Genomic DNA, 57671 nt, shown 5'->3' with positions numbered 1-57671 from the left:
CTTCCTTGCCTTAACGTATTCTCTAGATGATTTTGCGGTAACATTTTTCGTAACAGGTAACGGCTTCAGTACATTATCTGTTGAAATTTACTCGATGGCACGTGCCGGTATTTCCTTAACGGTTAATGCTATTTCTGGTTTAGTATTCTTTGTAACGGTTATTGTCGTAGTTGGCTATTACTTCATTACAAGCCGCGCTAATAAAAGAACGGGGGGAACTCAATGAAGCAATTAATTCAGGCTACAATCGCAATCCTTGTCGTTTCCGCCCTTTTATTCTATGCTGCTGACGTCCTAAGTGTCGGCGGTGGGAAAAGTGGTAAAGATACGTTAACAATCTTTAACTGGGGAGAATATATTGACCCGGATTTGCTGAAGCAATTTGAAAAAGAAACAGGCATTCACGTCATCTATGAGACATTTGATTCAAATGAAGCAATGATGACAAAAATTCAACAAGGTGGTACAGCTTACGATATTGCAGTACCTTCTGAATATATGATTGAAAAAATGAAGGAAGAAAACTTACTTATTCCTTTAGATAAAACAAAAATTCCTAATTTAAAAAATATCGATCCGTATTTTTTAGACTTACCATTTGATGACGACAATAAATATTCTGTTCCATATTTCTGGGGGACAGTCGGCATTGTCTATAATCCAAAGCTCGTTGGAAACCTTGACTTCTCATCTTGGGAGGACTTATGGGATCCTTCATTAAAGCGTAAAGTCTTTTTAGTAGATGGTGCACGTGAAGTGATTGGTATGGGCTTAAACAGCCTTGGCTACTCTCTCAACTCTTTAAATAAACAGGAGCTACGTCAAGCTACTGATAAACTAATCACATTGGCGCCAAATGTAAAAGCTATTATCGGGGATGAAATTACACCGCTGATGGTTAATAATGAAGCTAGCGTGGCACTCACTTGGTCTGGTCAAGCAGCTGACATGTTGTCAGAAAATGAAGATTTAGACTTTGCTGTACCAAAGGAAGGCTCAAACTTATGGTTTGACAATATGGTCATCCCAAAAACGTCAAAAAATATAGATGGCGCACATGCCTTCATCAATTTCATGCTAAAAGCTAAATCAGGGGCTAAAAACGCTGATTATGTAGGCTACTCTACCCCTAATATTGCAGCGATGAAGTTAATGGATAAGGAAGTTGTATCTGATAAGCGATTCTATCCTTCAGAAGAACAACGTAAAACATTAGAAGTTTATAAAAACTTAGGCCCTGATTACTTAGGTAAATACAATGAGCTGTTTTTAGAATTTAAAATGAGTATTCGATAACCTCAAAACTGAAAGCCTTAAAAAGCGCAAGAAATCAATTTTAAAAAAGTTGATTTCTTGCGTTTTTTTGATGTTATATTTTTAAATTTTTCTATAAAGATATACTGTCAGGTGTCAATTCAGATGACCTTCTGGCAAAATGAGGGGTTGATTTCCGTTCCGACTGGGCGCTTTGTTGCTGCCGCTTCGCTTTCGCACAGAAAACATCCGCTACGCTGCAGGGTCTCTGGCCAACAGATGTTTTCTGCGCGAAAGCGTAGTGCTAACGTAGCGGCAGCAGAGGGTTTTGTTTGTGCGAAAGCGCAGCGACAGCAAAAGGTTTTGGACTGTGCGAAAGCGAAGCGGCAGCAACAACAGCACCGATGTTGGTCACGAAGGCGTTATCACAGGATGTGATGTTCTTAGCCTTCGTTCCTCTATTGCTAACCCCCAAGGAGTCGCCCAGTCGTAACGAAGATCAACCACTTCACAAGAATGTATCTTTCCGACATATCACTCTAATTTATAGTAATAAAGCGATGTGTCCTAACCTCTTTTTCATTTATCTATTGGTAGACTTCTATGGGGAAACTGGGTACAGTATTTGTTTTAATAATTAGAATCCCCATAACTTTACTAGTAAATCTCTTATTTCAGACTTATAGTCAATAGTAAACGCACAAACCTTGTGGTAGACTGTAATATATTTCAATATAGAAAGGGGTATTTGATGACCCAGCAGAAGTCTAATAAGGCGGCTTTGTTTATTTTAATGTTTAATATGTTTATCGCAATGGGGAGTATTGGAATTATTATTCCTGTCATGCCTGAGTATTTAAAACTATTTGGTGCTGCAGGACAAGTACTTGGCATGTTGATCGCAACGTTCGCCTTAGCACAATTCGTATTTTCTCCAATTGCTGGGAATCTTTCAGATCAATACGGTCGAAAAAATCTCATTATCTTCGGTCTTATTGTAACAGGACTTGCACAAATTGGTTTCGGGCTTTCTACAGATGTGTGGATGCTCTTCTTGGCACGCTTTTTAGGTGGCCTTGGTTCTGCATTTGTGGCACCTCCTATTATGGCTTTTGTGGCAGACGTCACAACGTATGAGGAACGAGGAAAAGGTATGGGTATGCTAGGGGCAGCAATGTCCTTTGGCTTTATGATTGGACCTGGTATCGGTGGATTCCTTTCAAAAGTTAGTTTGCATTTCCCATTTTATACAGCTGGATTTGCAGCTATCTTAGCAGCCATTTTATCGTTCTTTTTATTGCCTGGTACAAAACCAAACACAGCACAAAAAGCGCAGAGGCAGGATAATCTTGCAAAGCAAATGGTACGTTCAGTCCGAATGCCTTATTTTGTCATGCTAATTATCATGCTAGTATTCTCATTCGGAATTGCTAACTTCCAAACAACATTATCATTATTTGTTACAGATAAGTTTAATTACACACCTACTGAGATCGCCATTATATTAGTTGTCGGTGGCGCTTTTGGTGTTGTTGTTCAAATATTTGTTATTACACCACTGTTTAATCGCTTCGGCGAAATGAAAGTAGTGTTAGTCAATTTATTTATTGCATCCGTTTCAATTTTCTTAATACTATTTGTATCTGGCTTTGCTCTTATTCTAGTTGTAGCGACAATCTTCTCTACAGCTACGACATTGATTCGTCCAGCAGTCAACACACTGATTTCAAAGCTTGCTGAAAATGAACAAGGCTTTGCAGCTGGTATGAACAATGCGTATATGAGTCTTGGTAATATGATTGGTCCAGCTTTAGCAGGTATATTATTCGATTGGAATATGAACAGTCCTTATATTTTCGGGTCTATTATTTTAATGGCTTGCTTCTTCCTTGCACTTATTTGGACAATGAAAAAAGCACCTCACCTTATGCATCCTGATACAAAATAGTCTGAAAAGCGATTGATTAATTTTAGAGGTATGAACCCAACCATTAGATAACTTGTTGAACAATATATATGAGGAAATTATATTCGCTTTCCGTATGGAGAAAGGTTATTCATAAGAAGTTGCTAACATTATCAAATGTTGCTACCGAAACATTCTATCGTGGAGAGTGTGGGTATGATAGCCTTCCAACAAATACGTATGATAAAATCTTTCGGACATTGGGATTTATATACACGAGAAATAGCAAAAGCTAGCTGCAGGCTGACGGTCATGATGTGCAACTATAAATAACGCAAAACACCCGGTATTTAGCGCCTCTCGCTAAATACCGGGTGTTCATGCTTTATTCAAAAAGGAGCAGATGATCGTTTCATTTCTGATTCTATTCTTTATGCAGCTTTTGAACGGTCTCCTTTGCGTCAGTGGCAATGTCCGTTATGATGCCATCTACACCTAACGTATAGAGGTATTCAACGCTTTTCACATCATTCACGGTCCAAACATAAATCGGCTTATCGATCATTTTCGCTGAACTAATTAATCGAGGACGGGCAAAAGACTCTTCGACGACGAAGAAATCCGCGTCGAACTGATTGAGTGAAGCAAATGTAGCGAATATGACATACCCGACTGTTAAATCTGGTGCCGCCTTCTTCATTTTCTGCACGAGCTCATAATCTAAGCTCTGGAAAATGACCTGTTGTTCTGCCTTATGTCTACGAATCGTATCGACTAAGATAGGGACTAAGTCTTTCTCATATCCATGTGTTTTGAGCTCCACATTTAACTTGATTTTACCTTTCGTACGCTCCAACACCTCATCAAGAGATGGCACATTGTCTTGGAACTTACCTACACGCAGCGAAATTTGTTGAAGCTGGGCGAGGGTAAGATCAAAAACATTCACATTTTTGCCGGACAGTCGTTTCAAATTCTCATCATGAATGACCGCAAGCTTGCCATCTTTCGTCTGCAAAATATCGAGCTCGATATAATCAGCACCTGTCCGAATGGCGCCTTCGAAGGCACCCATTGTATTCTCTATGCCTGAAATGGTGTCGCCCCGATGAGCCATAATGATGAACTTTTCATTGGCTTCTCCCCAATCAGTCAACAGGGCGGTTGCTCCCCAGCCTATAACAATAAGAATGAGCATTCCGAATGCAGTCAGCGCTGCACGATAACGTCGCATGAGCGAACGCTGCATATCGCGTCCTTTCCAGACAGAAGCATCGACTCCATCGGTATCAATGTCCACGCGGTCATGACCTTGATATCGTACATAAAGCAGGGTGATAATGGTAATGAACATTGGAGTCATAATTAGTGTTGCGATATACAAACCAAAGCTAAGCGCGATGCCAATGGTAATCATTAATCTAGAATCGCCATCCCCAATAGGAAGGAGAAACACGATTAGGGCGATTAGGGTAATCAGGCAGATAAGTAGAATGAACAGCAACAGGAAGATTACTGCCCATTCAAACACAGCTCTAACTAATGACCACTTACTACGCCAGAATAATCGCTTGCTCTCGCGAACGGCGTTCCAGAATTGATATTTGCCTTCTAATACCATAATCGGCAGAGCATAGATACAGATTAAGTTCAATGCCAAAATGAGCAGTCCTACGATGACAAGAGCGATAGTTCCAAAGGTTGTCTTCATCAGCTCACCCGTAATAAAGTTCGGAACCGTCATATTAGGCAATAGTGTTCCACCGATGTTGGCATCGAGTAGCGGGAACAGGAGCAATAAATAGAGAGCAAGTCCGAAAACCCCGATGCGCCATAAACCTGGCAAGCTAGAGATTGCCTTGAACAATACGGGGCGGATTCGTGCGCGCTTCTCTTGAATCCCATAGTACGCAATATAGAAGAGAACCGTGAACTCTGTGTAAATGAGCATGATGGCAATTGGCATCATTACCAGTACACTAAGTAGACCATATTTGCTGAACAAGAAGCGCAGAAGGTCATGATTGGCGGCTGCCTCGAAGCCCCCAACAGCCAGTAATTTGTTAAAAATTATGGATAACAACGGGATAAATACACTTATCGTTAGCAATTTGTATATCAATTCAAATATAAGAAAAGGACGGTACGCATACTTCCACACCTTTAAAATATCCCTCGTCATCTGAAAAGGCATAAATCTTAAACGATTCGTATTGGTTTGTTTCGTATTCATGGTTTTGGTTTTCCTTTAGTTAGTATCATGGTACATATTCCATTATATACCTACATTTCATTCATTCCAACAAGACTGTGGAGTGTAATGAGTGAGTATATAGTAGTTCTAGCTCCATTCTTTCGGGTGTGCTAAAATGGTAGTAACTATGATTGATTTCCCTGTTAAAACTCCTTGTATATCAAGGAAAACAGGCTGTCTTTACTACATTATTATTAGATCAATTATGCCTCGGCATAATTGCGTCTGGAATCGGCTTTGTGCTTGCACAAAGAATTCCTTTCCGATTCCGTGACATCCGCCGGAGGCTTTGGGCCAACGTGATGTTGGTCACTCAGTCATTGCCACAGGACGTGGCGTTCTTAGACTGAGTTCCTCTAGTTCAGCGGGTGTTTAGAAACCCGCTGAAAGAAGTTAAAACCATTATTACCACTAGGGGAGTCTTTAAAAGGCTGAGACGTATATTGTCATATACGGACCCTTTGAACCTGATCTAGTTCACACTAGCGGAGGGAAGTGGCGACACTTGCTTTTTACTATTTAAATGCAAGGCCGCTTCCTAATGTTTTTAGGGAGCGGCTTTTTTTCGCTCTAGCGGCGGAATTCCCTAGTTTATCGGGGATAACCAATAAATTCATATTTTAAAGGAGTGGAAATGATGTCAATTCGAAAATTAACAATCATGGCCTTATTAGTAGCAATTGCCGTAGCAGGTTCTACCTTTGTTTCAATACCAACGGGAATTGCACGTGCCTACCCTGTACAGCATGCTATTAATGTTATTGGTGCGATCATTCTTGGACCAGTACCTACTGTTATGGTCGCCTTTGTCACAGCCATTATTCGTATTTTAACAGGCACAGGCTCATTATTAGCAATACCTGGAAGTGTCATTGGTACTTTATGTGCAGCTCTTGCCTATAAATACAGCGGCAAACAATGGCTAGCAGGTATCGGTGAAATGTTTGGGACAGGTATTATTGCCTCACTTATTGCAGTGCCCTACGCACACTTATTAATGGGGACATCTGTTGCTGCATTATTTTTCATGCCTGCCTTTTTAACTTCAAGTACTATTGGTGCTGTTTTAGGCATTGTCGTTGCTAGCAATTTGCGTAGGACTGTATTTGTAACTAACCTTAATACTCTTCTTAAATAATGATTTAGGCAAATTAAAAACGTTGCTTTCTTAATTACCATTAAGAAAGTAACGTTTTTTTTCGGCCAAATTCACCCATACTTCAACGGTAATCCCATTTCATGAGCAATTAATAAAAAGTCTTTTTTGCTTATTTCAAAATGACCAAATCTGAATTTATAGCCATATTTCGATTTATCTTCTACAAATTCTAAATAATCTAAGATCCTTTTTATTGGTACAGCCTTAGCATCTTTGTAAAAGTCTATATCTCTTCTAAAAGGAATAAAATTTTCTGCCATTTGAAACTCGTATATTCGCTCGTCTTTTACCCTTCCAATTGCGGTAAATGCTCTTACAGGGGCATTATCGTCTAGACTTTTTTTAGGAGAATAATATATAATCCAGTCTCCTTTTCTCATTCGTTTCAAAGGTCTTTCTTTGCCGTGGCATAGCTGACTGAATCCTCCCTCAACCCCTTTTTGCACATGATTGAGAGATGCTACTCCAATCCAATATTTCGTGTCCTTTTCAGTCATAGGAAGAGCTCTCCTTTTATTTTGGGATCATTGTAAATGATTTTATTTTTTCATTTTCAAGAATCAACTTTTCTTCCAAAATCACTGGGCTTGGCAAACCATCCCAAGTAGTTGAAACGATAGCAACACATTCCATATCATCACCTTCAATATTTTGGATAGTTAACTTAAATCCTTTCGGCATAGGTGACGTGTAAAATTTCTGTATTTCTTTTCTTCCTTTAAAAATTTCACCTTTAAAATTTTTCAATTCCCCATGATCTGCATACATATCAGATAAATCTTGACCCTCTTCTTGTGCTCTTTTTAAATACTCCTTCATAACCTCTACTGCTTTCATATGTCATCACTCTTTCATTTTTATTGATAAGATTATCAATTATGCCTCGGCATAATTGCGTCCGGATTCGGCTTTGTGCTTAGGCCTGCGTGATGCAGGTCAGTTAGCCGTTATCGCATGGATGCGATGATTTTAGGCTAACATCCTTTATGAACTCCTTTCCGAATCCGTGACATCCGCCGGAGGCTTTAGGCCAACACGAAGTTGTTCACTCAGTCGTTGCCACAGGACGTGGCGTTCTTAGACTGAGTTCCTCTATTTCAGCAGGTTGCTGAAAGAAGTTAAACCCTATACACGATTTTCATATACTTTTGCCAAAATGCTTTTCAATTGCTCTTTTTCTTCCAATGAAAGTACGTTTAAAACTTCATTCTCAGAAATCGCAAGGGTCTTCATTAATTCTTCTGCCAAATTTTCACCCTGTTCCGTAAGGCATATTAAATTCTCTCTTCTATTTTCTTGATTTTTCTCCCTATACACATACTTTCTTTCTTCTAGACCATCGATAAAAAAGCGGACACTATTTTTATCCAACTTTAAAATCTGCCCTATTTGAATTTGGCTAAGTTTTTTTTCTTTTACTACCATCATGATCCCGACTTCTCTGGATTTCATTTGAAATTTTTCGCTAATATATTGCTCGAGATTCCCCTCTAAAGCCTCCGCTAATTTAAAACTTAGAAAACCAAATGAATTCATTATATTGGTCATACTTGATACCTCAAATCTTTAGTATTTAAAAATGATAGTAATATTTTATTACTATCATTGATTATTACATTTATATACATTATTTACAAGGAAAACTTTACTTTTTAAAAATTCTCTAATTCAGTTGTTGATTGGAGTGGAGACTGGGCGACTCCTTGGGGATTAGCGATAGAGGAACGAAGGCTAAAACCATCACATCCTGTGATAACGCCTTCGTGACCAACATCCTGTTGCCCCGACGCCCCCAGGAAAGCGCCCAGTCGGAACGGAAATCAACCCCACGTTATATATGTCATCTCCTGATAGCCCAAAAATAGAATTACAAAAAAAAAAACGATGGCTCATTACTATAAAGCAATGAACCATTGTTTTAAATTACTAGGATCGTTTTTTCATGCCCTTTAATAGCTGGGCTACATTTGTGTCCTCTGCCTGTATTGGTTTTTCCTCTACACGCTGTTCTTTTTTCTTCGGTCTTGTTAGGAAGCCCCAACCAAAGCGTCGAATGGTTATATCAATGAAGAATAATAGCATCCCTGCTAATAAAAGCCATGTTGCAATATTTTGGCGTTCCGCACCTTTTTTAGTAAATTCTCGGAACGCTTCGCTTGGTTCTTTCAAAACGGAGCCGCCTGTTTGCTTTGTTAGCTCTTCGACTAGCTTTTCATTCACTGGACGTAATTCATATTCAGCACTATAAGGCACACTTAAGCCAGCCTGGTAAATAGCCTGTTCTTCATCGGCAATGCGGAAGAAGATTAGTCCTGGTTTTGCTTGTACAACTGCCCGAACTTGTGATGCTGAAATTGTTTCAAGCTGTGTTTCAAGTTCTTCACCCGCTTCATTGACAGCAACAATATTTAAGAACGCCGCTTCATTTGTTGGGTCAGTGATGACAAATGAGCCGTCTGATTCTAGACGTACATCATAGGCAACATCGTTATAGCTTGGTAGCATTTTTGAAATAAGCGTTTGCCAAAATGTGTCCCAATTTTGCCATCTTGCCCAGTCTCCTGCCCATTTTCCTGTCGAATCAGAAGTAAAGGCAAATGTTTTGCCAAGGCCATATTGCCATTCTGCAAGTACCGGATCTTCCTTCTCACTTTCTGCAATAACAGTAGTTCCCTGCTTTGCTGTCGTACCTATATAAGCATTCATTTTAGGTACCCCATTTGCAAATAGCGTATTCCAGCCAGATGCATTAAATATAGTTGGGTAGAATGGGTTGTCTTCAATATATGTGCGTGAAATCATGGCCGTTTCACGAGATAAAATAGAAGGGATCGTCTGCTCATCAATAACATCGTAAAAACGCCCACTGCCCATTTCACTTAGCGCTTCAAGTAAATTGGCATCTGCGTCCTGACCAATTGCAACTGTTGAAAGAGTCGTGCCATTTTCTTTTCCTTGTGCAATTAAGTCTTCATAGTTACCCGACTGTGACTGTCCATCAGTTAATAAAATAATATGCTTACGCTGTAGCTTTAAATCGGCTAGATTTTCATAAGCTTTAGCAAGTGATCCATATATTTCAGTACCCCCACCTGGCGTTACAGATAAAATCGTATCTACAGCTTCTTCCTTATTGCCAAGTGGCCCTGTCTCAATAATTTCCCAAGGTCGGTCATCAAAGGCAATAAATCCGAGCGTATCCTCATCTCGTAGCATTTCAACTGAACGAGCGGCAGCTTCCTTAGCGAGCTCTAGCTTTGCTCCAGACATACTTCCAGAACGGTCAAGTACGATTTCCAGCCCTAATGATGGTAATTGCTCCTTACCTTTAATCTCCATTTCAACAGGTAGTAAAGTTTCGATTGGTGTTTTAAAATAGCCGCCTAAGCCAAAGCTATTTTCGCCACCGACCATCGTAAAACCGACACCAAAATTTTTCACTGCCTGCTCAATAACAGTCATTTTTGCCTCGCCTACTAAATGGCCGGGCACATTATCAAAAATGATTGCATTGTATTGTAAATAACTAGAAAGCTCATTTGGTAGACTTTTAGCATCTACAACATCATAGGAAATGGATTGAGTGCCAAGTGCTGCTGCGATTGGTGATGGTGTTTCATAGCCATTAACAATTAGTAAATGTGGTTCACTTTGCACCATCGTGACGCTCGTTAATTTATTATTTTCTAAAATTGCATCTTGATCAACCTGCACGAGTGCCTCATATTTTACAAGCCCTTCAGCCGTTGCGGCATGTTTATACGTAAAGATATTTGAACCTTCTGCAAGCTCCACTGTCTCACGATGAATGAGCTGATCGTTTTCGTATAATAATAGCTCCCCCCGCTCTGCTACAGTTGCATTTATTTCAGTGACTAGCTGCTGCTGCTCACCTGCATAAGCAACTTGTGGTGTTACAAAGCTTTTCAGAGATACATCCTTAGCTACAGGTTGGTTAAATGGCACTACATCAACACTACTATTCGACCCTTTAAACTTTGATGCAAATTCTAAGGTATCTCCTTTTGTTTCATTACCATCAGTTAAGAGCACAAGTCGTGTTGCTTTTTTCGGATCTACAATTCCGGAAGCGAGCTGTAGACTCTGTTCGATATTTGTTTGATCTGTTGCTTTTATAGCTGTAAACTTCGGCACTTCCTTCAAAGTATTCGATAACATGGCTTCAGTTTGTAATGTCGATGAAAAAGAATAAATCCCTGCAAGCTGTTCATCCTTTTTCGACTGTAAACTTTCCGCTATAAAATTGGCCATCTCATCATCTGTACCATTCAATGAAGCAGAACGGTCAACTAAGAATAATACTTGTTCTTCCTTTACGGGCAATAAAATATAGGGCCCCGCAAGTGCAAAAACCAAACAGCATATTGCTACCATACGGATACCTAGAACGACGATATGACTTTTTTTAAGTCGCTGACGCTCACGCCAATAGGTCCATCCAAAATACACGAGTAACGGAAGTAAAAGCAACAATGCTAATGGCATATCAATTCGTAAATCCACGACGTCGTTGCACCTCCCACTCTAATACAAGTAATACTAAGATGATAAGAATCAGCCAAGGTACGAACGAGGTTTTCGATATTTCTTTCTTCCCATTGTCCTGAAGCTCTCCAAGCGTATAGCTTGTTCCTTTTTCAATAACACGTTCTTGCGCTTGAAGCTGTACGATGAAGCGCTTTTCTTCATCGTTTGAACGAGCTGTATAAATTCCTGGTGTCATTGGAGCTGTTAATAAACCATTTGTAATGGACGATAAAAACTCATCTTGCTGCGAATATATACTCCAATCACCCTGCGCTAAAGCAACTGCACGTTGCTCATTTGGCGTAAAAATACCAAGTGAACCAATTGACGCTGAAAGCTCCTGTTCGACACTCCATAAAAATAGTGGGAATGAAGGATGTAACGGCCAGTCAGTATCTGCAATATCGGCTAATATAACAATATCCCCTTCAGGAGAACGCTGAATAAATGGCTGGTCTCCAATTGATGCAATCGTTTTATAGTCGTCGAATCCAGGATATACGGCACTGACATAAACATCTTTTAGCTCACTAAATGCAAACAATGAATCGCTTGTCGTACCGATTTCCCCCGTAGCTTCAACTTTCTCAACGTCATCCCGTCCCAATAATACAATTGGCTTATCCATCTTTTCGAGTAGCGCCGTCTGATTTGTCACAACAGTGGCATCCTGATTGTCAGTCAATTGTGAAGATGGAACAATTTTCACACTACTATTAATCGTTTGAAAACCTTTTTGAATAAGTTGATGCATACTTTGATCAACAACTACTTTTGAAGTCGCTGTTTGTAACAATACAGTTTGTGAATTATCAACAGCGTAATCGTCCTTAGCATCTATCTTGGCCGTCATAGTATCTTCTAACGGTAGGTCTTTAAAAGTTTTGGTTACAGCTTCATTTGGAGGCAATGCGACACTCTCTGAAACTAACTCCTTACCTTTTGCATTTTCTATCGAAAGTGTTACTTGTTGCTCTTGGTCCGTATCATTTTGTACTTGTACAAGTGCCACTGCAGATTGTCCATCTGTAGTAGCAGCAAAACGGATAATTGAAATATTCGTTAAATCCTTTGCAGCTCCTTTTACGATCCACTTCACCGTATCTTTTTCCATCGGTAATTGCTTTTTATCGAGCGAATCTGTAAAGACATAAATAGATGTTGGTGTATTACTGACAAAAGCCTGTGCCACATCAAGAGCTTTATTCATTTGAGCTGTTTCATAGGTTACGTGTAATTCTTGTATGGCTTTTTCAATATCTTTTGTATTTGTTTCTTGCTGTAATATAGCTTTTGGGGTATTACCTGTTGTAATGAGTGTCACGGGCCTTCCATTAAGCTCATTGACCAATGACAGCATTTCTTTTTTCTGTGTGTCAAATGTTGACTGCCCTTTCCCTGCTAACATTGTTGCAGACGTGTCTACAATGAATATCGCCTGCGTGCCAACAATCGTTGACTTTTTAACATAAGGATTCATTAATGCCAGTACAAGTAAAAGAAGAGCTAGCAGTTGTAAATAAAGCAGAGCATTTTTTTGTAAATGTTTTAAGTATGGTGATACACGTGTTTCTTGCATAATTTCCGACCAAAAAAGTGTGGAGGATACGGTTTGATCGGTATATTTTTTTCGAAAGAAATAATATAGAAGGACAATGACCGGGATGATGGCCGTCCAGCTAAAAAGTATTTGACTAAAGCCCAATACGGCTCACCTCACCTAATCCAATGTGCTTTTAATAATTGTTGAAAGATGGCATGCTGTAATCCATCTTCTACTTTAAGCTGTAATTGTCGAACACCGAAACGCCGACAAATTGCCTCAAATTCCTCTTCATGTAATAAACGTCTTGCCAAATATGTGTCTAGAACTTTAGAAGACATCGTAACATTTACATCTCTGCCCGTTTCACGATCGAGTAAGCGCACATCACCCGTATATTCTGGTGATAGTTCTTCTTGCGTAACTATTTGCAAAATACGTACATCCCCTGCAAAGCGTGGTAGCCTTTTTAAAAGTTGCTCCCATTCCTTGATTGGCTCCAGTCCGTCCGTCACAATAAATAGTACTGTACTATCCTTAGGCAATGCTTTTAAAGCTCCCTGTGCGAAGCTATTTGTATAAGTTGCTTGCTCTATGTCTGTGACCACCTGTAAAAAGGCACGACGATACATGGCACCTTTGCGACGAAATGGTGGCTTCACCTCATCCTGTACAAAAGAAAATGATAAGCGATCATCGCGACCAAGCACCATTAAACCAAGTGAGGCGACAATTTGTCGGGCAAAAGTCCATTTTGCTTGATCACCCATAGACTTAGTTGTATCTAGTAAAATGTGAACACGCATCTCTTGTTCATCCAAAAAACGTTTAATGAAGTATTTATCTGTTCTCGCAAAGACATTCCAGTCTACCTGACGAACATCATCTCCTAAATGATATTCACGAAAATCTGAAAAATCGAGTGATGCCCCGAAGCGTTGCGAACGGTGCGAGCCCTTGTGCTGCCCACGTAATTTGGAGGCCGTCGCTACTTGGAAGCGACTGATTTTCGCTAGCCAATCCTCGGGCAATAATAATTTTTGTGTCACCTATTAACACCTTGCTGTACTTTTTCTAAAATGACATCAATCACATCGTCTGCTGTTTTACCCGAAGCCTCCCCTTCATAATTCAACAGCATACGATGGCGTAACACCGGCTTAGCCACAGATTTAATATCTGCTACAGAAACGTGGAAACGTCCGTTCATAAGCGCTCTTGCCTTCGCTAATTTGATTAAACTTTGTAAACCTCGAGGACCGCTACCATACATGGTATATTGCTTGACCTCATCAACGGCATCTACTCTCTCAGGATGTGTAGCCACAACAAGGTCCGTCGCAAATTCGAGCATTTCATCAGCAACAAGTACTTCCTTCACCATTTGCTGCGCTTCAATAAGCTCTTCTGTATTCATAATCTTTTGTAAGCCAATTTCCTGAGCGCCTGTTGTACGTTTCATAATTTCCATTAGCTCACTTTTCTCAGGATACGGCACAAGAATTTTACATAGGAAACGGTCCATTTGTGCCTCTGGTAAAGGGTATGTTCCCTCCATCTCAATCGGATTTTGTGTTGCTAACACGAAGAATGGTTTTGCCATCTTCTTCGTATCTCCCAAGATCGTTACCGTTTTTTCACCCATTGCTTCAAGCAATGCACTTTGTGTTTTTGGTGTTGCTCGGTTAATCTCATCCGCTAATACCATTTGGCTAAAAATCGGACCCTGCTGGAACGTAAACTGCTGCTTGCCATCAGATGTGCGCTCAATCATACTTGTCCCTGTAATATCCGCTGGCATTAAGTCTGGTGTAAATTGAATTCGCGAAAATGATAAATCTAGCACTTCAGAAATTGTACGGATTAACATCGTTTTCCCTAAACCCGGTAGGCCCTCTAATAATGCATGCCCATCAGCAAGGACTGCGTATAATGTATAATCAATTGCTTCCTCTTGCCCGACAATAAAGCGATGAATTTCTTCCTTTACTTGTTGTAATTGCTTACTCATTTCAACATACTGTTGCTCTGTAAATGCCATTCCTTTTCCTCCTACTGAGACTCAATTGACGTGAAATAAGATTGCACGACATTTTGTAAATCCTTCGGTAATTGTAAACGCTCTGAGCTTTCTAAATAGCTATCTTTATAGGAGCCTATAACTTCCTCATATGGACGGATAGAACCTTTAGTAATAGGGCCATTTCCTTGTTGCTCTGAAACATGTGATCCATCACCTAATGCTCCACTATCAACTGAAGTCTGACTAGAGCCACCCATTCGTTTCGGTGTCGTTAATAAATCACGGCCGCCCTGTCCTGTGCCTGCACCGTTACCTCCTGCTGGACCAGAACCTTGACCTGAACCATTGCCATTGCCATTCCCCTGACCTTGACCCTGACCGTTTCCTTGACCATTGCCTTGCCCCTGTCCTTTTCCTTGACCTTGTTGATTGCTTTGATTCGATCCTTGTCCCTGACCTTTACCACTGGCCTGTTGAGAACCGTTTTGGGAATTAGGTTGGCCTTGTTGCCCTGTTTGACCTTGCTGATTGCTCGGCTGTGAATTCGCTGATGACTGTTGATTTGGATTTGAATTAGTGTTGTTTTGCTGATTGTTATTGGCACTATTGGCACTCGCAATAGCATTTTGTAGGGTATTACTTGCAGGTTTCCCAAGCTTACTCATAGCTGTCTGAGTGGCATTTGCATTTTGCGTTAGCTCCTGCTGCATTTGGGCAAGCTCTTTCAATTGCTCCACTTCTTCTTTCGATAAGCCTTTCTCGTCAGAAGCGCCATCCTTACTAGCCGTCTGCTTATCTTTTAATTGTTGTTCCTTTAAAGCAAGCTCCTTTTGCTTTTTCACGACTTCACGTAATGCTTCTTCAGCTGTTTCTGCCTTTTTTAACGTATTTTGCAATTCTTTTAATTGCTCTTTCACTTCTTTTGTTTCTGCTGTTTTCTCTAATTTAGCAACTTCCTTCTTAACGTCCTCAATGACAGCTGTTTCTTTTTCCACTTCAATTGCTTCAATTTGTGTAGCTGCTGGGAACATATAAAGAATGGCTAGTAAGACAGCTGTTCCAAATAATCCAATCAATGCTTTTGGACGGAACAAGCTTTTCTTTCGAGCCTTAAAATCAGCAAACGCCTTTTCAACGTTTTCTTCCGCTTTCGTTAGTAAAGATTGAACGAGTGGGTCCTGATCATCCTCGAACGATAAGGCTGTCACTAGCTCATTGTGAGAAAAATAATCATCCAGTGTATGCAATGCTGCCTTTTCCTTTACACGCTTCCACCACATAAATAGCACGGTTGCTAGTACGACAACGATAAAGGTTGCAAGAGCCGTTTGGCGATAATACGGCCAAACAAAGAGTCTCGAAACGAGGAAGAGGGAAGCACTCGAAAGCAATGCCAAAAACAAGCCGTACTGTGCAATTGGAATGCTTCTTTCTACTGTTAAACTCTTCTTAACACGTTGAATATATTTTCGTAATTGCTTACGATGCTCCATAAGATTTCCTCCTTATCGGTTGCTTTTCATATTGGCACGTAATTTTTTTATCGCAATCGTTAAACAAAAAACAATAATCAATGAATAGGCTATTAAGTAACTAATCCATACAGGTAATTCCACTCCCGAAACTTGTACTAATGCATCGCCCATAGATGGCGAAGTAAGCGTAAGCATTAATGCACCTGGGTTAATAGAAGCCCAAAAGTAAGCCATATAAGAAGTCGTCGTACCTACGGCAGTATTACCCATTTGGTGGAAGGCAATTGTTAAAAAGAAGAAAAACGCTGTAATGCCACCTAAAAAGATAATCGAACCATACGTAGAAATCATCGCAACAATTGTTCGCTTTGTAATAGTTGAAAACATAACACCAATACTACCAATTGCAACGACTGTTAATAAATAAAATAAAAATATCGAGATTAATTGAGACGGTGATACGCCGCCAAATAAAAATACTAAACTATATAATGGTAACCCTGCGATTAGCATTAATACTAAAAATGCTACCGAGGATAATAATTTTCCAATGATGATTTGAGTCGAGCTTTGTGTCGTTGTTAGTAAAATATTTAATGTTTGCTTTTCCCTTTCACTACTAATTGCACCGGCCGTTAAGCTTGGTGTAATGAAAAGAACAAGAGCCATTTGTAATATCGTTAATACCGCAAACATCATAAAGCTTGTTTCTGGTTTGAAGAAACCCTTGCCTGTAAATCCAGTTGTTATAAGCAAAAACCCTGCGATGAAAATACAAATAACCGCTAAATAAAACATTAAACCTGAAAAGCTTTTAAAAGAACGGAAGCGCAACTTCAATTCTTTTACGAAAACCGGATTATAAAATCGTTCCATCATTGATTGTCCGCTCCCTTCGTAATAGCCATAAAGACATCCTCTAAATCTTTTTCCTCTTCACTTAACGCATAAATAGGTAAATTCGCAAGTATAGCTTTTTTCAATAGTGCTACCTGATCATCATCTGTTCCGCGGTAGTTAAAGGCTATCTCTAAGCGATTCTCCATTACATCGATAGAAGAGATCAGTGGGTCCTCCTCCAAAAATGCACGTACCTCGTTTAAACAATCCGTTACTTTAATTACGATACGCTTCTCCCCTTGTAGCTGTGCTTGAATGGAAGCCACATTGCCATGAGCGATAAGCTTACCATTATCAATCACACCGATTTCATCACACATTTCTGCAAGCTCAGGCAAAATATGTGAGGAAATTAAAATCGTCTTTCCCATGGATTTTAAATTCCGTAAAATATCACGCATTTCTATTCGTGCACGTGGATCCAAACCTGATGCAGGTTCATCTAAAATTAATACTTTAGGATCGTGGATAAGAGCACGTGCTAAACATAGACGCTGCTTCATCCCACGTGACAGTAAATCAACATAGTCATACCGTTTATTTGTTAAATTTACTAGCTCTAGCAGCTGTGGAATAAGTACTTTTCGTTCGGCTGCCCCAATGCCGTAGCTGGCACCGTAAAAGTCTAAGTATTCGTCTACTTTTAGTTGATCATAGACACCAAAGAAATCTGGCATATAACCAATTTGTTTTCGTACTTCCTTTGGTTCCTTAATAACGCTTTTCCCATTAATAAGAGCATCGCCTGAAGTTGGAGACAGCAACGTTGCTAAAATCGAGAATGTAGTCGATTTACCTGCCCCATTGGCACCTACAAAACCAAAGACAACCCCTTCCTCCAAAGATAGATTCAAATGATCTAGTGCTGTAAAGGAGCCATACCTTTTCGTTAAATCACGAATTTCAATCATTATTTCGCCACTCCTTTCAGCTCTACATCTGGTAATTTTGTTTCATCACCCGTTTGATCTGGTCCAAATTTAACCTCAATTAGTAATTCATCATTATCATTGAAGTATTTTTTTATGTTATCTGTAAACACCTGTTTCGTATCTACCAACGGCTCATAAGTTTTCGTCTCGTTATTCCAAATCGATAGCTGCATACGATTGCTATCCTTATTCGAAATCGTCAGTTCGTTTAATGTTTGAACTGCATTCATAAACTTATCTGGCATCGCAATGGATACTTCATATGAACCATCAGACAAGCGCCAATTATTTAACTGTTCATCCATTTTTTCAGCATACGAATTAGGAGATAATGGGTTTACTGAATACGTAAAGTTGTTACGTTTCATCGTGAATGGACCTGATAGCTCTACTTTGCCATCAAATGGCTGAACAAAATAAGTAAGAGGAGACATATCGGCACCTTTTTCCAGCTCAACCCCAGCAATAGCTTGTTCAGCCCATGCTGTAATGACAGGCTTCTTATCACTTTCTACAAGTGGTAATGCCATAGTTTTCATTGACTCGATACGTGAAGGATTCACTTCTTCCTTCTTCGTTGGATAAATACCGTAATTATAATTAATAAAAGCAGATGGTTTTTGAAGAACTGTTGCTTTTAGCTCTTTATCGACTTTAAGTGTACCGTTCGCTTCAATGTCGCCAAGTTTAACTTCTTTAATGCCAGAGATTAACGTAACGTCCTTTAGGGCAAACGGGAAATTATTCTTAATTGTCCCAGTCAGCTTTTCATTTTCTAACGTAATATCGATATCCATTTTGCCAATATTTTGTGCCGCCGTCTTCCCTGCAAACGACTGAATAGACCAATAGCTTAAATCACGTAGTGTTAACGTTGACCCATTGGCATTTTCCTTCAAATAGGATATTTCATGTAAATCCTCTATTGTCCCTGCGAAATTATTAGAATTTCGCAGCGCGAATGCACTTGTATTCTTATCTGTATTCACAACAAAATCACCACTACGATTTGTTAAAATGGACTCTACATAATAACCATTTAAACTACTATCTGCATTTACTTTATAAAATGCAGATTGTTGAATTTGCGGTTGCCCAATTCGATCTTTTGCACCAAAAATAAATAGAGCAATAGATAACACAATCGATATCGCAGGAATGATCCACCATGCATGCTCACGTTTGTCTATTTTCTTTAAAATGAAATATAAAATAGGTCCGATAATTAAAATATATAAAATGATAACAATGAGCATATAGCTAACAGATACTTCAAACGAAGGGAATAATTCATTTATATAACTCAGGTCATTTGAAATTTGCTCCAGCGATGACTGTCCATGAACCACTTGTTGTGACATCTTTTGAATATTTATCAATTTCGCCACTAATGATGGGTAACCATCCATAGAAGCAAGTGGTTGGTCCCCTAAAGAAAATGCTGTTTGAATAATTTCTCCACTGCCCACTTTTTTCTTAGACGCTAAAATCTTATTGTTTTCTGTTAATACAGGAATACTACCTTGATTTTCAGTCGCTTCATAAATAGAAATAGGCTGTGTAAAAGTTCCTCCGCCTGATAATTTTGATAGGCTATCTGCGGAAACTGATGTCACTTGTTGTGATAATGTTAGTGGTAAATAATCCTTGAAAATATCTGCTGTAGCATTTACTTGATCAGCAGCTCCTATTAATAATGTTCCACCATTCTGTACCCATTTTAGTAAAGACTCTTGTTGCTTTTGGGATAAATCAGCACTAGCAATTTCATCGATGACGATAACATTCGCCATTGCAAATCCTTGTGTATCCTCTGGCAATGTGTAATCCTTGATTTGCTTTAAATTGAACACTTCAACATTATTTTGAGGAGCTAATTGGGAAAGGCGCAAAAATGCTGATAAACGATCACTTTTATCCGTTAATGTATAAATAAAAACGGATGAAGGATCTAAAAGATTACTTTGTAGCTGCTTTGTTCCTTTATAAGCAACCTTTTTTCCTTTTTCTATGCCTCCTTCAAAAAATGCAAACACATCTGAATTCGAGTAATTATAGTTATCGATACCATCTAGATAAATATCAAATGTTTTTTCTTCTCCAGCTGCTATATCTATCGGAAGCACTTTTGCTGTTGCAGCTTGATAGGAACCGGAAGCATTGATGACCATATCTCCAGAAAAATCTGCACCAATATTTTTTACTGTTACTTGAAGTGGCACAATTGATTGGTATTTAGCCTTACCTGCAATCCCTACTTTAGCCTGTACTTCTAACGTAGCAGTTGCAGAAGCACTCGCCTGCTCCACAGGCAGAATAAGGCTAATCACAAGCATGAATAGTAGTATGAGTGCCGTTATATTCGTTTTTTTCAAAAACCCAACCCCTTTTTATGTAAATTGATGGTTAAATAATTATACGTTTTATATTGCATTTTGTTCCATTTCTTATGATATCTTCATGAATATTCATAAACTCTTAAGAATTTACTAATTACCATAACGTGTGGTTGATTTCCGTTCCGACTGAGCGCTTTGTTGCTGACACTTCGCTTTCGCACAGATAAAACATTTGCCGCTGACGCTTCGCTTTCGCACAGATAAAACATTTGCCGCTGACGCTTCGCTTTCGCGCAGAGCAGAGCTTCCTGAGGGCGTCGGGGCAACAAATGTTTTCTGTGCGAAAGCGCAGTGCAACGTAGCGGCAGCAACAGGATGTTGGTCACGAAGGCGTTATCACAGGATGTGATGCTCTTAGCCTTCGTTCCCCTCCCGCTTCGCTTCGCTGCAGGGTCTCGGGCCAACAGATGTTTTCTGCGCGAAAGCGTAGTGCTAACGAAGCGGCAGCAGAGGGTTTTGTTTGTGCGAAAGCGAAGCGGCAGCAACAGGTTTTGGGCTGTGCGAAAGCGCAGCGACAGCAACAGGTTTTGGGCTGTGCGAAAGCGAAGCGGCAGCAACAACAGCACCGATGTTGGTCACGAAGGCGTTATCACAGGATGTGATGCTCTTAGCCTTCGTTCCTCTATCGCTGATCCCAAAGAGTCGCCCAGTCGGAACGAAGATCAACATATATGACATATGTTTTAACAAATGGAGTCCTGACTTTTGGTGATAGGCCAAGAAGTTACTCATTTAGTGAAGCTTTAATCAGTAGAGATTTTTCTTCTTCGTTTTTCACCGATTATAGATAAAAAAAGCAGCCCCTTGTGAATCACTTGGGACTGCCTTGAAAGTATTCTTATTTCGTATAATCAAACAAACATCGTGCATGGTCTTGCACTACCTCTACGAAAGCCTCTACTTGTCGTAACTCAAATGAGGATTCATAGCCAATTAACCAAGTATCACGCGTTAAACCAAATTCTTTTTCATTATTAGTTAATGCTATTTTATTAATACCATCATTATCATTTAACGTTATTGAAGGCAAAATAGCATAACCGATACCATTCAATGCCATTTGCTTACAAATTTCAATTTGATCAACTAAAATTTGTTTTCGTGGATTTGAAGCGAAATGCTGCCGCCACCATTGTTGAATTTCCTGATAGTAATTGGAATCACTTTTAAATTGAATAAAAGGTCGGTCTGTCGTCAGGACATCTTCTATCGTTTTTAACTCTTTATCTACTAAATAAAGGGTGTCACGAAAAAGGTGGATTTTTTCCCCTTTCCAATCAACCTGCCCACGTACAATCCCTACATGAGCCTCACCCTCATAAAGTGCTTCTACAATTTCAGAGCTCCAGCCGGTCATAAGAGAAATTTTTGCCTCAGGATATTTCGATACAAAATCCTTTAATATGATCGGAAGCCAGTTTTGTCCGACAATCGATGCACAGGCAATTTTCAATGTCCCGTTTACTTTCGTCGTTAGTGATTGGATTGTTTCATAAATCTCTTCTTTTTTGCTGAGCATTTCTGTTGCATAGGCAATAATAAGCTCTCCAGCAGGTGTCGCCGTAAGTCCTTTTTGCGAACGAATAAATAATTGCGTGCCCCAGTCTTTTTCAATAGTTTGGAGCCTTTGAGAAAGTGCTGGTTGCGATAAAAATAAACGTTCTGCTGCTTTACGCATATTACGTTCCTCTGCTAGTACTTTTAAAACTTCAGCCTCCGTTGCCATCAATCAGTAAACCTCCGATACAAGCAAAGAGGGCCTCATGATTTTCATCTGAGTCCCCTCTTAAACTACTACTCTTTTTGATAAATATATTTTTTCAATTGCTTTAGAATAACTCGTCTCGTTAAAATTCCTGCAAATGTTCCATCTTCGTCCACAACACATAAAAAGGCGTGGTTAATAACTAAGTCTAGAGCCCGCTGAAAAGTATCCGTCAACTTTAATACAGCGATATCTTTATCCATTATCGTATCCACTTTAATATCGGGTAGCTTTTCATATTCAATATGTTCTAGTCCAAGTATGGATTCAGTAATCATTTTCATACTTAGTAAACCTTGAAGTCGATATTTCAAATCTAAAACAGGTATCGAAGAATACCCTGTACGTGTCAGTACTAGGAGTGCATGTTCCGCACTATTTCCACTTTGTACATGCGCAACCTTTTCAGATGAAATAATAAATTCACTAATTGGCATTGCTAATAAATCTTTGCTGTTAGTTGAAATCATGAACTTCTTCTCCTTTTCTGTCCCCGCTTTGCAGAACAGGATGCTTCCCTTTTATCATATCATAACTTTTCCTTATATGACCACGACAAGGCCGAGAAGAGTTTTTATTAGCAACGAATTATTTAAGCAATTTGAAGCAAAACTAAGTATCGAAAGTGCATATATAAAGAGGGTTTCACCCGAGGGAATTGGAAATATCTTCATTCAGCTATATTAAAAAATATGAACTGAATGAAGAAAAAAATCTTTTTAATAGCCGACCTTACTCCAATAATAAAAAATCATTATCCCTAAAAAAAGTAAAAAAATGATGTATACCCAAACAACTGGGTTGAGCATCGTCGAATACTCTTCAACGGTTTCTGAAATCGGCGTATCATTTTCCGATTTCCGCTGAGACGTCATTTTGGCAATCTTCAGCGTTGACACAAGCGAAATAGCAGAAATAATCGTAATGGCAATAAGAGCCGGTATTAACCACATACCCATAGGCAAAACTCCTTTCTTTACCCTTAGTATGCGTCAACCCAGCTCTCCATTATGCAAAGATTTTTTGTTATCAATTATGCCTCGGCATAATTGCCTCCAGAATCGGCTTTGCGCTTGCACAAAAGTGTTGGGTTACCTGCTGAAAAATAGCTTAAACCCGCATTCATCTCACCACTTATAGAGGTGGGAGACTTCGCTGAAAGAAGTTAGAATGGATACTGATTGAGCCATTGCCCGCCATCAAGTGTCACACATTCCCCATTCATATATCTTGCCTTATCAGACATCATAAATGTTGCTAGATCAGCAATTTCTTCAGGCGTACCTATACGACCTAACGGCACAGAGTCCAATGTACGAGCAGCTGCAGCCTCTGACTCCCAAAGCTTATCTGCACCACCTGTACGCTCAATTGGACCTGGAGCAATTGCATTTACTCGGATGCCATATTGTTTTCCCCATTCAACAGCTAACGTTCGAGTCAATGACAATACACCTGCTTTCGCAGCTGCTGAATGAATAACACCAGCACCTGCACTCCATGCGTAAGTTGCAACCATATTAAGAATAGATCCTTTAATATTATGTTGAATCCAGTATTTACCGACCGCAGAAGAACAAAAGAATGTCCCATTTAAAACGATATCAACAACAGTCTTCCAACCATTTGGCGATAAATCCTCTGCACGTACGATAAAATTCCCAGCTGCATTATTCACAAGCCCATCAACCTGTCCAAACTTTTCAACAGCAAATGCTAACATTGCCTCCGCATGCTCAGGCACTCGAACATCCATTTGGAATGTTTCAATCGTTTTTCCCGCCTCTAAAATAAAAGCTTTCGCCTCTGCCAGCCGCTCCTCATTACGACCTGTAATGACAACATTTGCCCCTTCAGCAACGAATTGCTTCGCCATATAAAGCCCCATTCCATTTGATCCACCTGTAATAATAATTGTTTTCCCCTGCAACATACGATTTCCCCTTCCGAAAAATGAATGATGATTCACTTAAAATATTACTATATTTTCTTGAATATGTCATATTAATTCTACAAACCGATAGAGAGGATGCAAGATTGAAAGGTCTTGCTAGCTGGGATTCTTATGTTGCTGGGTATTCGCGGGTATTTCACTGCTACGCGCGGGTATTCTCTTCTCTTCCGCGGGTATTTCACTGCTACGCGCGGGTATTCTCTTCTCTTCCGCGGGTATTTCACTGGCGCGCGGGTATTCTCTTCTCTTCCGCGGGTATTTCACTGGCGCGCGGGTTTTCGCTTCTCTTCCGCGGGTATTTCACTGCTACGCGCGGGTACTCCCTTCTCTTCCGCGGGTATTTCACTGCCACGCGCGGGTATTCTCTTCTCTTCCGCGGGTATTTCACTGCCACGCGCGGGTATTCTCTTCTCTTCCGCTGGTATTTCACTGGCGCGGGTATTTTCTTCTCTTCCGCGGGTATCTCCATGGCGGGGGGTTCTCTTTTCTTCCGCGGGTATCTCCATGCCGCGCGGGTTTCCGCTTCTCTTCCGCGGGCACTAGACTCCATTAATCTTGATTACTCGCTCTAGTGGCTTCCTTTGATATATTCACTTTCCAGAAAACTATAGTAGTGCTATCTCTGACACCATTTTTTTTGATATTCTTTAACATTGACCCAATGCTTTCTATATCCTTAGCGTTACAAAAGGAATTGTAAATGTTAATCGGCTTAGCGTATGGTTCATGAGGACATTCAAGTAAGCCATCTGTGGTTAGAAAAAGACGATTTTCTCCTTGTCTTAATTCTTTAATTCCAACGCTATAGCAAGGGACGTCCTGTTCAAACGTGTTGACTTGCCCTATCCATTCATAAAATTGCCTTTGATTTAATTGAAACTGACCTAATGCAGCCAATTCTTCGTGAAATAAAAAAAGAACACTGTCTCCAACTGAAAACCACCATACATATTTATCCTTTCTTACGACAATTAAACATGCAGTTTCTCCGGTAATATTCCTGCAAACAGACAAGAACTCTTCCGATTGAAATATAGTTAAAATCTTCTCTTCAAGACTTTTAAAGGTTTGATGGTTTGTCGGTAAAGATAATAAATGTGTAATTTCATTTTTATGATAAAAAAATTGTTGGATAATTATTTGAGCACTCTCAGATGTATTATGAGCATCCAGTAAAATGGAGAATTCCCAATCTTGCTTTTCATCTAGCCATACTAAACAACCATCTTCGTTTTTATATTGTCCTGCATCGGAGTTACCGCCATATCGTCCAACAATAACATGTTTAATTTGATAAAGATTTGGATGATCTATGAAGTTGTCTTGGCTACCTATCCAGCTAAACTCTTCTATGGATTCACTCATATGCATTATTCTCAAGATATGTTTTTATTCGAGTACAAAGCTTAACAACTTCGCTATTGTCGCCCATCGGAGCATCTTCCCAATCATAAACATCATTTGGTCCCCAATACTGTTGAGGGGTATGAGGATATCGAGGAACTAAATGCATATGTAAATGTGGCACTGAATTTCCAGAAACCAATGAATAGATATGCTCTGCCTTTTCACATTCCATTATTGCCTTACTGACTCTAGCCATAATGACACCAAATGCTTTTGCCTCGTCTATAGTCATATCTCCTAGAGTAGGAGCATGTCTTTTTAAATCAATCATGATATGACCTAAATAATTAGGTGCTCCATTTTTGTCTATATGCCCAACATAAACATATTCGTCTTCATAAATCATGACCCCTGAGGTTTGAATGTTGCCCTTGTGTTTATTGCAAATAAAACATTGTTCCATTTAAACCCATCCCCTTTGTATATAGTTTCAAAATTATAATATGCAATTAATAAAAAATAGAGTTACAAATTACATATGATTTGTAACTCTATTTTAGACAGATTCCTTTCGTAACCTTAAAACTCATAATGATAGGCAATTTTATAAAGTTCCATAAGCTCTGCCTCTGTCGGAACTTTAGGATTATTTCCGGGGCTACCGCTGGCAATTGCATCAGCTGCCATTTTCGGAATAGCATCGTAAAACGCTTCTTCATCAATTCCCCATTGTTTCAAATTCCCTATATCCATCTTCTTGCACATTTCCTTAATCGAATCAATAGCTAACTCAGCCAGCTCTTCTTGAGATAACTGCTCATTATCTTTATTGAAAAACTTACCGAGATCCGCGAGCCGATCGACACAAGCATCCTTTGAAAATTCTAATACTGCCGGTAAGAGCATGGCATTTGAAATACCATGAGGTACATGGAATAATGCTCCTATTGGTCGAGACATGCCATGTACTAAAGCGACAGAAGCATTTGAGAATGAAAGACCTGCTTGCATGGAGCCTAGCGACATCGCTTCCCGAGCATCAATATCATGACCTTGCTCGTAAGCTTTTAAAATATTATGAACGATTAACTCCATGGCTGATAGTGCAAGTACATTCGAGTAAGGATGTGCTAAACGAGATAAATAACTTTCAATAGCATGACTTAATGCATCGATACCTGTCGCCGCAGTGATAGAGGGCGGAGAGGTAACCGTTAAAATCGGATCTACAATAGCGATGTTTGGCATAAATGCAGGCTGCTTAATCATCATTTTCACTTCATTTTTCGTATTAGTAATGACTGTTACATCCGTCGCTTCTGAGCCAGTCCCCGCAGTTGTCGGTATCGCAATATGTGGAATCGGTGCTTGCTCTGCGATTTTTGCCAGTTTCATATAATCGCCAATATAACCACCGTTCGTTGCAACTACTGCAATTGCTTTGCCTGTATCGATACAGCTCCCGCCACCGACAGAAATAATAAGATCACAGCCCTCAGATTGTAAAATATGAAGCCCCTCTGCTACATACGTATCCACTGGTTCCGTTGTTACGCCTAAATATGAAAATGTTTCTACTCCATTAGCTCTTAATAAAGTGCTACATTGATTAACAAAGCCTAAGCTATCCATAATCGGATCACTAATGATAAGAGCCTTAGTCCCCAATTTTTTTGCGTATTCGCCTAGTTCATTAAAAGAATCTCGACCATAAACGATCGTTCCTGGCGAATGAACCGTATAGATTGTTTTTGTTTGAATCATATTTCACCCTCCTAAGCTATTGTGCTGTATAACCGCCATCCAAAATAATTGCTTGACCTGTTAACCCCTTTGCCATATCACTAGCTAAATAAAGCGCAAGTCCTGTAATTTCCGATTCATCTAGTAAACGTTTTTGAGGAACGAGTGGATAAAGTACCTGCTCAAGCACTTCCTCTACTTGGATTCCCCTTGTTTTTGCTAACTCCGTAAACTGATTACGCACTAATTCTGTATCGACATACCCTGGACAAATCGCATTCACTGTTATATCTTCATTTGCTACCTCCAATGCAGCAACCTTTGTTAAACCAATAACGCCATGCTTTGCCGCATTGTATCCAGCCTTACCGGCAAACCCGATAACGCCATTAATGGATGCCATATTAATAATGCGTCCAAACTTATTTTTCTTCATATGCGGTAACACATATTTCATTGCTATAAAAGGTGCAACAAGCATCACTTTTTGCATGGATTCAAAGATTTCTGTCGCGAAATCCTCTATAAGAGAAACATGCTGAAACCCTGCGTTGTTAATGACAATATCTATTGTCTTGAACTTTTGAACAGTAAAGTCAATCGCATCACATATTGCCTGTTCATCCGTAACATCACATGTGTATGCAGTTAATTGCGGATTGTGTTTAATCACCTCCGCTAAAAGCTGTTCATTCATATCTGTTATCACTACATTCGCTCCCTGTTCAGCAAACGCTAATGCCATAGATAACCCGATACCACGTGCTGCTCCAGTAATAAAAACTGTTTTTCCTTTCACGCAATCCCTCCTGAGAATAAAGGATTCTACCTATGATTTGAGCCATTTAAAAAGAGCTGTAAAAGAATACAGCTCTTCATTTGTATTAGTCGTTATTACTTGGGAATGCAAACGTAGATGCTGTCGATGCCTGACCCGTCATCCAACGCTCTGATATTGTTTTTGTTTTTGTGAAGAAGCGTGCTTGATCTGGGCCAAACATATGACCTTCTCCGAAGCGAGAACCTTTAAATCCAGCAAAGTTATGGTAACCAACAGGAATTGGAATTGGTACATTCACGCCCACCATACCAACATCGATTTCTGTTGTAAATTTACGAGCTGCTAAACCGTCATTCGTAAAGATTGTAACCCCATTTCCAAGCTCATGCTTATTAATAAGTTGAATGGCTTCGTCCAATGAATCAACACGTACAACATTTCGAGCTGGACCGAATATTTCTTGTTCATAAATTTCCATGCCTGGTTTTACGTTATCTAGCAATGTTGGCCCTACAAAGAATCCTTTTGACTCTTTGACAATATCGAGTTCACGACCATCACAAATAACTGTTGCCCCTTCAGACTCGCCTCGTTTGATAGCCGCAATAATCGCTTCCTTCGATTGCTGTGAAATGACAGGGCCAAAGTCTGACTCTGGATCTGTATATGAACCTACCTTCAAGTTAGCGATTTTCTCCTTTAAGATTTCAACAAGACGATCTGCTGTATCCTTTCCAACAGGCATAATCGTGGAAATGGCCATACAACGCTGAGAGGCTGCCCCATAAGCTGCTCCGATAAATGCATTTGCTACCTGATCAAGATCCGCATCAGGCATCACAACCATATTGTTTTTACCTCCACCAAGCGCTGTAACACGTTTACCGTATTTCGAGCCTGTTTCATAAATATATTGGGCAACTGGTGTCGAACCTACAAATGAAATTGCTTGTACAATCGGGTTTTCTAATAGTTCATTTACTGCATCTTTATCTCCATTTACTACCGTCCAAATACCATCCGGTAACCCAGCTTTTTTCCAAAGCTCGCTCACATACAAGGCAGTCATAGGTACACGCTCGGAAGCTTTTAAAATAACTGCATTGCCGACAGCAATTGCCATGCTTGTTTGTGCTAAAGGCACCATGATTGGGAAGTTAAATGGCGAAATAGCCGCAACTACACCTAATGGATACTTTGCAGAGTAGGCATTAATCTGACCACCGACATTGACAGAATACTCCCCCTTCATTAAATGAGGTGCACCAATAGCTAAGTCAACAGACTCCAAACCACGTGTAATTTCGCCTTTCGCATCCTCAATTGTTTTACCGCTCTCTGTACAAATAATTTGTAAAAGCTCCTCCATATTTTCAGTAATAAGATTACGGAAATTTAATACAATCTCAGCACGTTTAGCTACTGACGTATCTCTCCATTGTGGAAATGCTTCCTGTGCTTTATCAATTGCCTCCCGAGTTTCTTCTGCAGTTGCAAGTGGCACCTTGGCAATCACCTCACCCGTAGTAGGATTGTATACAGAACCAAAGCGATTACTTTTTCCTTCCACAAGCTCTCCACCAATGAAATGTGTTAATGTTTTAACCTCATGTGCTGTTGTCATATTTATTGTCCCCCTTTAAAATTGTTCAATTTGTTAGACATCAATTATGCCTCGGCATAATTGCGTCCGGAATCGGCTTTGTGCTTAGGCCTGCTGAGGGACGACAGGATGTCGGTCATTTCGGTAATGCCACAGGACGTGGCGTTTTTACCGATGCAGGTCAGTTAGCCGTTATCGCATGGATGCGATGATTTTAGGCTAACATCCCCTAAGAACTCCTTTCCGATTCCGTGACATCCGCCGGAGGCTTTGGGCCAACAGATGTTTTTTGCGCGAAAGCGTAGTGCTAACGCAGCGGCAGCAAAAGGTTTTGTCTGTGCGAAAGCGAAGCGTCAGCAACAGCAAAAGGTTTTGTCTGTGCGAAAGCGAAGCGTCAGCAACAGCAAAAGGTTTTGTCTGTGCGAAAGCGAAGCGTCAGCAACAGCAAGATGTTGGTCACTCAGTCGTCGCCAAAGGACGTGGCGCTCTTAGACTGAGTTCCTCTATTTCAGCGGGTGTTTGGATACCCGCTGAAAGAAGTTAAAAAGCTACAGAAATATCATTTTGAAAATCCAATGCACACTAGCCAACTCCAGTCTTTTATCGTAACATTAGTACGATAAAATCCAAATGACCACAGTCATTGACTTCGGTCAATTAAATCATAATCAAATTAATTCCATATCGTCAATCAAAATTTTTATATTTTCAGAAATTTTAACAAAAACATTTTATTCTATTTTTATTCGGAGGAATACGAGAACATGAATTCATTAACGAGCCGTCAAAAAAAGGCATTAGAAACACGGGAAAAGTTACTCAAAGCATCATTAGATTTATTTTATAAACATGGATTTGAGTATGTATCTATTGAACAAATTACGAAAGCATGTAATGTATCGAAGGGAACGTTTTACACCCATTTCCCATCTAAGTACGATGTTATTTTAGAAAAATTTAAGGAACTTGATAGTTTTTATAGCACTGTAGAAAAAAATATCGACTCTACTTTACCAGCAAGCGAAAAAATTTTAACGCTTTATAAAGAGCAGATGATGTATTTAACAAACGTTGTGGGCAAGGATTTAATGCGAACAGTCTATACTGCGGCTATGACAAATCAAGTGGAACAAGATCATTATTTAATTAATCCACAAAGAACAATATTCCAAATTATTAATACTTATATAGAGGATGGCGTTCGACTTGGAGAATTTCGTCAAGATTTGCAGGTTACTCAAGTGCAGGCTATTATTCAGCGTTGCATGCGTGCAAATGTCTATGATTGGTTAATTCATAATGAAGACTTCAATTTATCAGTCGAAATGGCTCAATTTACAGCTATTGTGCTTGATGGATTGAAAGCAGAAAATAAATAGTAAATTTTAAAAGGGCTTGCAAAGATGAAACTGCACGAGCTCAGGTAAAGTCATTTTCTGATCCGATAGTATTTTCCGTTCACTCTGGCTACCGGGAGAACTGATCGGGTAAAGCCACTATTCGATCGGGTAGCTCTAAGATATGATCAGGTTATGTCTTAATTTGATCGGGTTGCCGGAAGAAGTAATCAGGTCTACCTCTTTTGGTTGAGTATCTTTTTCACTCAAATTGCCTCTTCTTTCCCTTCCCAAGCTTCTACAATAAAGTAGCACTTCATCCAATTCATGATGAAGTGCTACTTTGTTTGTTGGCTTTAGCTAACAAAATATTTATTCACAATGGTTTCTACGGGTAATGGCTTGTTATATAAATAGCCTTGCCCTTTTTGGCATCGGTGTCGTTTTAGAAAATCAACTTGTGATGGTTCCTCGATCCCTTCAGCTACGACCTCCAACCCCAAATTGTGGGACATTGAAATAATGGCTTTAATAATGGCCTCATTTTTATCATCTTTTGTAATATCCGCTATAAACGATTGATCAATTTTTATAATATCTATCGGATAACGCTTTAAATAGCTTAGAGATGAATAGCCCGTTCCAAAATCATCAACGGAAACATAAACACCTAGCTGCTTCAATTCGGTTAAAATTGAAAATGTTTCATGGACATTCGTCATGGAGCTTTCGGTAATTTCCACCTCTAATAATTCAGGTGGCACATTATATTTTTTCAAGGCCGCTTTAATTTTCCGAGCAAAGTTTTCTTTTCTAAATTGTTTTGGCGATATATTGATGGCAATTCGAACTGGTCGATAGCCATTCATCCGCCACTCTTCTTGATAGCGACACACCTCGTCAATAATCCAATCCCCGATTTCAATGATTAAGCCTGATGCCTCTGCAATAGGTATAAACTGTGCAGGAGACACAAAGCCAAATTTTCTGTTATTCCATCGTAATAATGCCTCAAAGCTATTTATACTGTTATTCGTTAAATCCATTTGCGGCTGTAAATGAATACTTAGTTCATTAAATTCGATAGCACGACGTAAATGCGCCTCCATCAGTGCCTCATTTGGAAAAATAGTTGTCGTATCTTCACGATAGTAACGGTAGTGTGAACGACCATGCTCTTTTACAGAAAATAATGCTTTATCTGCTTTACGTACAAGCGTTTCTAAATCTTTGCCATCCGCGGGACTTTGGGAGATACCAATCGACACGCTAATAAAATATTCCTGCTCATCAATTATGAATGGCTGTTTTAATGCATCTAAAATAGCGTTAGCCGTCTGTTCAATTTTGTTGACGGTTGCATCTTTTAGAACAAAAATAAATTCATCGCTATTATAACGATAAAGAGAGCATTTTGAGTAACAGAGCTCATGAAGTCTTTGACTAAACATTCGTATAAGTTCATCCCCCTTACTTTCACCAAGGGATTCATTAAACTTTTTAAAACGATCAATATCCATTAAAATAATAGCGGCTTGCTTATTTTGCTTTTTATCATTTAAATGCTGAAGCCACTGTTCCTTTAAAGCCTTACGATTCCAAATACCCGTTAATTCATCCATTAATGCTAGGTAATAAAAGGCCTGATGATCATTCATAAATGACGTGGCGTCTTTCACAAATAAATGCACACCTATAATTTCACCATTAAAGTATGTTGGATGTGTTCTTAAATAAAATGGTTCTTTACTTAACAGTTGCTGTTTAAACAAGCATTTTGGCATCCCGAATGCTGAGCCCTCAATAGTTTTTGCAAATAGTAATTTAAATTCGTTGATATACTTACTCTCTAATAATGAAAAAATATTTTGTCCTATCAAGCTTTGTTGTTCTTTCAGCAAGAGAGAAGTGGCAGCAACGTTTTGATGAATAATGCGACCTTGCAAATCAGTTGTTAACACCGGACATACGTGCTGTTCCACAAATTGCAAATAGGGTTCTACTTCATTCTGCTTCTCACGGAAAATAACTGCTACAACTGAATTTTCTAAGTGCTGTACACGAACATCAAATGTTTTTACTTTGTTTTCTGTATATACCTCTAGCCTTTGCTCTATATTCAATTCTTGTTGTACTATATTCGATAATTGCAGCCAGCATTGCTCCGAAAAAAATTGTTCAGCGTTGGTGGCTTTCACATCTTGTAGCGTCATAAATGACGGTAGTTTATCGTTAAAATTAACGACTTCAAACGCTTTTGTATCCACTTTTCTCAAACATACGACCGCATCAAATGGATTAAGTTGTATGATTTGATGATAGTCTGCAAATTGCGCTACACTCTCTTTATATTTTTTCATTATATCCCTCACTAAGTAGCGTGTTTGCCTATTCTTCGTCTAGCGTAGGTTTTAGTGCATCCTTTAGGAAAATTTCCTGACTATTAATCGGATCTTCACCACGATCAAATTCTTTGTAATGATATTTCCCATTGGAGTCTTGAATACGAGCTTTTGCTGTATCCTCAAGTTGTGTATTCATTATGTTAATAATACGAGCTTTCGCTTCGCTTGCATATACTGGGAATAAAATTTCCACACGTTTAATCATATTACGAGTCATCATATCTGCAGAAGACAAGTATACTTTATTTTCCCCATTATGATGGAACCAATAAATACGCGAATGCTCAAGGAAACGACCAACAATACTCGTTACTGTTATGTTTTCACTAATTCCAGGGATGCCTGGTCTAATGCAACAAATACCACGAATGATAAGCTCTACTTTCACACCTGCAATGGACGCTTCATACAGCTTCATCATTAAGTCTTTGTCCGTTAGTGAATTCATTTTAGCTCGAATAAAACCATTACCATGTTTCTTATGACATGCAATTTCCTCATCCATTAAGCGGATAAATTCATCTCGAATATCAAACGGGGCCACAACTAAATGATTAAACGTTGGTTTCTCTGTATAACCACTTAAATAGTTAAAGAAGTTAGTGGCATCAATGCCAAATTCCTTATCTGTCGTTATGATACCCATATCTGTATAAATTTTTGCAGTTGCATCATTATAATTTCCTGTGCCAAGATGAACAAAACGCTCAATTTTTCCATTTCGACGACTTACAACAAGCGTTATTTTCGAGTGTGTTTTTAAGTTATTCATGCCGTAAATAACAAGGCAGCCAGCTTGCTCAAGTTGCTTTGCCCAAAGCACATTATTTTCTTCATCAAAACGTGCTTTCAATTCAACTAAAACTGTTACCTGTTTACCATTTTCTGCTGCAAGCTTTAAGGCTTGTATAATGGGTGAATTACCACTTACACGATATAATGTTTGTTTGATAGCTAAAACGTTCGGATTAACGGCCGCTTCTGCAATAAAATCTACTATTGGCGCAAACGACTCAAATGGGTGATGGAAAAAAATATCTTGTTGCAGAGCTTTTTCAAAAATATTTTCATCCGACTGCAAATCTAATGGTGGCTGAGGGATAAAGCTTTCATATTCTAGATGTTCTCGGCCAACAGATATGCCTTTTACAAAAGAGAACATAAATGTTAAATCTAGCGGTCCATCTATATGAAAAACATCCGTTTCTTCAATTTCAAATTCATCTAGTAAGTATGTAAGAACTTCCTCGCTCATCTCGCCCTCACGAACTTCGAGACGACTGCCTACACCCCACTTACGTTTTTTCAGCTCTTTTTCGATTTCTACAAGTAAATCTCTTGCACCTTCTTCATGAATCGTTAAATCAGCATTACGTGTCAAACGGAAAGCCTGCGCTGATTTGACACTGTAACCATAAAAGAGTTTTTCTATATGCGCTACAATCACGTCTTCTAATAAGACAATAACTGTCTCTCCGTCTGCTGATGGTACTTTAATATAACGATCTAAAACAGATGGAACTTGTACAATAGCTACCTTTTCACGATTTTCTAAGTCTGTTTCATCTTGCTCTAATAAAACAAGTAAATTTAATGTTTTACCAAGCAAAGTTGGGAAAGGACGGTACGCATCTACAGCTACGGGTGTTAAAACAGGGAAAATGGTTTCTGCAAACATTTCATTGACAAATGCTTTCTGTGTACTAGTTAAATCTTTCATGTCTGCGATATGTACATTATGTTGTGGTAATAAATCATATATTAAGTGTCTGTAAACTTCAGTTTGTCGGCGCACTAATGCCTGCGTTCGCTCTGCAATTTTCGCTAATTGCTCTTTCGGTGTTAAGCCTGACTTATTTTCGGCCTTATGAAAACCTGCACGTACCTGATCCTGTAGACCTGCAACACGCACCATGAAAAATTCATCTAAATTCGAACTAAATATTGCTAAAAATTTCATTCGCTCTAGCAGAGGATTATCAACATCCTCTGCCTCCTCTAAAACACGTTCATTGAAGGCGAGCCAGCTTAATTCACGATTATTATAATATTGCGGTTTAGCGATTTCCTCTAGTAATCGACCTTGTATTTCTGTTGATTCTTCTTCACTTAACTGATTTTTCGTAACTTCAGTTGTCATAATTGTTCAACCCTACTTCCACAAAGTTTATTTTTATCGGTATCTTTAATGCGCGTTCTAGATGTTTTTTTTGTCGGTTTGCTTGGTATTCTTCAGCGGCCGCATTGTGTTTCACATAGATGCTAAGCTGTATATAATCCTCTTTTGTTTGCATTTTAATGGCTTTGACAATTCTTCTTTTAGATACATTTAACGCATAGATAAATTTCAAAAAAGCACCAAAGTCTCGTATTTTACGATACTCCTCACGACTCATCCATTCTGTAAACGGAGCAGCGAATCGCTGATAATAATCTTTATTTTTATATGAGGCTAAAAGTGCTAATTTTACACGTTCCTTATGACTTAGCCCATCGATAGATTGGTTCGCGATTAAATAGAAAGTATGCTGACTCGCCGAACTTAACTCAATATACTCCCCGATATTAAGCACCCTTGCCGCTTTCGCCAATAAGTGCAAATCTTTCGGATGATGTTGCAAATAACCAAAGCGGCAACATTCACGGTACAATTGATCCGCTAAATGCATCAAATAGTCCGCTTCTTCTTCAGAACGGCCATACTGACGAGCCAATCTTTTAGCGTTTCCCTCAAACACATTGTACTTATCAAACGCACTTTTATCTGTTTGCAAAATACGCTTTATAATGAGCCCTTCTCGCAAACCCTTCTTTGTTATTTGGAACAATTCACTACCGACAACTTCCATTAACACATTGAAAACCTCTAATGCAGGGACAATGATATCCGCACGATCTGCCGAAAGCCCATCTAACTGTTTCAAATCATGAAAGCTTAAATTATTTAAAAATACACTGAGCTCATCTAAATTTCCCTTCGTCATTTCGTAGCCATGTACACTTGCGATTGGATATGCATATTTTTGTTGATGAATTTGGGCAATATTTCGAGCACTACCACCAATAGCGATAATCGGTAAACCGATATCCTGAATCCATGAAAGTGATTTGAACTGTTCCTTCACAAATGCAATAAGTTCCTTTTTTTCACTTCCATTCATAATCTCGCCCTTTACAAAACGTTGCTTTAAAGAAACGGTACCAAACGGAAAACTATGAGATTTCTGTAGTTCTTTATTTTCAAATAACGTTATTTCTGTACTACCGCCACCAATATCAATCGTTACAGCGGACTTCGTGCCCATTGAATGAGCTACCGCAACAAAGCCATAATATGCCTCTTCATCTTCAGATAAAAGCTCTATTTGAATGCCTGTCTGTTTTTTCATTAAGGTCATTATTTTTTCTCTATTGGTCGCCTGACGGATTGCAGCTGTTGCAGCAGCTTTAACATCAGTCACTTCATAATCATCAAGTATTGCTTTAAAAGTCAATAATGTTTCTGTTAATACTTGTATACCTTCTTCAGACATTTCACCAGAGGGCTGTAAATATGTACGTAAACGTGCAACCGTCTTAATATTTCCAATCTCACGAAGCCCCTCTTCTTTATCGTATTGATACAATACTAATCGAACGGTGTTTGAGCCAATATCGATGATAGCGGTTTTTAAGTCATTCAAATAATCACTTCCTTAGTGCATGCATAGTATTATTGGTTCTACATCAAATATTGAGGAAACCATATCTATGAACATTGTATAGACACCTCAACAAATAGAACCTTATTATTTTGTTCCTAGCCTCATGTATCTATACAAAAAAGTCGGAGCCTATAAAGAGGCATCCGACTTTCTTACATTATTATTATACTTTCAGGATACCCATTATTAATATTGTGAAGTACCTTTTCCAACTTTATCTTTATTGTAAAATCCTGATCTTTATATGATAAGTTGGTCGATTCGTAAAATAAGCTCAGCAATTTCTGGCTTACTAATTTGATCCTCTGCACCTACTTGGTCACCTTTATGACGAAGATCGTCCGTAATTAAGCTTGAGAAAATAATGACAGGAAGCTTTTGGAGATCTGGATGCTCCTTTATTTTACGCGTTAAATGATGCCCATCCATTTGTGGCATTTCAATGTCCGTCACAACTAATTGAATATGCTCGGATATATCGCTACCACTCTTGACGATAGCTTGGAGGTATTCATAAGCATCATGGCCGTTTTCAAAGAATTCAACATTCTCATAACCTGCTTCTTTCATCGTATCGAATAAGAGCTTACGTAGTAATGGTGAATCTTCTGCAATTAAAATTCGTTTTTCAGAGCGCTCACGTTTACCAAGCTTTTTAACGGCTTCTACACTAATACCAGAGTCTGGATTTATGTCTACCATAATTCTTTCGAAATCAAGCAATAAAATCATTTGCTCATTTTGCTTAATAACACCAATTACTTGTGATGTCCCTCCCTGATACATATCAGAAGGTTTCTCGATTTGATTCCATGAAATACGGTGAATCTGTGTTACATTATCTACATGAAATACTACACGCTGTTTATTAAACTCAGCTACAATATATTTTTGCTGAGAACTACGCTCTTGACTTTGAATACCTAATACTCGGAGCATATCAACTACTGGTAAAACCTCACCTCGTAATTGAATAATCCCTTCTACATGCGGGTGCGCGTGTGGAATAAATGTTACTGGAATCGGTTGAATAATTTCCTTTACTTTAATAACGTTAATACCAAATTTATTATTAGCTACTTCAAATTCAACAATTTCTAGCTCATTTGTGCCACTTTCTAATAATATACCTTTATGTTCCATAGCAACACCGCTCCTTTCTATGCAACTTCTATTTATAATTCAATTGTATCATAGGCACTACATTTCTCCTACTTGCTTTTCCCAATTTTATCATTAACATGGCTCGCCATCCATAACACGGGTTGATTTCCATACAGATAACAGTTAGTGCTGCCTCTTCGCTTTCGCACAAAAACTATCCTTTAGCCCAGGTGGCTCATCAGATGCCTTCAGGAAAGCGCTCAGCCGATATTCATGGCATTTATCAAATGTCATTTCCAACTTTTGAGCCATTGACTTTTAGATGTATCAATAGGCCAATTATCGTCATCACAATTAATGTCGATAACGCAACACGACTTGCTAGCGTTCCGTAATCTTTCATCCATAACGTAACCGTTCCGTAGACTGCTGGCCCGATAATGGAGGATACTTTACCTGAAAATGCAAATAAGCCAAAAAACTGACCCCGTTTTTCTTCTGGAGACAATTCAATAATATATGTTCTAGATGTTACCCACATGGATCCTAGCGATACGCCAAACATACTACCTGCGAGCCAAAACATCCATTGCTCTGTCGCAAAGACAGCAAATGTTAAAGCAACAATCATTAATATTGCCACGATAGTTATCGCACGTTTGGCTCCGATTGCTTTTGTAATATACCCAAATGCAAAAGAGCCAATAATAGTTGAAACCGTAGACACTAAATAAAGCACGATAAATTGACCTGAGGTAAAACCTACGATTGTTGTTGCATATACAGCCATCATTGCAATCGTTGTTGCAATTGCATCGTTTAAAAAGAAGTACGCAATCATAAAGGTGAAAATAGCTTTATATTGCTTCATGTCCTTAAACGTTTGAACAATTTCCTTATACCCATCTAAAAATTTAATAGGCTTTCGTTGAGACGTTGGTATCGGTGTATCTTTATTAATAAAAAATAATGGCAAAGAAAATAATAAATATAAAATGGCAGTCGGAATAAATGCTCGATGGAAGTCACTGTTTCCTACGTATAAATAAACAAGTAGTCCCAAAATTGTTCCAAGATACCCAATCGCTACACCATAGCCAGAAATAAGGGGCATTTCCTCTTTTGTCCCTAAATCACCCATCATGGAATCATAGAATACTAGACTGGAATTAAAGAAAAATTTAGCAATGATAAAACTAGCTACAACTAAAAATAAACTAAGTGGCACACCTGAAAAATTTGTTGGCATCTGTAAATTCGCAAAAACCCCCATCATAAAGGTAAAGAAGATGGAAATAGATGCAAACCATACGATAAATCTCTTTTTATAGCCGGTCTGATCTATCCATACACCAAAAAGTGGCGAAAAGATAACGAGGAAAAAGCTAGCAATCGCATTCGCATAAGAAATAAACGTGCTTGCTACCTGCTGCATTACCTCATTCGTCCCTAAAACCTCATCCATATAAAACGGGAAAAATATCGTATTAATATTTGAAGAAAATATTGTATTCGCAAAATCATAAAATGCCCACGACAAAATTGGCAATGATAAATAAAGAGCTAACTGACTCCGATGCTGAACGTCTACTGTTGAATTTCGCTTCATAAAACCCTCCTCCCATTCTCTATACTATTAAATAAATTCCCCCATGTAATAAAAAATACCTTTTATTTAATGAAAATTTACACTATTTACAATATACATTCGTTTTTATTTAACTAACACTCTAAAATGAACGAATCTTCGCCTTAGTTGCGAGCTACTTATAATAAAAAAGATATCCAAGCCCCCTCGCTTGGATATCCTTTGTCTATTCTTCTATATTCACCCACATAGAAGACCATTGTTCAATTGCTTTAAGAATCGGTGCAAGTGCATGTCCTTTTTCTGTTAGCTTATATTCAATCACGACTGGTGTTGATGGAATAACTGTGCGCTCCACAATATTCTCAATTTCTAATTCTTTTAATCTCTCCGTTAACACACGACTGCTAATACCCACCTGATTTTTTATCGTTGAGTATCGTTGAGGGCCTTCTAATAACTGATAAATAAGCAGGGTGTTCCAGCTATGATTCAATATTTTTAATGCTTTTTCAAATCGTGGACAAATATTTTTTTGATCCAATTTTCCTGCCTCCAATGTATTTTGTTCTTATATAAGAGTATATCATTTTTTAAAAAATCATTTTTAAAAATAAAATTTAGTTACTTGACAAAAGTTGTTTTAAAAAATAAACTAAGTTACGAAATGTAAGCTAAAAACAAAAGGAGTTTATTAACTATGCAAAATATCGGTTCAACTATTTTACGTGTGGTGCTTGGCATTATTTTTGCAACTCACGGTTTCCAAAAGTTTCAGGGAGGTATCAGCTTCACAGCAGATTATTTTGATTCCATTGGTATTCCAGGCTTCATGGCTTATATTGTTGCCATTATAGAACTAGTCGGTGGTGTAGCCATTATTTTAGGTTTAGGCACAAGACTTATCGGCGCTTTATTGACAGTGACAATGATTGTTGCCATTTTTACAGCGAAGCTTAGCGTTGGATTTATCGGAGAAAACGGCTTAGCTGGATATGAATTTGATTTAGCTTTAGCTGCAATGGCTTTATACTTTGCACTTGCAGGGGCATCTAATTTTTCTTTAGATGCAAAACTTTTTGATAAAGAGTGATGCTTCCGTAGTTAACTATTTTCTTAGGTGTGTAGATTAAGCATTTTTATCTACTTGAATTAATTTGAAAACACTGATTTCCGCTACGGGCTACTCGCTTTCCTGCGGGAGTCGAATAACCCTCCGCTACAATCAGTAAAAAATGGGCATACTAGCAAAAAAACAACATATCAGCTAATAATAAGCCTTTATTTTTCTAATCAACAAGCATGCTATTTTCTTAGTGTTAGCTTTATATAGAAAAACCCGAAGTATTCATCCTTCCAAAAGATGATACTTCGGGTTTTCTAAAATTAGAATTCTTCGTTTTGTTAACCTTTAAGATAGGCCTTTAAAAGTGCCTGAGTACCGTTTTCACCATAGCCCTCTTCTATTAGCCTTTCATACATATCATAAGCAAGTGTTAGACCTGGTAATGTAATCCCCATTTTTTTAGATTCATCTAATGCTATTTTCATATCCTTTACAAAATGCTTTATATAAAAGCCTGGTGCGAAATCTTCTTTGATCATACGGGGTGCTAAATTACTTAACGACCAAGAGCCTGCTGCACCAGACGAAATGGATTGCAATACTGTCGGTAAATCAAGTCCAGCCTTTAAACCGTAAGCCAGCGACTCACACACACCAATCATTCCAGAAGCAATAACGACCTGATTACACATTTTAGCATGCTGCCCTGCACCAGCTTCTCCTTGATAAACAATATTTTCACCGAACTGTTTCATGATTGATAAAACTTTATTGAATGTAGCTTGGCTACCTCCAACCATAATTGATAATGTCCCATTTTGTGCACCAATATCTCCTCCGGAAACAGGTGCATCAAGCGCTTCTACTCCAAGTTTTTGGGCATGCTCAAAAATCTTCTTTGCCAATGTTGGTTCGGAAGTGGTCATATCAATAACGATATTGCCGGATTCAGCTGTTTGAAATAAACCGTTATCTCCAAAATAAACTTCCTCTACATCCGAAGGGTATCCAACCATCGTAAAGGCAATATCCTTATGTTTAAATGCTTCTGCTGGTGTACTTGCCCAAGTTGCACCTAACGCCAAAAGCGGCTCAGCTTTCTCCTTTGTGCGTGTATAAACTGTTACCTCATGACCATTTTTTAATAAATGCTTGATGATACTGGCACCCATAACACCAGTGCCGATAAATGCAATACTCTCTTTTCCCATATGTACATACTCCTTTGCTATCTAGGCTATCGATTCTTCATATCCAATCATTAGCACTTATTTTCATCTTTCAGTGTAGTTGAATAAGTGCGATAATTCAAACTTCTCTTATTAACTTGTACTAAAAACTTTATGCGCTGCATATATACGAGTAAATCAATTTCACTTTGACCTAATGAAGACAAAAAAAAGAGCAGTTGATGGGGTATCACTGCTCAAAAGGGGAAATGAGAATGTTGCTGTGTTCAAAATAAGTATTCCCCACCAAATGCTTTTTAAACATATTATTTAAAAAGTTTATACGCTGAATACTGGAACATTCTTTCAGTCTTCTTGACTTTCTTCTTCTTCAAATGTTGTCTGTCTATAATAAGTGTTCATTAACTGATCTAATCTGCGACTCAGTTGAATGGTTTTCGCATTTTGTAACCCGTTCTCTACACCTGAACGAATCATCATCTCACGAGTTTGTTCCATTTGTTTCAAGAGTAGATTGACCATTCATATAACCCTCCACACACAAATAATCATACCATTATTATACATTTATATTTCATTTCTTACAGCATTAACTTACGACAATGTTCGACAAATTAGCTTCTTGGAATTTCTTGATAAGTATAGATTACACGTCCATTTTGTTTGGCCTCACCTCTAAAATGTTTAAATAAAGGATGTTTTACAAGTACTTCTCGAAACTCATAAAATTGTTCCTTTTCTATTTCTATATTTGTTAATTCCCCGTTTTGTAATTGTTTAAGCATATTTTCGTATTTTTCCATTTTATTATTCCTCTCTTTTTAGCATTCTGTGTAATTAATTATGAATTATTCAAAAAAGGCTTTACGTTTTCCATTTTTTCATGCAAACTGTATATTATTAGTCGATGAAGGAGCTGACTGTCTGTGAAAATAGCTGAAGTTGGAAATATTATCGAGTTTAAAGATGGCTTACAAGGTATAGTCGAAAAAGTAAATGAAAATTCGGTGATCGTTGATTTAACATACATGGAGAATTTCGATTCCCTTGAAATTGAAGAAAAGACGGTCGTCAACCATAAACGTTACAAAATTTTATATACAAATGAAGCTCAATAGTCTGAATAGTCCCTATTTGTCTTTATAGATGATAAGGGACTTTTTTTTTGATAAAATTAGAAGCATGGAGGTCGAATGATGCTTACAAATTCGAAACAAACAATAATATGGCTCCTTTCTTTATTATTCGTTTATGGCATGCTTGCTTTTACCTTTGCTAACCAAGCTGTATTTTGGCACCTATATGCATTTACTTTACTTGTATGTATTGCCATTGCCATTTTGACTGGTAAAATTGAAGATCAGTTACCAACCTGGAAATTTTTACTTCTCGGTATTGGATACGGTACAATAACATACGGTATTATACGCTTGGGCTATTGGCTTGCACCATATATTAATTCTTCATTGGTACAATCAGTACAAAAGTTTTTAGCAAATTACGGACCACAGACTATTTGGCACTATATTTTACTCGTATTCATTGTTGCTATTGGTGAAGAGCTCTTTTGGCGTGGCTATGTTCAACAACAGCTAAAACGCTTTATGCGACCTACTTTTGCCGTCATTGTAACAGCGATTTTATGTGCAATCGCTATTGCAATAAGCGGCTTTATGCTTGGTATGATTGCTGCACTTGTAACTGGTCTTATTTGGGGCTTCTTATATGAATGGCGTAAGAGTATGCCACTTGTTATTGTATCCCATGTAGTTTTTGTACTACTCTTGTTTTTAGTGTTACCTTTAACATAATAACATTAAAATTTGGAAACATTTTCTCTTTACCAACGTTTAATTAAAAAAGGAGGGCTTTTCATGCAAAAAAAATTATTTACTCTACCTGCATTATTTCTAACAGCCATTTTAGTCGTAGGATGTAATACTTCTGATAAAACAGAGGATTCTGATGTTCAAAAAAATGAGCCATCAAATACTGAACAACAGCAAAAACCAACAACTGAGGATAAAATTGTAGATGACTCAAAAGAGACTCCTACATCAACTGAAACAGATAAAGGCACTACAGAAACTACTGATAGTGCAACTGCACCAAAACAAGAAGTTATCTATAATCAAAAAGGCAAAGACAAAACTGAAACAGCAACCGAATCAAAAAGTGCTGATCAAGGCTATAAGATGCAACAACTACCTGGATTTACACTTACTCAAGAAGAACCAGGTAAAGACATGTTAGTTTCTAAAGAAAATGCTGAAGTATTCATGCGTATCGAAGATGTGTCACAATCAAGCTATGATGAAGCAAAAACATCTATGCAAGATTATATGAATGCTGTTGGTGAAACATCATCTTTATCTTCTGAGGATTTAGCTGCATTTAAAGGTGTTAAAAACATTGAAGGTTATGTTGTGAATTTTGAGGAAGACAAAGAAAAAGTAATCGGCGTTATTTTTGAAAAAGATGGTTTAATTATAAAATTAACAATTCACGATAACGACGAATTAGATTTAACAGATGCTATGTTTAAAATGGCAGCAACTATTTCTAAAAAATAATAATTCAAAAAAGACTGTAGACAAACTTGTTTGCTCTACAGTCTTTTTATTATTATCAATTATGCCTCGGCATAATTGCGTCCAAAATCGGCTTGAGGCCTTAGACCAACATGATGTCGGTCACTCAGTCGTATGTTGTTGTTGCTGTCGCTTCGCTTTCGCACAGTTAAAGCCGTGTTGCTGTCGCTTCGCTTTCGCACGGTTAAAGCCGTGTTGCTGTCGCTTCGCTTTCGCACAGATAAGTTGCCACAGGACGTTGTTAAATAGGTTTTTACCATATCGTGAGGCTCATTTCCCTTCCGATTGGTCAATTGGTGCGATGGGTGGCTAGGAGCTGTTACAAGGGCGTTGACGCAGGGCGGGATACGCTTGTCACTCGCTCCATTCCCTTATCTATGACGCTAATCTCCAAGGGGTCTAGAATCAAATTTAAGATTCACCGTGTTCTCCCTCTAACATGTATAAGCCTTTTATAGAAAATATTTGTTCAAAATAAAAAGTTGCCTCAAATTCATTGAGACAACCCTTTTTAATAAGACAAATCCTTAATAGACAGTCCTAATTTTTTTAATAAAGTGATAGCTTGATCTTTTTCCTCAATAGATAGCACACTCATCAATTCATGTAAATGCAGTTCATGTTTCGGAAATAGTTCGCCCATAAATGCTTCACCTTTGTCCGTAATTTCTGCATAAGTAACACGGCGATCTGACGGACAGGAAACACGTAATAAATATCCTCTTTTTTCAAGTTTGTCAATGACATACGTAATAGACCCACTAGCAAGCAAAATTTTATTGCCAATTTGCTGTAATGGTTGTCTTCCTTTATGATAAAGAAGCTCTAAGACAGCAAATTCAGTAGGGTTTAGTCCATTCTCTTGAAAAAATTGTTGGGTTGTCTCATTAATTGCTTTATGTGCACGTGATAATACGATATATAATTTTAAAGATTGCTTTATATCTTCTGACGTCATATCCTTTTCCTTTCATTTCGCTTTTATACATGCAATTATAGCGATATTAGAAAAGCATTGTCAAAAGCTATATTTGATTTTAAGCCTTGAATCGTCGTTTACGGTGCACATTGACTCTTTTTATGTTACTAAATAAGCAGAATCTTTCGTGGATACATCCATCGTATCCACCTGATTAAATGTGTAAATTGGGAATTGTAAGTGGAAGCATGTCCCCTTTTGTAATTCACTATTCACACCTATTACACCTTCATGCTCTTCAATCACCTTTTTCACGAAAGCAAGGCCTAGTCCTGTCCCTGCTGATTTCGTCGTGTAAAAAGGTTGGAATAAGTTTTGAAGGGTAGCGCTGTCCATTCCGACACCTTCGTCTTTAATCAGTAATTCTACAATCGCACAGTCAGCATTCATTTCTACCGTGATCGTTCCACCATTATTCATGGATTCCATCGCATTTTTAATAAGATTCATGAATACTTGCTTTAAGCGATTCTCATTGCCACCAATGTATACTTGTGTAGAAGGAGAAATGTATTGAATCATAATATTTTTCATAAGAGCATCTGGAAGCATAAACTCAATCACTTGCTTCACAATGTTATTTAGCTCTAATAATTCTACTTTCATACTTGTTGGCTTGGACAATACTAAAAGCTCGGATAAAATTTGTTCCATCCGTTGGAGTTCACTATCGATGACAGATAAATACATACGGGACTCTTCATCAGCATTTAGCTTTAATAATTCGGTAAAGCCCTTTAAAGAAGTTAATGGATTACGAATTTCATGGGCGATACTTGCGGCCATTTGACCGACAACATTTAAAGCCTGCTGATGTTCAACTTTATGTTGAAGTTGTTTCTTTTCTGTTTCATCATTAATGACTGTGACAATAATATTGTTATATTCATCATAGATACTTGAAATTTCATAATAGCAAGGGTTTATAACTGGCGTTTCATCGACTACATGAATATTTGCATGCTTTTCACCCATCAGTTTAGAAAGGTATGATGTAATTTGGCCTTTCTTGAGTGTAAATGTATCAAAGATGTGCTGGTGTGCTTTATGAAGTAGCTGCGATTTTTCTATTTTTAAATACATCTCAGCATACTTATTTAGCCCAAGAATAATCCCGCTAGCGTCACTTATAATAACAGCGTACGGTAAGTGATCATAAGCATGGAAAAATTGTGATCTCTCTTGCTCTTGACTAACATATAATTCATGAGCCATGTCATTATTTAATGGTGAAATTTGCGCAACAATTTCTTCTGTGTTCGGATCATAAAAACATTTAAAAGACATCATTTCAAACTCATTACTAGCTGTTTGAATATTGAAGATTTCTTCTGATCTCAACTCACTTTGTAATTGCTTAACGAACTTTGCCCAATTTAAATTAGATGACTCGTCCATTGTTAAATATCCAATATACGTTGAATCGAGGTTAAAAAGTTTCATAGCAGCCTCATTCACGTTCAAAATTTTACCTACTTTATTAAGAATAAGTGTTGGTGACGAAGTACTTGTCATAAGATTTCCAAAACATTGATTAATATCATTTTGCTTCAACTTTCTCACCGAACCTTTCAATAGAGTAAAAAACCCCTTAATCGAATTTTGAGCCTTTACTATACTTTATGACTGCACGATTCTATTATTACAAAATTTAGTAAATTTAAGTATTTAAAATTATTTCACGAACTGTTCACAAAATAAATAGGCAAAAAGGATTATATTGTTTGACAGCAACTTGACTGTTACAATTAGAAATTGAAAGGAAGATTATTTCATGAATACTATTTTAACTACTTTAAATGCAAAGTATATTCACACAAATTTAGCACTGCGTTATTTAAAAGGTGCTGCTTTACCAGAATTTAATCCAATCATTGCAGAATATACAATTAAAGATCCTGCTTTTAATATTGTATCAGATTTATTTCAAAAAAAACCTGATATTGTAGGATTCAGTTGCTATATTTGGAATATTGAAGAAACTATTCACGTCATCAAAATGTTAAAAACTGTCTGTCCAAATGTTAAAATTTTGCTCGGCGGACCTGAAGTTTCTTACGATTCCCACCATTGGTTACGTAGAATTGAAGAGGTTGATTTCATTGTTATGGGTGAAGGAGAAACTTCCTTTAAACAGTTACTACGCCATTTGCATGGAGAAATTGCATTGGAGGATGTTCCAGGGATTTGTTACTTAGAGGATGGTAAAGTACGGATTCACGCACAAGCACCCAAAATTGATTTACGTGAATTGCCAAGTCCATTTCGTTTTGAGGAGGACCGCCCTCATCTAAGCAAACGAATTCAATATATTGAAACAAGTCGAGGCTGTCCATTTAGCTGTCAATTTTGTTTATCTTCTATTGAAGTAGGGGTTCGATATTTTAACCGAGAAAAAATAAAAGAAGATATTCGATTCTTGATGGACAATGGTGCACGTACTATTAAATTTGTTGACCGTACGTTTAATATAAGCCGCAGCTATGCAATGGAAATGTTCCAATTTTTAATTGATGAACATAAGCCAGGGGTTGTATTCCAATTTGAAATTACCGCAGATATTATGCGTCCTGAGGTTATCCAGTTTTTAAATGATAACGCACCAAAAGGTCTTTTCCGTTTTGAAATCGGTGTTCAATCAACGAACGATTTAACAAATACTCTTGTGAAGCGCCGTCAAAACTTTGAAAAACTAACGCGTACAGTGACAATGGTCAAAGAAGGTGGAAAGATTGATCAGCATTTAGATTTAATCGCTGGTTTACCAGAGGAGGATTATGCAAGCTTCCGTCAAACCTTTAATGACGTTTTCGCAATGCGACCAGAAGAATTACAGCTTGGATTCCTTAAGCTTTTACGTGGTACAGGCCTTCGTCTAGAAGCTGAAAAATTCGGCTATACGTATGTGGACCAATCTCCTTACGAGATTTTCTCTAACAATGTCTTAACATTTGATGATATCGTACGCATTAAACATGCGGAGGATGTGCTTGAGAAATACTGGAACGATCACCGTATGGATCATACGATTGAATATTTAGTAACTGAAGTGTTTGAAACACCATTTGATTTCTTCCAAAACTTCGGTACTTATTGGGAAACAAAAGGTTGGTCGCGTATCGGACATCAGCTCGAGGACTTATTCCTTCGTTTATTAATGTTTTTAGAAACTGTTGAGGGTGCTGATTTAACTATCATTCAAAGCCTAATGCAACTAGATTATTTAATGATTCAACAGTTCCAGCCTCGTAAATTATGGTGGAAGGAGCGCCCTACAGAGGAGCAACAAAAAGAACTTTATACGGCTTTACGTGAAAACCCTGACATTGCAGGTGAGCCATTTGCCAACTTCAATCTATCAGAAAAAGAGTTGTTTAAACATACGCTCATTATTCCGCATCACATTGATTACCAGAATTTTTCAAAAGGCAAAATTGTACAAAAAAGTGGCTATCTTTTAACTTACTTCCGTCACGGTCAAGCACCATATTTTGCAACAATCAACTCTATATAATAAGAAACGCTAGTCCATAATAAAATTTAGGACTAGCGTTTTTTTATACATCACAAATACCTAAATTTTCCAATAATCTTCAAACACAATCTTGTGATTACATTTTTTACCGAATATACGTAGTCAAAAAAATCATAGTTTTATTGCGCTTAACAGATGTTCTTTGAGGTAATACAATTATCCTAAAAAAGCTTAGTTCGAAAATCTCAAAGCACCGACACCTATTTCTTGTAAATATTACCTATTAAAAAGTCATAATAACCAGGAAAAAATAATTTAAAATCTTTCGACATTTTTGTGTCAACAGCATTTTTTCGTCAATTAAGCAATCAAAACCCATTTTTATGAATAGATTTTCTACTAAGATAACCTATCAATTATGCCTCACATAATTGCGTCCGGAATCGGCTTTGTCACAAAGAACTCCTTTCCGATTCGGTGACACCCGCTGAAAGAAGTTAAAATCCTCATTTTCATTTATGGTATTTCAATAAACTTATGGGTAATCGGGAAAATAGTACGGAAATTAAAAAGAGCTAAATTAGTAACGGGTTCTGTTTTAAAGTACAAAAAGCTAAATCGCGTTGTACAACTTGGTTTGATATTTCGTGAATCAAAATTTAACTAAATCCCCCGGTAATTTAAGAAGAACAGCGAAGCTTATTAAACAATCGCGCCCTATTGTTGAAGATCGCAAAATATAAAAAGTGACGACTGCATACATACGTTGTAATGAAGTAAACTATATTATCAAAAGCACAAATGATTTTGTGCATTTTAAAATATAGTTTGACTCTTCAATAGGAGTTGGGTAATTATATAATATAAGGTAGGAATTATTAAGAAAAGAAGGAGAGATACGATGTTCGATCAAGTTGCGTATTTTATTTTTGAAGCGTTGGTAATTCTAACGGTTTTGGTTGTTGTGATTGGAATCCCTCTTGGGGATACACTGTTGAGAAAAAAATAAGACTGCATCCAAATGGATGCAGTTTTTTGATTTTACATCTTGCTTCGTTTCTATATTAGATTTAGGGATTGGTGAAAAATAGTGGACCATATTGAAGTAAAGCACCCCGTTTGTTTAAGTGTAAAGTTTCACAATTTTGTTATCTTATTTTGATTTTAAATATCACAAACATAAATATAAAAGTCTCAAATTTATTCATAAACTAAACTTGAGACCTTGCTTTTGAAATTTATTCTTCCTTTAATTTAAACAATTCTATTGCACTACCAATAGCTCCAATTCCTCCACTGATAATAAATATATATTTACTAAATAAAGCTGCTGGTGAATTAGTCAATAACCCATATAAACCAACAATAAATATAGCTTGAAATCAGACCTAAGATAATTCTGCTTCTTTTTTTCATTCCTTCACCCCTAAATGAAAATATTTACATTTTATGTTAACAAAAAAGTTTACAATAAATAGAAATCAATACATATTTTTTAAAGTAAGCTTGCGATTCCTTATTGAACTAAACTCCCTCTATAAACATTGATGTATCAACTGCACCGTTAGTTGAAGAAGAAAAAGATGAGATTTCTGTGGAATCCCATCTTGAAGTAAAGCACCCCGTTAGCCATCCATGTCGTGTAAAACTAACACTACACCACAGAAAATGAAAGATGGTTAAGTTCTTTCATGGGAGTTCAATAAGAAACTAACATAATCCATCATTATCAGTAGCAACAAAAAGGCTTACCCCTTTTATAACAAGAAGTAAGCCTTTTATTTACTATTAAATAAACGACTCCACAAATTTATTATTTTATTTATTTGGTATCGATTCTCAGATATCCGGTTAAACCTCCGTAAACAATATCACCATCTGGCAAAACCTGAATCAAGGAATAAGCTCCATTATATGCTTGACTGTCCCCTAAAATTAGGCGCGTTTTAACCTTTCCTGTATCCCAGTCGAGTCCAGTAATCTCCCAAGCCCCATCAACATAACCATTGAAATAAGCTTGATTACTACCCGCACTTACCATAGGTACTACCGATGGAGAACTCACATCTGGATTCGCCCATACTCTTTTCCACTCATTTGTCTTAAAATCCCACTCAAATTTTTCTACACCTTTTGGCCCTGGTCGTGTCACCCCAGAAACAACAACATTTTCAAGCTTTGTCGGAAGTTTATCAGGAAGACTGTTATTGACTACAAAAGCACCATACCCCAATATAGCCACCGATTGTTCTGACTGTGCTTCTTTCAAATTATTCTGGCCGAAGTTCACTTTCATCTGTCCGGCAATACGACGAGACTTTGTTCCAGACTGCTGCTTAAAGTCTGTTGGAATTTCATCACGCCAAAAAGCAACAATGTTCATAACTTTGGAACCATCCGTGATGACGACAAGTTTATCTTTGTCATCACCAAACCCCATAAGAGTCGGAGTAGATCCTGACCCTACATCAAGTTTTATACCACCTGCTGCTTCTCCCACTTCATACTCCGATTTCCAGGCCCCATCCTTTGGATTATCACTGAGCTTCTTACCATTCCAAACAAATTTGTGCATATATTTACTGGATACCACGTAAATACCGCCTTTTTCATCAAGAGAAAAGGAGTTTGAAATAGTTTCCCCACTCAGCTTAATATACTGTACTTGCTCTTTGAAATAGCGATCAATAACCCCAACTACACCGCCTCCTGTTACAAAGACCACTTGGCCGTCATAAGTAAGATTCAATCCTAACAATGCATCAGACAATTTCATGTTTGGATTTAATAACTCCTTTGGCAGTGTAAATTTCCGTTTTAATTCAATTTCCGAAAATGGATCATACGAATGTTTGTCTCCAAAAACCATAATGCTATCATTCACAACGGTATAAAAATTCCCTTCATAATCCATCATCGGATACACTCCAGCACGAACAGCAATATCTTCCGCATATTTAGGGAAGTTCTTATTGATGTAAGCCAATAACTCGTTCTCACTTTCGAAACTATCTAACTTATCCGTTACTGCATCAGCATCTTGGGGCGATAAATAAGACTGACCAGGAATCTTAAACTCGGAAATTAATTTAAATTGCTCATCATCAATCAGAACTTTGGCAATACGATTATTGTTTGCCAACCAAATAGTCTGTTCCCCTGTAGGATATACCGGACCACTCACATAGCAGATATTGATTAAACCACCAGGAATGCGCTGAATCTTTTTTTTAGGAATTTTCTTAATTCCAGAAGGAGCTGGAACCACAGTTGAATCCGTCTGGGCAGGATCCCAATGAGAGAGCCCAGATAGTCCATCTACTAAGAAGGGATTTTTCGGAGGTCTATTCGGTACATTGATATGGCTTAATGAACTTGTTTCTCTTTCTTGTTTCATGCTCTCATTACCTTCTTTAATAATAGGAATAGTATTTAATTCCGCCTTGATAGGATATGCAATAGTAGACAATATTACCGATAGTAAACTGATTAAGAAAAGAAATCGTTTCATTTCCTTAATAACCCAACTACTATAAGAAGCTTAAACAGTTGATACAAGGACTTATTTTCCGATAGCGTAATAATCTCTACACCATCTGTATCCAAAACTACAGTTCGAAAAATTTTCTGTTGCATTGTGTTGTGAAAGATCATTTAGTAATCCAACTTTCTCTATACGTGTTTTAATTGTATTTACTACATCTTTAAGTTCATTCTATATACATCAACTTGGAACAACCAATGTATCTCTAAATTGGGGTTCATAATAACTCTTAGTTAAGTTTTAAAAGAAAATATCATATACCCGTACGAAAGTTCTATTTCGAAAGTGGGAAAATCATAAAGAAAGACTGCTTACTTTTTTAGTTCCGGATTTTTTACATCTAGCACTTTTCATGTGTCCGTGTTTTATCTTGCGGTTTTAAAAATTTTGGACGTTGACTATATCCTTTTTGAGATAGAAGCACCAAGGATGTTTTTATATCAGCCCAAACCAAATCTGCCACAGTAGTTAAGTAGGGAACACCGTATACCCGTACGTTTGCTAAATAAAGAAAAACGAAGAACATTGATATAAAAAAACCGAACAGGCCAAAAATAGCAGATCCAAATATAATTAAAAACCTTAAAATACCTGCCCCTGCTATAAAGGATTGATTAACTAATGTAAAACCTGCAATACTTGAAATAGCAAAAACTACAAGCATTGGAGCAGATGTTAAGCCAACTTTAACCGCTGCATTACCAATTATTAATCCGCCTACAATACTTAGTGTCCCCACGATAATATTTGGAAGACGAAGATTTGCTTCATAAAACAATTCAAACATTAATAGCATTAAAAACATTTCCAGAGCGACTGGTAATACATTTCCTGTTCTCGATTCTACTAACGACGCTAAAAAATATACAGGTAGTTGCTCTTGATGAAATGTCGATATAGCAATCCAAAATCCCGGTAAAAATATACTAATAAAAATACCTACTAAACGCATTAATCGTGCTACAGAACTTACAATAATGGGATACTCATAATCCTCACTTGTTTTAAAAAGTAATGTTATGTTAATGGGTACAATAATGGCATACGATACTCCATCAACCAATATAATAACTCGTCCTCTCATTAAAGCTTGCAATGCATAGTCAGGACGGCCTGTATAATCATGTTTAGGTATAATTTTCGTTCCTTTTCCCATTTCCCCCATCAATACATCACCACTAAACACAATATCTGTGTCTATTTGTTTTAGCTCTTTCTTAATTACATTCACTATTTCTTTATCTGTTATATCGTTCATATAAAGCATCGATACTTTTGTTTTGGAACGCCTTCCAATTTCAAAATTCTCTACACTAAATGAATTTGTGGGTAATCTTTTACGTATTAGAGCGATGTTGATAAAAATATCTTCAATAAAATTGTCTCTCGGTCCTTTTAAAACTGATTCTATTAGGGTTTCTTCAGGATTTCGATTTGGTTTTTTTGAAATATTACTTGAGAAAAGTATGTTTTCTTCTTCGAAATACAACAGTACATTCCCTGTATAAACCAGCGTAATAGCATCATATTTTTTTTTTACTTTTTGCAGATTAGGTATATGCAAATCGTTCATTATTTTTATCTCTAATAATTCTGAAGATAAACCATTTAATAAAGATTGAACTCTAGTAATAACAACACCATTTAAAAACTGTTCGTCAATCATTGAATCGCATGTAATAAAATGTACTTTATGTTGAAAAAAGTTATATGTTTGAAAAATCACATCAGCGGAAAATTTAAATAGTTCTTTCAACGATTTTAAATTCTTTATTTGTTCCATTGAATGTCTTTTCCCCTACTTAATGTCAATTTGAGGAATTATTTTAATTTCAAAAAAGCTTTTTCCACCAGATCCCTCTAATTCATAGCAGTTGTTTATTTGTATACATTATTATTTCGATGAATTACTCGATGAAGAGTTAATGGCTGTATTTTGTAATGATTGATTCATTTGCTGTGATGATTGGTTTGACTGTTGTTGAGGTTGCTTCGATTGTTGTGAAGATCGGTTCATTTGTTGTAAAGACTGAAACTTTTGCTGCGAGGATTGTGCCATTTGCATTGGCTGCATCATTTGTTGATCATTCTGTATATTTAATTTGTTCGAAATATTTTTTGTATGCTGTTGAAGAGTACCATTTTGTAATCCTTTAGCTACACCCAAAATAACAGCACCAATTACACCCCATATAAGAAATTTCACTAATAAAAACCTCCTTCCTTATTTTTAAAACAAATTTAGTATTGGAAATTAGGCTAATATTATACTGAACATTATTTGGTTATTATCGTTTTGGTACATAAAAAAATAGTTGCTCCATATATTCAAAATAAGGCAATTATATTTCCTTCACCTGCGCCCCAAGTTGTTATTACAAACGCTATCCCTATTACAAATTAGCATTCCTACAAATTTTTCTAAGCTGTAGCGTTCAACTTAGGGTTAGCTTTACAACAACAACCGTAGAAGCCTTGTAGAGCCAGTTAATTAGCCTATGAGTGTTGATAGGGAGCAATCACACATGTTGTCTTATTAGAGCTACAAAGCCATGTATGAAGCTACATGAGTGGCTAAGGGAAACATAACAAAAGGACTTGTATATATGAAAATCAATCATACACACTAGTCCTATTCTTATTGGAATATAGCACCCGTTAGCCATCCATGTCGTGTAAAATTAACACTACACCACAGTAAATGAAAGATGGTTAAGTTCTTTCATGGGAGTTGAAGAAGGAGTTTATTTTATTAATTAATTGAACTATAATATCGGGTCTATCAATATGTATTGAATGACTGGCTCCTTGTGCGATAATAAATTTATTATTTGAAGTAAGATTAACTTGATTCATAATAAGTTCTTGCCACTTTTCTTCAAATAACCTTAACTCCCACTCTGGTAAACCTTCCATAGTACCTAACTTAATATTATGCTCTTTATCTCGGCTAATAACAATTAAAGGTATATCAGGATATACCACCAAATTCTTCATAATATCTCCGTCTCTCTCCCAGTTGCTAATTTCAGAATACATTGCTTCGTATAGAGAAGGATTTATCTGGAAATTTATTAAGCGTTTTTGAATATCATTCGGGAGTAGCTTTTGTTCTTTTGTTAGAGTAGCGTTAATAACTTCTCTTAATTCTTCCCCTTTCATTTGAGAATAAGAACGACATTTTTCCATCCAAAATTCATCGGTTGCTCCTTCATTTAGAACAGGTAAATTCAAGTCATCTAAAACCTTTAAATCAACAGAAGTTGAATCTACTAATACTATTCCAGCAACCTTTTCAGGATGCTTTTTCACAAAATGTTGTACACATAATCCACCATAGGAATGACCAACTAATACTACGGGTTCAGATAATTTAAGTAAATGTATCATCTCTTTTACTTCGTTTACGACTATTTGTGTATTACGGACTTCGTTACGAATTTCACTTTCGCCTAGCCCTGGTCTATGGAACATAATAACTCTATTTGTTTTACTTAAATTGCTCCGTTAGTAAAAAAGCGTCTTCACTTGTTGTAAGTTACAGTGGAAAGTTTCACAAATGATAAAAAATAGATTATACTGGACTAACTATATATTTAAAAAGGAGCATTACCTATGACCGAGAATAATCAATCCGAAGTACCCCAAAAAAAAATCAGCCTGCAAGAGGCAGTGAAAAAGCAGCTTGAAAACAAAAAGAACCAGTCCTCTCCTAATAAAGGAAAAAAGAATGCCGACCTTTCAACAAAAAAAATGAAAAGCCAGCAAACGAAAAAAACAAGCAATACACGTAGAAAAATGGGTGTCTAATAAGTCAGGCTAACAGATGGACAGTTGGACGTGTACAGGAAATCCACTCTAAATAAAAGAAGTGAAAAAGCATTCAAGGGTGTGAAGTGTTCCCTGAATGCTTTTTTTAATTATTTTATTCTTTTCATTTTATAACTTGTTTAGCTAAATGCTTCGTTAGTTCAATAAAGAAAAAAAGAGCTGCCTATGCAACTCAATGATCTTTAATTACACCCCCGTTAGCCATCCATGTAGCGCAAAAACCAGCGCTACGCCACTGAAAATGAAAGATGATTACGTTCTTTCATGGGAGTTCAACAACTTCTTTAAATCAATTCTTGTGTAGGTTTTATTATAGGTCGTACCATCATCATTATAAAATATGGCTTTTTTTAAATATGGGTCGGAGATAGGTTCGTAACCGTGTTTGCTAATTAACTTTATCATTTTTGGATTTTCTATTGGGTCAACACTCACAAATATCTCAGAATAACCTAAACTCTTTGCAATATTTTCTCTATACCTAATTAAATCTAAACCTATACCATTACCCCGATAATCCGCTTTTACATATAGGTCACTTAATTTAGGAAGCAAAGTGCCTTTTAATTTAAGAACTCCAAAACCAAATATAAGTGAGTCTTGTTCAGCGATTGCCAGATATACTTCCCTTTTTGCAAATTGCTTTAAATAATTCGTGAATAAATCTTTATTATTTCTAATATCACATAAACCCGATAAGTCGTTTTCATTCGCTAATCTTATTATGTAGTTCATTGTTACTTCCACTTCCCTATTCTTCAATAAATCACTATTATAAATATTCAATTCCTTCTTCAACAACCCTACCCCGTTAGCCATCCATGTAGCGCAAAATCAACACTACACCACAGAAAATGAAAGATTTCTACGTTCTTTCATGGGAGTTGAATATAGTTCCTTGCCATTTAAATTAACACGTTAACTAATTCGAGCGAAAAAAAGATTATGTATTCGCATCGTTATAGAACTTTCTATCATGTAACTTTATTAATGCGATTATTCGTATGAAAATTGTTAAAAAGCTGCTTTATATCAATAAAAAAGGATATCTAAATCATTTCGATTTGATATCCTTTTTATAGTGTTTTTTTAGTTTTGTACTCGAAAACAGAACCCGTTACTAAATTAGCTCTTTTTTACTTACATTTATTTCAGTCTTAGTTTAAGAGGTCATTCAAATATTGAACCCCATAAAACCCTTTCATACCAACACTGCTAGTACTTTACCCAATAATTACTCGTTCCTTAGGATAGTGATAACTTGATTTTTT

The 57671-nt window shown here is 37.5% G+C and carries 50 protein-coding genes, 1 pseudogene and 1 riboswitch (2 of these 52 running past the window's edge); of the genes and pseudogenes, 12 read left to right on the top strand and 39 right to left on the bottom strand.

Translation table 11 applies throughout. The features are described from left to right. The 3 genes from ACQKN2_RS03290 to ACQKN2_RS03280 form a co-directional block, all read left to right on the top strand. On the top strand, positions 1 to 226 hold the final stretch of the coding sequence (locus ACQKN2_RS03290) for an ABC transporter permease (protein ID WP_323645378.1). The gene continues 572 nt to the left of window position 1, outside the view; 226 of the gene's 798 nt are visible here — the last part of the coding sequence; the start codon falls outside the window, past its left edge; the stop codon is at positions 224 to 226. Continuing rightward, a complete protein-coding gene (locus ACQKN2_RS03285) occupies positions 223 to 1296 on the top strand; it encodes an ABC transporter substrate-binding protein (RefSeq protein WP_427413680.1) in 1074 nt (357 codons plus the stop codon). Before ACQKN2_RS03290 ends, ACQKN2_RS03285 begins: the two co-directional genes overlap by 4 nt. 709 nt (positions 1297 to 2005) lie before the next feature. Further along, on the top strand, positions 2006 to 3202 hold the full coding sequence (locus tag ACQKN2_RS03280; protein ID WP_427413679.1) for an MFS transporter: 1197 nt from the start codon (positions 2006 to 2008) through the stop codon (positions 3200 to 3202). 382 nt (positions 3203 to 3584) lie between these two features. On the opposite strand, the gene ACQKN2_RS03275 is transcribed toward ACQKN2_RS03280, so the two are convergent. After that, the gene (locus ACQKN2_RS03275; RefSeq protein ID WP_427413678.1) at positions 3585 to 5393 is read right to left on the bottom strand and encodes a glycerophosphoryl diester phosphodiesterase membrane domain-containing protein; all 1809 of its coding nucleotides are present in this window, start codon (positions 5391 to 5393) and stop codon (positions 3585 to 3587) included. A 424-nt stretch (positions 5394 to 5817) separates the two neighbouring features. After that, a riboswitch (TPP riboswitch) is annotated at positions 5818 to 5925 on the top strand. Between the two features lie 126 nt (positions 5926 to 6051). Here ACQKN2_RS03275 and thiW point away from each other — a divergent pair. Further along, the gene (thiW, locus tag ACQKN2_RS03270) at positions 6052 to 6552 is read left to right on the top strand and encodes an energy coupling factor transporter S component ThiW (RefSeq protein WP_427413747.1); all 501 of its coding nucleotides are present in this window, start codon (positions 6052 to 6054) and stop codon (positions 6550 to 6552) included. A 71-nt stretch (positions 6553 to 6623) separates the two neighbouring features. Here thiW and ACQKN2_RS03265 read toward each other — a convergent pair whose 3' ends face one another. From ACQKN2_RS03265 to ACQKN2_RS03165, 21 genes are all read right to left on the bottom strand, one after another. Beyond that, positions 6624 to 7070, bottom strand: a complete 447-nt coding sequence (locus ACQKN2_RS03265; protein ID WP_427413677.1) for an EVE domain-containing protein — start codon at positions 7068 to 7070, stop codon at positions 6624 to 6626. Positions 7071 to 7086: 16 nt separating this feature from the next. After that, positions 7087 to 7410: a hypothetical protein gene (locus ACQKN2_RS03260; protein WP_427413676.1), complete on the bottom strand. Its 324-nt coding sequence runs from the start codon at positions 7408 to 7410 to the stop codon at positions 7087 to 7089. Positions 7411 to 7698: 288 nt separating this feature from the next. Beyond that, positions 7699 to 8109: a MarR family winged helix-turn-helix transcriptional regulator gene (locus ACQKN2_RS03255; RefSeq protein ID WP_427413675.1), complete on the bottom strand. Its 411-nt coding sequence runs from the start codon at positions 8107 to 8109 to the stop codon at positions 7699 to 7701. A 390-nt stretch (positions 8110 to 8499) separates the two neighbouring features. Continuing rightward, positions 8500 to 11097: a VWA domain-containing protein gene (locus tag ACQKN2_RS03250; RefSeq protein ID WP_427413674.1), complete on the bottom strand. Its 2598-nt coding sequence runs from the start codon at positions 11095 to 11097 to the stop codon at positions 8500 to 8502. Then, complete coding sequence (locus tag ACQKN2_RS03245; protein ID WP_427413673.1) at positions 11081 to 12826, bottom strand: vWA domain-containing protein; 1746 nt, start codon at positions 12824 to 12826, stop codon at positions 11081 to 11083. The genes ACQKN2_RS03250 and ACQKN2_RS03245 overlap by 17 nt, the downstream gene beginning before the upstream one ends. A gap of 11 nt (positions 12827 to 12837) precedes the next feature. Continuing rightward, a complete protein-coding gene (locus ACQKN2_RS03240) occupies positions 12838 to 13713 on the bottom strand; it encodes a DUF58 domain-containing protein (RefSeq protein WP_323645388.1) in 876 nt (291 codons plus the stop codon). Further along, positions 13710 to 14705 (bottom strand): AAA family ATPase, encoded by a 996-nt coding sequence (locus tag ACQKN2_RS03235; RefSeq protein ID WP_427413672.1) that lies wholly within the window; start codon positions 14703 to 14705, stop codon positions 13710 to 13712. Before ACQKN2_RS03235 ends, ACQKN2_RS03240 begins: the two co-directional genes overlap by 4 nt. Before the next feature lie 11 nt (positions 14706 to 14716). Continuing rightward, positions 14717 to 16180: a hypothetical protein gene (locus tag ACQKN2_RS03230; RefSeq protein WP_427413671.1), complete on the bottom strand. Its 1464-nt coding sequence runs from the start codon at positions 16178 to 16180 to the stop codon at positions 14717 to 14719. 12 nt (positions 16181 to 16192) lie between these two features. Then, positions 16193 to 17041 carry an ABC transporter permease gene (locus ACQKN2_RS03225; RefSeq protein WP_427413670.1) on the bottom strand — a complete coding sequence of 283 codons (849 nt, stop codon included), beginning with the start codon at positions 17039 to 17041 and terminating at the stop codon, positions 16193 to 16195. Beyond that, positions 17038 to 17973 carry an ATP-binding cassette domain-containing protein gene (locus ACQKN2_RS03220; RefSeq protein WP_427413669.1) on the bottom strand — a complete coding sequence of 312 codons (936 nt, stop codon included), beginning with the start codon at positions 17971 to 17973 and terminating at the stop codon, positions 17038 to 17040. The genes ACQKN2_RS03225 and ACQKN2_RS03220 overlap by 4 nt, the downstream gene beginning before the upstream one ends. Then, a complete protein-coding gene (locus ACQKN2_RS03215; protein ID WP_427413668.1) occupies positions 17973 to 20369 on the bottom strand; it encodes a DUF7408 domain-containing protein in 2397 nt (798 codons plus the stop codon). The genes ACQKN2_RS03220 and ACQKN2_RS03215 overlap by 1 nt, the downstream gene beginning before the upstream one ends. Before the next feature lie 862 nt (positions 20370 to 21231). Continuing rightward, positions 21232 to 22119, bottom strand: a complete 888-nt coding sequence (locus ACQKN2_RS03210) for a LysR family transcriptional regulator (protein WP_427413746.1) — start codon at positions 22117 to 22119, stop codon at positions 21232 to 21234. Between the two features lie 68 nt (positions 22120 to 22187). Further along, positions 22188 to 22628, bottom strand: coding sequence for a cyclic-di-AMP-binding protein CbpB (gene cbpB, locus ACQKN2_RS03205; protein ID WP_323645395.1), 441 nt, complete (start codon positions 22626 to 22628; stop codon positions 22188 to 22190). 249 nt (positions 22629 to 22877) lie between these two features. Beyond that, positions 22878 to 23117: a short-chain dehydrogenase gene (locus ACQKN2_RS03200; RefSeq protein WP_427413667.1), complete on the bottom strand. Its 240-nt coding sequence runs from the start codon at positions 23115 to 23117 to the stop codon at positions 22878 to 22880. A 206-nt stretch (positions 23118 to 23323) separates the two neighbouring features. Further along, entirely contained in the window at positions 23324 to 24091 is a 768-nt protein-coding gene (gene fadH / locus ACQKN2_RS03195; RefSeq protein ID WP_427413666.1) for a 2,4-dienoyl-CoA reductase, read from the bottom strand. Between the two features lie 241 nt (positions 24092 to 24332). After that, complete coding sequence (locus tag ACQKN2_RS03190; protein WP_427413665.1) at positions 24333 to 24581, bottom strand: hypothetical protein; 249 nt, start codon at positions 24579 to 24581, stop codon at positions 24333 to 24335. A gap of 80 nt (positions 24582 to 24661) precedes the next feature. Further along, the gene (locus ACQKN2_RS03185; protein ID WP_427413664.1) at positions 24662 to 25477 is read right to left on the bottom strand and encodes a protein phosphatase 2C domain-containing protein; all 816 of its coding nucleotides are present in this window, start codon (positions 25475 to 25477) and stop codon (positions 24662 to 24664) included. Next, positions 25470 to 25922 (bottom strand): HIT family protein, encoded by a 453-nt coding sequence (locus ACQKN2_RS03180; protein WP_427413663.1) that lies wholly within the window; start codon positions 25920 to 25922, stop codon positions 25470 to 25472. Before ACQKN2_RS03180 ends, ACQKN2_RS03185 begins: the two co-directional genes overlap by 8 nt. 116 nt (positions 25923 to 26038) lie before the next feature. Further along, on the bottom strand, positions 26039 to 27223 hold the full coding sequence (locus ACQKN2_RS03175) for an iron-containing alcohol dehydrogenase (RefSeq protein WP_427413662.1): 1185 nt from the start codon (positions 27221 to 27223) through the stop codon (positions 26039 to 26041). Positions 27224 to 27239: 16 nt separating this feature from the next. Beyond that, positions 27240 to 28001 carry a 3-hydroxybutyrate dehydrogenase gene (locus tag ACQKN2_RS03170; protein ID WP_427413661.1) on the bottom strand — a complete coding sequence of 254 codons (762 nt, stop codon included), beginning with the start codon at positions 27999 to 28001 and terminating at the stop codon, positions 27240 to 27242. An 85-nt stretch (positions 28002 to 28086) separates the two neighbouring features. Beyond that, on the bottom strand, positions 28087 to 29607 hold the full coding sequence (locus ACQKN2_RS03165; RefSeq protein ID WP_427413660.1) for a CoA-acylating methylmalonate-semialdehyde dehydrogenase: 1521 nt from the start codon (positions 29605 to 29607) through the stop codon (positions 28087 to 28089). A gap of 316 nt (positions 29608 to 29923) precedes the next feature. Here ACQKN2_RS03165 and ACQKN2_RS03160 point away from each other — a divergent pair, with 316 nt between their 5' ends. Together ACQKN2_RS03160 and ACQKN2_RS03155 are read left to right on the top strand one after the other, a co-directional pair. Further along, positions 29924 to 30130 carry a hypothetical protein gene (locus ACQKN2_RS03160; protein WP_427413659.1) on the top strand — a complete coding sequence of 69 codons (207 nt, stop codon included), beginning with the start codon at positions 29924 to 29926 and terminating at the stop codon, positions 30128 to 30130. Positions 30131 to 30350: 220 nt separating this feature from the next. Continuing rightward, entirely contained in the window at positions 30351 to 30965 is a 615-nt protein-coding gene (locus ACQKN2_RS03155; protein WP_427413658.1) for a TetR/AcrR family transcriptional regulator, read from the top strand. A 314-nt stretch (positions 30966 to 31279) separates the two neighbouring features. On the opposite strand, the gene ACQKN2_RS03150 is transcribed toward ACQKN2_RS03155, so the two are convergent. The 6 genes from ACQKN2_RS03150 to ACQKN2_RS03125 form a co-directional block, all read right to left on the bottom strand. Beyond that, a complete protein-coding gene (locus tag ACQKN2_RS03150; protein WP_427413657.1) occupies positions 31280 to 33283 on the bottom strand; it encodes an EAL domain-containing protein in 2004 nt (667 codons plus the stop codon). Positions 33284 to 33311: 28 nt separating this feature from the next. Further along, the gene (locus ACQKN2_RS03145; protein ID WP_427413656.1) at positions 33312 to 35468 is read right to left on the bottom strand and encodes an RNA degradosome polyphosphate kinase; all 2157 of its coding nucleotides are present in this window, start codon (positions 35466 to 35468) and stop codon (positions 33312 to 33314) included. After that, positions 35458 to 37011: a Ppx/GppA family phosphatase gene (locus tag ACQKN2_RS03140; protein ID WP_427413655.1), complete on the bottom strand. Its 1554-nt coding sequence runs from the start codon at positions 37009 to 37011 to the stop codon at positions 35458 to 35460. Before ACQKN2_RS03140 ends, ACQKN2_RS03145 begins: the two co-directional genes overlap by 11 nt. Before the next feature lie 261 nt (positions 37012 to 37272). Beyond that, the gene (locus ACQKN2_RS03135) at positions 37273 to 38175 is read right to left on the bottom strand and encodes a chemotaxis protein (protein ID WP_427413654.1); all 903 of its coding nucleotides are present in this window, start codon (positions 38173 to 38175) and stop codon (positions 37273 to 37275) included. Positions 38176 to 38419: 244 nt separating this feature from the next. Further along, the gene (locus tag ACQKN2_RS03130) at positions 38420 to 39745 is read right to left on the bottom strand and encodes an MFS transporter (RefSeq protein ID WP_427413653.1); all 1326 of its coding nucleotides are present in this window, start codon (positions 39743 to 39745) and stop codon (positions 38420 to 38422) included. A 205-nt stretch (positions 39746 to 39950) separates the two neighbouring features. After that, a complete protein-coding gene (locus tag ACQKN2_RS03125; RefSeq protein ID WP_427413652.1) occupies positions 39951 to 40268 on the bottom strand; it encodes a winged helix-turn-helix transcriptional regulator in 318 nt (105 codons plus the stop codon). A gap of 156 nt (positions 40269 to 40424) precedes the next feature. On the opposite strand from ACQKN2_RS03125, the gene ACQKN2_RS03120 reads away from it, so the two are divergent. Further along, complete coding sequence (locus ACQKN2_RS03120) at positions 40425 to 40817, top strand: DoxX family protein (RefSeq protein WP_427413651.1); 393 nt, start codon at positions 40425 to 40427, stop codon at positions 40815 to 40817. A gap of 311 nt (positions 40818 to 41128) precedes the next feature. Here the strand turns inward: ACQKN2_RS03120 and ACQKN2_RS03115 are convergent, their stop codons facing one another. The 3 genes from ACQKN2_RS03115 to ACQKN2_RS03105 all read right to left on the bottom strand — a co-directional run bounded on the left by ACQKN2_RS03115 (position 41129) and on the right by ACQKN2_RS03105 (position 42783). Next, entirely contained in the window at positions 41129 to 42001 is an 873-nt protein-coding gene (locus tag ACQKN2_RS03115; protein WP_427413650.1) for an NAD(P)-dependent oxidoreductase, read from the bottom strand. Between the two features lie 324 nt (positions 42002 to 42325). Then, positions 42326 to 42502 (bottom strand): Spo0E family sporulation regulatory protein-aspartic acid phosphatase, encoded by a 177-nt coding sequence (locus tag ACQKN2_RS03110; RefSeq protein ID WP_427413649.1) that lies wholly within the window; start codon positions 42500 to 42502, stop codon positions 42326 to 42328. A gap of 92 nt (positions 42503 to 42594) precedes the next feature. Then, a complete protein-coding gene (locus ACQKN2_RS03105; protein WP_427413648.1) occupies positions 42595 to 42783 on the bottom strand; it encodes a hypothetical protein in 189 nt (62 codons plus the stop codon). 123 nt (positions 42784 to 42906) lie between these two features. On the opposite strand from ACQKN2_RS03105, the gene ACQKN2_RS03100 reads away from it, so the two are divergent. The 3 genes from ACQKN2_RS03100 (at position 42907) to ACQKN2_RS03090 (ending at position 44553) form a co-directional block, all read left to right on the top strand. Further along, the gene (locus ACQKN2_RS03100) at positions 42907 to 43098 is read left to right on the top strand and encodes a YkvS family protein (RefSeq protein ID WP_053594765.1); all 192 of its coding nucleotides are present in this window, start codon (positions 42907 to 42909) and stop codon (positions 43096 to 43098) included. Positions 43099 to 43176: 78 nt separating this feature from the next. Next, entirely contained in the window at positions 43177 to 43791 is a 615-nt protein-coding gene (locus tag ACQKN2_RS03095; RefSeq protein WP_427413745.1) for a CPBP family intramembrane glutamic endopeptidase, read from the top strand. Between the two features lie 63 nt (positions 43792 to 43854). Continuing rightward, positions 43855 to 44553, top strand: coding sequence for a hypothetical protein (locus ACQKN2_RS03090; RefSeq protein WP_427413647.1), 699 nt, complete (start codon positions 43855 to 43857; stop codon positions 44551 to 44553). Positions 44554 to 45082: 529 nt separating this feature from the next. Here ACQKN2_RS03090 and ACQKN2_RS03085 read toward each other — a convergent pair. Continuing rightward, a complete protein-coding gene (locus tag ACQKN2_RS03085; protein ID WP_323645421.1) occupies positions 45083 to 45529 on the bottom strand; it encodes a MarR family transcriptional regulator in 447 nt (148 codons plus the stop codon). A 120-nt stretch (positions 45530 to 45649) separates the two neighbouring features. Continuing rightward, positions 45650 to 46993 carry an ATP-binding protein gene (locus ACQKN2_RS03080; protein ID WP_427413646.1) on the bottom strand — a complete coding sequence of 448 codons (1344 nt, stop codon included), beginning with the start codon at positions 46991 to 46993 and terminating at the stop codon, positions 45650 to 45652. Between the two features lie 331 nt (positions 46994 to 47324). Between ACQKN2_RS03080 and ACQKN2_RS03075 the strand changes: the two genes are divergently transcribed. Continuing rightward, positions 47325 to 49064, top strand: coding sequence for a B12-binding domain-containing radical SAM protein (locus ACQKN2_RS03075; RefSeq protein ID WP_427413645.1), 1740 nt, complete (start codon positions 47325 to 47327; stop codon positions 49062 to 49064). Between the two features lie 1783 nt (positions 49065 to 50847). On the opposite strand, the gene ACQKN2_RS03070 is transcribed toward ACQKN2_RS03075, so the two are convergent. From ACQKN2_RS03070 to ACQKN2_RS03055, 4 genes and pseudogenes are all read right to left on the bottom strand, one after another. After that, positions 50848 to 52536, bottom strand: coding sequence for a hypothetical protein (locus tag ACQKN2_RS03070; RefSeq protein ID WP_427413644.1), 1689 nt, complete (start codon positions 52534 to 52536; stop codon positions 50848 to 50850). Between the two features lie 373 nt (positions 52537 to 52909). Continuing rightward, entirely contained in the window at positions 52910 to 54352 is a 1443-nt protein-coding gene (locus ACQKN2_RS03065; protein WP_427413643.1) for a spore germination protein, read from the bottom strand. 111 nt (positions 54353 to 54463) lie between these two features. Continuing rightward, the gene (locus ACQKN2_RS03060) at positions 54464 to 54775 is read right to left on the bottom strand and encodes a hypothetical protein (RefSeq protein WP_427413642.1); all 312 of its coding nucleotides are present in this window, start codon (positions 54773 to 54775) and stop codon (positions 54464 to 54466) included. Between the two features lie 506 nt (positions 54776 to 55281). Then, positions 55282 to 56055: pseudogene (locus ACQKN2_RS03055) on the bottom strand (alpha/beta hydrolase); the annotation flags it as partial. Between the two features lie 129 nt (positions 56056 to 56184). Between ACQKN2_RS03055 and ACQKN2_RS03050 the strand changes: the two are divergent. Further along, positions 56185 to 56379, top strand: a complete 195-nt coding sequence (locus tag ACQKN2_RS03050) for a hypothetical protein (protein ID WP_427413641.1) — start codon at positions 56185 to 56187, stop codon at positions 56377 to 56379. 273 nt (positions 56380 to 56652) lie between these two features. On the opposite strand, the gene ACQKN2_RS03045 is transcribed toward ACQKN2_RS03050, so the two are convergent. Further along, positions 56653 to 57198, bottom strand: a complete 546-nt coding sequence (locus tag ACQKN2_RS03045; protein ID WP_427413640.1) for a GNAT family N-acetyltransferase — start codon at positions 57196 to 57198, stop codon at positions 56653 to 56655. A gap of 425 nt (positions 57199 to 57623) precedes the next feature. Then, a protein-coding gene (locus tag ACQKN2_RS03040) for a TrkH family potassium uptake protein (protein WP_427413639.1) crosses the window boundary here: on the bottom strand, positions 57624 to 57671 show its 3' end. Its footprint extends 1308 nt past the window's final position; the window shows 48 of its 1356 coding nt (coding positions 1309-1356); the start codon falls outside the window, past its right edge — the gene reads right to left on this strand; it ends in the stop codon at positions 57624 to 57626.

It is taken from the genome of Lysinibacillus sp. NPDC093688 (assembly GCF_050280145.1).
GTDB lineage: Bacteria > Bacillota > Bacilli > Bacillales_A > Planococcaceae > Lysinibacillus > Lysinibacillus xylanilyticus_B.
This window is presented reverse-complemented; position numbering and strand designations above follow the sequence as displayed.

Bases quoted from the DNA above. Each gene is read 5' to 3' on its own strand.
- ACQKN2_RS03285 (WP_427413680.1), top strand. From the start codon at position 223: ATGAAGCAATTAATTCAGGCTACAATCGCAATCCTTGTCGTTTCCGCC.
- ACQKN2_RS03280 (WP_427413679.1), top strand. From the start codon at position 2,006: ATGACCCAGCAGAAGTCTAATAAGGCGGCTTTGTTTATTTTAATGTTT.
- ACQKN2_RS03275 (WP_427413678.1), bottom strand. From the start codon at position 5,393: ATGAATACGAAACAAACCAATACGAATCGTTTAAGATTTATGCCTTTT.
- thiW (WP_427413747.1), top strand. From the start codon at position 6,052: ATGTCAATTCGAAAATTAACAATCATGGCCTTATTAGTAGCAATTGCC.
- ACQKN2_RS03265 (WP_427413677.1), bottom strand. From the start codon at position 7,070: ATGACTGAAAAGGACACGAAATATTGGATTGGAGTAGCATCTCTCAAT.
- ACQKN2_RS03260 (WP_427413676.1), bottom strand. From the start codon at position 7,410: ATGAAAGCAGTAGAGGTTATGAAGGAGTATTTAAAAAGAGCACAAGAA.
- ACQKN2_RS03255 (WP_427413675.1), bottom strand. From the start codon at position 8,109: ATGAATTCATTTGGTTTTCTAAGTTTTAAATTAGCGGAGGCTTTAGAG.
- ACQKN2_RS03235 (WP_427413672.1), bottom strand. From the start codon at position 14,705: ATGGCATTTACAGAGCAACAGTATGTTGAAATGAGTAAGCAATTACAA.
- ACQKN2_RS03230 (WP_427413671.1), bottom strand. From the start codon at position 16,180: ATGGAGCATCGTAAGCAATTACGAAAATATATTCAACGTGTTAAGAAG.
- ACQKN2_RS03225 (WP_427413670.1), bottom strand. From the start codon at position 17,041: ATGATGGAACGATTTTATAATCCGGTTTTCGTAAAAGAATTGAAGTTG.
- ACQKN2_RS03220 (WP_427413669.1), bottom strand. From the start codon at position 17,973: ATGATTGAAATTCGTGATTTAACGAAAAGGTATGGCTCCTTTACAGCA.
- ACQKN2_RS03210 (WP_427413746.1), bottom strand. From the start codon at position 22,119: ATGGCAACGGAGGCTGAAGTTTTAAAAGTACTAGCAGAGGAACGTAAT.
- cbpB (WP_323645395.1), bottom strand. From the start codon at position 22,628: ATGATTTCAACTAACAGCAAAGATTTATTAGCAATGCCAATTAGTGAA.
- ACQKN2_RS03200 (WP_427413667.1), bottom strand. From the start codon at position 23,117: ATGGGTATGTGGTTAATACCGGCTCTTATTGCCATTACGATTATTTCT.
- fadH (WP_427413666.1), bottom strand. From the start codon at position 24,091: ATGTTGCAGGGGAAAACAATTATTATTACAGGTGGATCAAATGGAATG.
- ACQKN2_RS03190 (WP_427413665.1), bottom strand. From the start codon at position 24,581: ATGGAGATACCCGCGGAAGAGAAGAAAATACCCGCGCCAGTGAAATAC.
- ACQKN2_RS03185 (WP_427413664.1), bottom strand. From the start codon at position 25,477: ATGAGTGAATCCATAGAAGAGTTTAGCTGGATAGGTAGCCAAGACAAC.
- ACQKN2_RS03180 (WP_427413663.1), bottom strand. From the start codon at position 25,922: ATGGAACAATGTTTTATTTGCAATAAACACAAGGGCAACATTCAAACC.
- ACQKN2_RS03175 (WP_427413662.1), bottom strand. From the start codon at position 27,223: ATGATTCAAACAAAAACAATCTATACGGTTCATTCGCCAGGAACGATC.
- ACQKN2_RS03165 (WP_427413660.1), bottom strand. From the start codon at position 29,607: ATGACAACAGCACATGAGGTTAAAACATTAACACATTTCATTGGTGGA.
- ACQKN2_RS03155 (WP_427413658.1), top strand. From the start codon at position 30,351: ATGAATTCATTAACGAGCCGTCAAAAAAAGGCATTAGAAACACGGGAA.
- ACQKN2_RS03150 (WP_427413657.1), bottom strand. From the start codon at position 33,283: ATGAAAAAATATAAAGAGAGTGTAGCGCAATTTGCAGACTATCATCAA.
- ACQKN2_RS03145 (WP_427413656.1), bottom strand. From the start codon at position 35,468: ATGACAACTGAAGTTACGAAAAATCAGTTAAGTGAAGAAGAATCAACA.
- ACQKN2_RS03135 (WP_427413654.1), bottom strand. From the start codon at position 38,175: ATGGAACATAAAGGTATATTATTAGAAAGTGGCACAAATGAGCTAGAA.
- ACQKN2_RS03130 (WP_427413653.1), bottom strand. From the start codon at position 39,745: ATGAAGCGAAATTCAACAGTAGACGTTCAGCATCGGAGTCAGTTAGCT.
- ACQKN2_RS03120 (WP_427413651.1), top strand. From the start codon at position 40,425: ATGCAAAATATCGGTTCAACTATTTTACGTGTGGTGCTTGGCATTATT.
- ACQKN2_RS03115 (WP_427413650.1), bottom strand. From the start codon at position 42,001: ATGGGAAAAGAGAGTATTGCATTTATCGGCACTGGTGTTATGGGTGCC.
- ACQKN2_RS03110 (WP_427413649.1), bottom strand. From the start codon at position 42,502: ATGGTCAATCTACTCTTGAAACAAATGGAACAAACTCGTGAGATGATG.
- ACQKN2_RS03105 (WP_427413648.1), bottom strand. From the start codon at position 42,783: ATGGAAAAATACGAAAATATGCTTAAACAATTACAAAACGGGGAATTA.
- ACQKN2_RS03095 (WP_427413745.1), top strand. From the start codon at position 43,177: ATGCTTACAAATTCGAAACAAACAATAATATGGCTCCTTTCTTTATTA.
- ACQKN2_RS03090 (WP_427413647.1), top strand. From the start codon at position 43,855: ATGCAAAAAAAATTATTTACTCTACCTGCATTATTTCTAACAGCCATT.
- ACQKN2_RS03085 (WP_323645421.1), bottom strand. From the start codon at position 45,529: ATGACGTCAGAAGATATAAAGCAATCTTTAAAATTATATATCGTATTA.
- ACQKN2_RS03080 (WP_427413646.1), bottom strand. From the start codon at position 46,993: ATGAAACTTTTTAACCTCGATTCAACGTATATTGGATATTTAACAATG.
- ACQKN2_RS03075 (WP_427413645.1), top strand. From the start codon at position 47,325: ATGAATACTATTTTAACTACTTTAAATGCAAAGTATATTCACACAAAT.
- ACQKN2_RS03070 (WP_427413644.1), bottom strand. From the start codon at position 52,536: ATGAAACGATTTCTTTTCTTAATCAGTTTACTATCGGTAATATTGTCT.
- ACQKN2_RS03065 (WP_427413643.1), bottom strand. From the start codon at position 54,352: ATGGAACAAATAAAGAATTTAAAATCGTTGAAAGAACTATTTAAATTT.
- ACQKN2_RS03050 (WP_427413641.1), top strand. From the start codon at position 56,185: ATGACCGAGAATAATCAATCCGAAGTACCCCAAAAAAAAATCAGCCTG.